44 protein-coding genes and 1 pseudogene are annotated in these 44634 nt (G+C 70.3%); 30 read left to right on the forward strand and 15 right to left on the reverse strand.

What is annotated here, in order from left to right; genetic code table 11:
* On the reverse strand, positions 1–1135 hold a 1135-nt coding region (gene dnaA / locus ABT08_RS06540; RefSeq protein ID WP_502685875.1), incomplete at its 3' end, for a chromosomal replication initiator protein DnaA.
* 418 nt (positions 1136–1553) lie between these two features.
* Between dnaA and rnpA the strand changes: the two genes are divergently transcribed.
* The 8 genes from rnpA (at position 1554) to ABT08_RS06585 (ending at position 6984) form a co-directional block, all read left to right on the forward strand.
* On the forward strand, positions 1554–1988 hold the full coding sequence (gene rnpA / locus ABT08_RS06550) for a ribonuclease P protein component (protein WP_502685874.1): 435 nt from the start codon (positions 1554–1556) through the stop codon (positions 1986–1988).
* Complete coding sequence (gene yidD / locus ABT08_RS06555) at positions 1985–2341, forward strand: membrane protein insertion efficiency factor YidD (RefSeq protein ID WP_045247904.1); 357 nt, start codon at positions 1985–1987, stop codon at positions 2339–2341. The genes rnpA and yidD overlap by 4 nt, the downstream gene beginning before the upstream one ends.
* Before the next feature lie 3 nt (positions 2342–2344).
* Entirely contained in the window at positions 2345–3418 is a 1074-nt protein-coding gene (gene yidC, locus ABT08_RS06560) for a membrane protein insertase YidC (RefSeq protein WP_045247903.1), read from the forward strand.
* Positions 3419–3454: 36 nt separating this feature from the next.
* Positions 3455–3955: a Jag family protein gene (locus ABT08_RS06565; protein WP_056206134.1), complete on the forward strand. Its 501-nt coding sequence runs from the start codon at positions 3455–3457 to the stop codon at positions 3953–3955.
* A 32-nt stretch (positions 3956–3987) separates the two neighbouring features.
* Positions 3988–4617: a 16S rRNA (guanine(527)-N(7))-methyltransferase RsmG gene (gene rsmG, locus ABT08_RS06570; protein ID WP_048808961.1), complete on the forward strand. Its 630-nt coding sequence runs from the start codon at positions 3988–3990 to the stop codon at positions 4615–4617.
* 78 nt (positions 4618–4695) lie between these two features.
* Positions 4696–5637 carry a ParA family protein gene (locus tag ABT08_RS06575; RefSeq protein WP_288114324.1) on the forward strand — a complete coding sequence of 314 codons (942 nt, stop codon included), beginning with the start codon at positions 4696–4698 and terminating at the stop codon, positions 5635–5637.
* Entirely contained in the window at positions 5637–6587 is a 951-nt protein-coding gene (locus ABT08_RS06580) for a ParB/RepB/Spo0J family partition protein (protein ID WP_082482956.1), read from the forward strand. Before ABT08_RS06575 ends, ABT08_RS06580 begins: the two co-directional genes overlap by 1 nt.
* Before the next feature lie 49 nt (positions 6588–6636).
* Positions 6637–6984 carry a hypothetical protein gene (locus ABT08_RS06585; RefSeq protein ID WP_045247898.1) on the forward strand — a complete coding sequence of 116 codons (348 nt, stop codon included), beginning with the start codon at positions 6637–6639 and terminating at the stop codon, positions 6982–6984.
* Between the two features lie 165 nt (positions 6985–7149).
* Here ABT08_RS06585 and trxA read toward each other — a convergent pair whose 3' ends face one another.
* The 4 genes from trxA to ABT08_RS06605 form a co-directional block, all read right to left on the reverse strand.
* Positions 7150–7473 (reverse strand): thioredoxin, encoded by a 324-nt coding sequence (gene trxA, locus ABT08_RS06590; protein ID WP_045247897.1) that lies wholly within the window; start codon positions 7471–7473, stop codon positions 7150–7152.
* A gap of 66 nt (positions 7474–7539) precedes the next feature.
* The gene (trxB, locus tag ABT08_RS06595; protein WP_056519603.1) at positions 7540–8517 is read right to left on the reverse strand and encodes a thioredoxin-disulfide reductase; all 978 of its coding nucleotides are present in this window, start codon (positions 8515–8517) and stop codon (positions 7540–7542) included.
* Between the two features lie 94 nt (positions 8518–8611).
* Positions 8612–10207, reverse strand: coding sequence for a murein biosynthesis integral membrane protein MurJ (gene murJ, locus ABT08_RS06600; protein ID WP_045247895.1), 1596 nt, complete (start codon positions 10205–10207; stop codon positions 8612–8614).
* On the reverse strand, positions 10204–12414 hold the full coding sequence (locus tag ABT08_RS06605; RefSeq protein ID WP_288114306.1) for a DUF6049 family protein: 2211 nt from the start codon (positions 12412–12414) through the stop codon (positions 10204–10206). The genes murJ and ABT08_RS06605 overlap by 4 nt, the downstream gene beginning before the upstream one ends.
* 120 nt (positions 12415–12534) lie before the next feature.
* On the opposite strand from ABT08_RS06605, the gene ABT08_RS06610 reads away from it, so the two are divergent.
* Positions 12535–14076 carry a DUF7059 domain-containing protein gene (locus ABT08_RS06610; RefSeq protein ID WP_288114307.1) on the forward strand — a complete coding sequence of 514 codons (1542 nt, stop codon included), beginning with the start codon at positions 12535–12537 and terminating at the stop codon, positions 14074–14076.
* Between the two features lie 10 nt (positions 14077–14086).
* On the forward strand, positions 14087–15514 hold the full coding sequence (locus ABT08_RS06615; RefSeq protein WP_288114308.1) for a CCA tRNA nucleotidyltransferase: 1428 nt from the start codon (positions 14087–14089) through the stop codon (positions 15512–15514).
* Between the two features lie 18 nt (positions 15515–15532).
* Here the strand turns inward: ABT08_RS06615 and ABT08_RS06620 are convergent, their stop codons facing one another.
* Positions 15533–16174 carry an FMN-dependent NADH-azoreductase gene (locus ABT08_RS06620; protein WP_045247892.1) on the reverse strand — a complete coding sequence of 214 codons (642 nt, stop codon included), beginning with the start codon at positions 16172–16174 and terminating at the stop codon, positions 15533–15535.
* A 76-nt stretch (positions 16175–16250) separates the two neighbouring features.
* Here ABT08_RS06620 and ABT08_RS06625 point away from each other — a divergent pair, with 76 nt between their 5' ends.
* The 11 genes and pseudogenes from ABT08_RS06625 to ABT08_RS06665 all read left to right on the forward strand — a co-directional run bounded on the left by ABT08_RS06625 (position 16251) and on the right by ABT08_RS06665 (position 25588).
* On the forward strand, positions 16251–16586 hold the full coding sequence (locus tag ABT08_RS06625) for a winged helix-turn-helix transcriptional regulator (RefSeq protein ID WP_045247891.1): 336 nt from the start codon (positions 16251–16253) through the stop codon (positions 16584–16586).
* 109 nt (positions 16587–16695) lie between these two features.
* The gene (locus ABT08_RS06630; RefSeq protein WP_288114310.1) at positions 16696–18024 is read left to right on the forward strand and encodes a GAF domain-containing protein; all 1329 of its coding nucleotides are present in this window, start codon (positions 16696–16698) and stop codon (positions 18022–18024) included.
* A gap of 102 nt (positions 18025–18126) precedes the next feature.
* Positions 18127–19674, forward strand: a complete 1548-nt coding sequence (exaC, locus tag ABT08_RS06635; protein WP_056206124.1) for an acetaldehyde dehydrogenase ExaC — start codon at positions 18127–18129, stop codon at positions 19672–19674.
* Between the two features lie 129 nt (positions 19675–19803).
* Positions 19804–20199, forward strand: coding sequence for a DUF779 domain-containing protein (locus tag ABT08_RS06640; RefSeq protein WP_056206123.1), 396 nt, complete (start codon positions 19804–19806; stop codon positions 20197–20199).
* A gap of 58 nt (positions 20200–20257) precedes the next feature.
* Entirely contained in the window at positions 20258–21703 is a 1446-nt protein-coding gene (locus ABT08_RS06645) for an adenosylhomocysteinase (RefSeq protein WP_056519588.1), read from the forward strand.
* Positions 21700–21972, forward strand: a complete 273-nt coding sequence (locus tag ABT08_RS13175; RefSeq protein WP_327037325.1) for an amidohydrolase family protein — start codon at positions 21700–21702, stop codon at positions 21970–21972. Before ABT08_RS06645 ends, ABT08_RS13175 begins: the two co-directional genes overlap by 4 nt.
* Positions 21973–22047: 75 nt before the next feature.
* Positions 22048–22530, forward strand: a pseudogene (locus tag ABT08_RS13180) (amidohydrolase family protein); the annotation flags it as partial.
* A 67-nt stretch (positions 22531–22597) separates the two neighbouring features.
* Positions 22598–22987, forward strand: a complete 390-nt coding sequence (locus tag ABT08_RS13185; protein ID WP_353743280.1) for an amidohydrolase family protein — start codon at positions 22598–22600, stop codon at positions 22985–22987.
* A 125-nt stretch (positions 22988–23112) separates the two neighbouring features.
* A complete protein-coding gene (locus tag ABT08_RS06655) occupies positions 23113–23979 on the forward strand; it encodes an ABC transporter substrate-binding protein (RefSeq protein WP_327037324.1) in 867 nt (288 codons plus the stop codon).
* On the forward strand, positions 23976–24848 hold the full coding sequence (locus tag ABT08_RS06660; RefSeq protein WP_056206294.1) for an amino acid ABC transporter permease: 873 nt from the start codon (positions 23976–23978) through the stop codon (positions 24846–24848). Before ABT08_RS06655 ends, ABT08_RS06660 begins: the two co-directional genes overlap by 4 nt.
* Positions 24845–25588, forward strand: a complete 744-nt coding sequence (locus tag ABT08_RS06665) for an amino acid ABC transporter ATP-binding protein (RefSeq protein ID WP_200930811.1) — start codon at positions 24845–24847, stop codon at positions 25586–25588. Before ABT08_RS06660 ends, ABT08_RS06665 begins: the two co-directional genes overlap by 4 nt.
* A 5-nt stretch (positions 25589–25593) precedes the next feature.
* Here ABT08_RS06665 and ABT08_RS06670 read toward each other — a convergent pair whose 3' ends face one another.
* The 4 genes from ABT08_RS06670 to ABT08_RS06685 all read right to left on the reverse strand — a co-directional run bounded on the left by ABT08_RS06670 (position 25594) and on the right by ABT08_RS06685 (position 29196).
* A complete protein-coding gene (locus ABT08_RS06670) occupies positions 25594–26208 on the reverse strand; it encodes a response regulator transcription factor (RefSeq protein ID WP_056206121.1) in 615 nt (204 codons plus the stop codon).
* On the reverse strand, positions 26205–27365 hold the full coding sequence (locus ABT08_RS06675; protein WP_056206290.1) for a sensor histidine kinase: 1161 nt from the start codon (positions 27363–27365) through the stop codon (positions 26205–26207). Before ABT08_RS06675 ends, ABT08_RS06670 begins: the two co-directional genes overlap by 4 nt.
* A 62-nt stretch (positions 27366–27427) precedes the next feature.
* Positions 27428–28243 carry an ABC transporter permease gene (locus ABT08_RS06680; RefSeq protein ID WP_056519585.1) on the reverse strand — a complete coding sequence of 272 codons (816 nt, stop codon included), beginning with the start codon at positions 28241–28243 and terminating at the stop codon, positions 27428–27430.
* On the reverse strand, positions 28240–29196 hold the full coding sequence (locus ABT08_RS06685) for an ABC transporter ATP-binding protein (RefSeq protein WP_045248007.1): 957 nt from the start codon (positions 29194–29196) through the stop codon (positions 28240–28242). Before ABT08_RS06685 ends, ABT08_RS06680 begins: the two co-directional genes overlap by 4 nt.
* Before the next feature lie 204 nt (positions 29197–29400).
* Here ABT08_RS06685 and ABT08_RS06690 point away from each other — a divergent pair, with 204 nt between their 5' ends.
* The 5 genes from ABT08_RS06690 (at position 29401) to ABT08_RS06710 (ending at position 35485) form a co-directional block, all read left to right on the forward strand.
* A complete protein-coding gene (locus tag ABT08_RS06690) occupies positions 29401–31026 on the forward strand; it encodes an ABC transporter substrate-binding protein (protein WP_045247884.1) in 1626 nt (541 codons plus the stop codon).
* Between the two features lie 71 nt (positions 31027–31097).
* Positions 31098–32171 (forward strand): ABC transporter permease, encoded by a 1074-nt coding sequence (locus tag ABT08_RS06695; protein WP_045247883.1) that lies wholly within the window; start codon positions 31098–31100, stop codon positions 32169–32171.
* Positions 32171–33142: an ABC transporter permease gene (locus ABT08_RS06700; RefSeq protein WP_288114312.1), complete on the forward strand. Its 972-nt coding sequence runs from the start codon at positions 32171–32173 to the stop codon at positions 33140–33142. Before ABT08_RS06695 ends, ABT08_RS06700 begins: the two co-directional genes overlap by 1 nt.
* Positions 33139–34821 (forward strand): dipeptide ABC transporter ATP-binding protein, encoded by a 1683-nt coding sequence (locus tag ABT08_RS06705; protein ID WP_288114313.1) that lies wholly within the window; start codon positions 33139–33141, stop codon positions 34819–34821. Before ABT08_RS06700 ends, ABT08_RS06705 begins: the two co-directional genes overlap by 4 nt.
* Positions 34822–34825: 4 nt before the next feature.
* On the forward strand, positions 34826–35485 hold the full coding sequence (locus ABT08_RS06710; RefSeq protein WP_056206116.1) for a TMEM175 family protein: 660 nt from the start codon (positions 34826–34828) through the stop codon (positions 35483–35485).
* Here the strand turns inward: ABT08_RS06710 and ABT08_RS06715 are convergent.
* The 4 genes from ABT08_RS06715 to ABT08_RS06730 all read right to left on the reverse strand — a co-directional run bounded on the left by ABT08_RS06715 (position 35475) and on the right by ABT08_RS06730 (position 40170).
* Positions 35475–36605 carry a hypothetical protein gene (locus tag ABT08_RS06715; RefSeq protein WP_288114314.1) on the reverse strand — a complete coding sequence of 377 codons (1131 nt, stop codon included), beginning with the start codon at positions 36603–36605 and terminating at the stop codon, positions 35475–35477. The genes ABT08_RS06710 and ABT08_RS06715 overlap by 11 nt on opposite strands.
* Positions 36602–37528: a hypothetical protein gene (locus ABT08_RS06720; protein ID WP_288114315.1), complete on the reverse strand. Its 927-nt coding sequence runs from the start codon at positions 37526–37528 to the stop codon at positions 36602–36604. The genes ABT08_RS06715 and ABT08_RS06720 overlap by 4 nt, the downstream gene beginning before the upstream one ends.
* A gap of 32 nt (positions 37529–37560) precedes the next feature.
* On the reverse strand, positions 37561–39207 hold the full coding sequence (locus tag ABT08_RS06725) for an AMP-binding protein (protein WP_288114316.1): 1647 nt from the start codon (positions 39205–39207) through the stop codon (positions 37561–37563).
* 114 nt (positions 39208–39321) lie between these two features.
* On the reverse strand, positions 39322–40170 hold the full coding sequence (locus ABT08_RS06730) for a helix-turn-helix transcriptional regulator (protein WP_056206114.1): 849 nt from the start codon (positions 40168–40170) through the stop codon (positions 39322–39324).
* Between the two features lie 228 nt (positions 40171–40398).
* Here ABT08_RS06730 and rpsF point away from each other — a divergent pair, with 228 nt between their 5' ends.
* The 4 genes from rpsF (at position 40399) to rplI (ending at position 41968) form a co-directional block, all read left to right on the forward strand.
* Positions 40399–40758 carry a 30S ribosomal protein S6 gene (gene rpsF / locus ABT08_RS06735; protein ID WP_045248006.1) on the forward strand — a complete coding sequence of 120 codons (360 nt, stop codon included), beginning with the start codon at positions 40399–40401 and terminating at the stop codon, positions 40756–40758.
* 5 nt (positions 40759–40763) lie between these two features.
* Positions 40764–41186, forward strand: a complete 423-nt coding sequence (locus ABT08_RS06740) for a single-stranded DNA-binding protein (protein ID WP_288114317.1) — start codon at positions 40764–40766, stop codon at positions 41184–41186.
* A 65-nt stretch (positions 41187–41251) separates the two neighbouring features.
* Positions 41252–41506 (forward strand): 30S ribosomal protein S18, encoded by a 255-nt coding sequence (rpsR, locus tag ABT08_RS06745; RefSeq protein WP_045247875.1) that lies wholly within the window; start codon positions 41252–41254, stop codon positions 41504–41506.
* A 9-nt stretch (positions 41507–41515) separates the two neighbouring features.
* A complete protein-coding gene (gene rplI / locus ABT08_RS06750) occupies positions 41516–41968 on the forward strand; it encodes a 50S ribosomal protein L9 (protein WP_045247874.1) in 453 nt (150 codons plus the stop codon).
* 77 nt (positions 41969–42045) lie between these two features.
* Here the strand turns inward: rplI and ABT08_RS06755 are convergent, their stop codons facing one another.
* Complete coding sequence (locus ABT08_RS06755; protein WP_288114319.1) at positions 42046–43707, reverse strand: hypothetical protein; 1662 nt, start codon at positions 43705–43707, stop codon at positions 42046–42048.
* Positions 43708–44634: the final 927 nt, after the last annotated feature.

Below are 44634 nucleotides of genomic sequence, written 5' to 3' on the forward strand. Positions count from 1 at the left end.
GGCTCGTGCGCTCGCGGCACAGGTACATCGCGATCTGCCGTGCGGTCGCGACCGCCTGCGAGCGGCTCGACCCGTAGAGGTCGTCTACCGAGAGCTTGAAGTACTGCGCGGTCGCAGTGATGATGTCGGTCGGCGAGATCACATTCGCGTCGTCCTGGTCGACGATGTCTCTCAGCACCTGCTGTGCGAGCGACATGTCGAGGGAGGACCGATTGAGGCTCGCGAACGCGGAGACCCGGATCAGCGCGCCCTCGAGTTCACGGATGTTGGTGGACACGACTGTCGCGATGTACTCCAGCACCTCGTCGGGGATGTGGAGTCGCTCGTTCTGCGCCTTCTTCCGGAGGATGGCGATGCGGGTTTCGAGATCGGGCGCCTGAACGTCGGTGATCAGACCCCACTCGAAGCGGCTGCGCATGCGGTCCTCGAACCCGGTGAGGTGCTTGGGCGGCACATCGCTCGTGATCACGACCTGCTTGTCGTGGTCGTGCAGCTGATTGAAGGTGTGGAAGAACGCCTCCTGCGTCTCGGCGCGACCCTGGAGGAACTGGATGTCGTCGATCAGCAGGATGTCGACATCGCGGTAGCGGGCCTGGAACGCCGAGCCACGGTTGTTGGCGATCGAGTTGATGAAGTCGTTCGTGAACTCTTCGCTGGACACATAGCGCACGCGGATGCCCGAATAGAGGCTCTGCGCGTAGTCGCCGATCGCGTGGAGGAGATGAGTCTTCCCGAGCCCGGAGTCGCCGTAGACGAAGAGCGGGTTGTACGCCTTCGCCGGCGCCTCGGCGACGGCGACCGCCGCGGCGTGCGCGAAGCGGTTGGACTGCCCGATGACGAATCGGTCGAACGTGTACTTCGGATTCAGTCGGGTGTCGGAGCGCAGCGGGGTGCTCGGCGAGTCGGCGACGTCATCGGCGAGGGGCACGGGCGGAGCGGGCAACGGCGTCGACGACGGCGCCGGAGCGCTCAGGTGCGCGTCACTCAGTTCCGGATTCACGACCACGCGGAACGAGGTCACCTCACCGTCGGGCGACGCGACACTGAGAGCCTCCATGATCGGCGTGCGCAGACGCTTCGTGAACTGCGCCTGCGTGAGTTCGTTCGGCACGTCGAGATAGAGAGTGCCGCCCATCACCCCCTGCGGGATCGCGAGGCTGAGGAATCCGTGCAGCTGCGGGGTGACCCGGTCGTCGTGCACGAGAGCGTCGAGCACGTCGGCCCAGACGGGCACCTCCGGTTGGTCCTGCACGATGCCGTTCCCCCTTAGACCTGTGGATGAATACCCCGGTTTCGGAGGAGAACCCGCCCGAACCTGTGGATAAGTGCTGGAGACACGCTAGTCAGACGGCGGGGGTGAATCAAACCGTTCGGCGATGGGCGCGTGTCGATCACGGGGTGGTTCGGGGGTGCCGTGATAGTGCGGATGGGTCCTGGGTTTGAGTTCTCGGCTCCGCGGGCATACCCTTAGTCGGTTGACTTATGCCTTCCAGGCAGTTCGTTCCCCGTCGCCGGCCGCCAGCTTCCGGTGACCCCCGATCCGGAGTGATCCCATGAGCAAGCGCACCTTCCAGCCCAACAACCGCCGCCGCGCCAAGAAGCACGGCTTCCGCGCCCGTATGCGCACCCGCGCCGGCCGCGCCATGACCGGCGTGCTTTCCCGGCCGAGTCGTCTCACCGATGGTGCCGACTACAAGGCCGTCGTCCGACGGGGAGTCCGGAGCACTTCGCCGCACCTGATCACCTATGTGGTCGCGAGCGAGGGCACGCGGGCACCCCGTTTCGGTTTCATCGTGTCGAAGCAGGTGGGAGGCGCGGTGACCCGCAATCTGGTTCGTCGCCGCTTGAAGGCGATCTGCGCAGAGGCGCGGGGCGACGTCGCGCCGGGACGCGACATCGTCATCCGCGCGTTGCCCGCCGCCGCCGCGGCATCCTTCTCCACTCTTCGCGGAGACGTGCGCACCGCACTGCAGCGGAGGGCGTCATGAGCTCGGCGACGCTGCCGTCTCACTCGCGCGGAACCGACCGGTTCGACACTCGGCTGTGGCTGCGCGCCGTGCCGCTCGTTCCTCGCAACCTGGGTCTCGCGCTGCTGCACGGCTACCGCGCAACCATCTCCCATGTTTACGGCGACGTGTGCAAGTACTATCCGTCGTGTTCCGCGTATGCGGTGGGTGCCGTGCAGCAGCACGGATTGGTCAAGGGTTCTGCCCTCGCGGCCGCCCGCATCGCCCGGTGCCACCCGTGGGCAGCTGGCGGAGTGGACGACCCCCCGACCCATGCGCATTACGCCCACGCTCTGACTCCGCACGGCTTCGTCGTGCCCCTTCGAAAGGACTGATCCGTGCCGGATCTGTTGGGAATCGTCCTCTGGCCGCTCAAATGGGTGGTCGAGCTCGTGCTGGTCGCGTGGCATGCCGTGTTCACGTTCTTCGGCATGGACCCGGCGACGGGTCTGACCTGGGTGCTGTCGATCATGGGCCTCGTGGTCGTTGTGCGCGCCGCACTGATCCCGGTGTTCGTGCGCCAGATCAAGAGCCAGCGCAAGATGATGGAGATCGCGCCCGAGCTGCGCAAGATCCAGGAGAAGTACAAGGGCAAGCGCGACCAGCTCTCCCGTGAGGCGATGAGCCGCGAGACGATGGCGCTCTACAAGAAGCACGGCACCTCCCCGGTGTCCAGCTGCCTGCCGCTGCTGATCCAGATGCCGATCTTCTTCTCGCTGTACAGCGTGCTGAGCGATGTCGCCAAGCATGCGACGGCGGCGGTGCCCACCGGTGGCGTCGGCCCGCTCACGCTCGAGCTGACGCAGGAGTTCTATCAGGCGAAGCTCTTCGGCGTCGCGTCGCTCCACGACACCCTCACCGGAGCGTGGGGTCAGCCGGGCGGCACCGTGACCGTGGTCATCCTCATCGTCCTTGTGGCGGCGATGATCGCGTCGCAGTTCATCACCCAGCTGCAGATCATCTCGCGCAACCTCTCGCCCGAGGCGAAGACCGGCCAGGCGTACCAGATGCAGCGCATCATGCTCTTCATCATCCCGATCGGCATGATCTTCTCGGGCGTGTTCTTCCCGCTCGGCGTCGTCATGTACTGGTTCACGTCGAACCTGTGGACGATGGTGCAGCAGTTCCTCGTGATCCGTAACCTCCCCACCCCCGGATCCGCGGCGGCCAAGGCCCGCGAGGAGCGCCTGGCTCGAAAGGGGAAGGCGGTCGATTCCAGCGGTCGTGTCGTCTCGCTGGAGAAGTACGAGGCGGAGCAGCAGCGGCTGCTCGCCGAAGCCGAGCGCGCGAAGGCTGCAGCTCCCAAGCGCCAGCAGCCCATGGGTAAGCAGCGCGCGAAGAAGCAGGGGGGCTCCCCCGCCGGTCCGAAGCCGGGCGCGTCCTCCGGTGGCGACGCGACGCGTCCCGCCTGACGACCTCCCTCAACTCCCCTATCCGAAGGACTCTCGATGACGACGACCGCGAACTCCGACGACCTCCGCGATGAGGCGACCGTCGAGCAGCTCGAGCAGGAAGGTGACGCTGCTGCGGACTTCCTCGAGGGGCTGCTCGACATCGCCGACATCGACGGCGACCTCACCCTCGATGTGCGAAACGGTCGTGCATACGTGTCGGTCGAGGCATCGGACGCGTCCCTCGACGCACTCGCCGAGCCGGACACCGTTGCGTCGTTGCAGGAGCTGACCCGACTCGCGGTGCAGAACGCGACGGGTCGCTACTCCCGGCTCATCCTCGACATCGGCGGCTCCCGCGATGCGCGTCGCCGTGAACTCGAGTCCCTGGTCGAACGAGCCGCCGCCCGACTCGACGACGGCGCGTCGCAGGCATCCCTCCCGGCGATGTCGAGCTACGAGCGCAAACTCGTGCACGACATCGCCGCCGAGCGCGGGCTCACCTCCGAGTCCTACGGCGAGGGCGCCGCGCGTCACACGGTGCTGCGTCGCGCGTGAGTGTTTCACGTGAAACATCGCCACAGGGTGATGTGGAACGCGAGCCCGCGTATGCGACCGAGGTGTTCGGTGACGGGATCGGACGCGCGCGTCGGTTCGCCGGTTCGCTCGCCCGGGAGGGTGAGCTGCGAGGCCTTCTTGGTCCCCTCGAGAATGCGCGCCTCTGGTCGCGACATCTGCTGAACTGCGCGGCCGCGGCACCCCTGTTCGCGACGGGATCCGAAGTCGGGGACATCGGATCCGGGGCGGGTCTGCCGGGGATCGTCCTCGCGATCGCGCGCCCGGATGTCGCGTGGACTCTCATCGAACCGATGGAACGACGCGTGGCCTGGTTGTCAGAGCAGGTCGCCGACCTCGAACTGGAGCACGTGACCGTGCTCCGCGCGCGCGCCGAGGACGTTCCCCGAGAGTCCTTCGACGCGGTGACCGCGCGTGCGGTGAGCGCACTGAAGGGTCTTGTCCCTCTCGCGGCTCCGCTCGTACGCGACGGTGGAGAGCTGATCTTCCTCAAGGGCGCGTCGGTGGCGGCGGAGATCGACGCGGCCCGCAAGCAGCTCGCTGCTGCTCGCGTGTCGGACCCGCGGGTCGACACGGTCGGCGATGGTGTGCTCGAGGAACCGACGCGCGTCTTCCGGGGAACCGTGCGTCGTGCGCGAGCGTGATGTTTCACGTGAAACATCGCAAGGCCGCCGACGTGCGGTGTCGACCACGCGGCTACAGTGGACGGAGTGAGTGACGACATGACCGAGACCGAGGTGTTTCACGTGAAACATTCCCCCGCGTCGGATGACTCACCGCTCGACGACACGCCACTTGCTCGCGAACTGGCGGACCTGTCGACCCGCCGACGTGCGCTCGAGCACGCGTCGGTCACGCTTCCGACGGCGACCCGGATCATCACGGTGTCGAACCAGAAAGGGGGGGTCGGCAAGACGACCTCCGCGGTGAATCTGGCTGCGGCGCTCGCACACGTCGGCGCTCGCGTGCTCGTCATCGACCTCGATCCCCAGGGCAACGCCTCGACCGCGCTCGGAATCCCGCACTCGGCGGACACGCCCAGCATCTACGACGTGCTGATCGATGACTTCCCGCTCGCGGACGTGGTCCAGTCGAGTCCCGAATCCGACCTCCTGCAGTGCGCGCCGAGCACGATCCACCTCGCTGGCGCAGAGATCGAGCTCGTCGCGCTCGTTGCTCGCGAGCACCGACTGCGTACCGCGCTCGAGACCTACCTCGCTGCCACGACCGACGCTCCCCACTTCGTCATCATCGACTGCCCGCCCTCGCTCGGACTGCTCACGATCAACGCGTTCACCGCGGCATCCGAGGTGCTCATTCCCATCCAGTGCGAGTACTACGCGCTTGAGGGCCTCGGCCAGCTGATGGGCAGTGTCGAGATGATCCAGAAGCACCTCAACCCCCGGCTGCACGTCTCGACGATCCTGCTGACGATGTTCGACGCACGCACCCGTCTGTCGGGAGAGGTCGCCGACGACGTGCGTACCCACTTTGCAGGCGAGACGCTCACGACTGTCATCCCGCGATCGGTGCGGGTGAGTGAGGCACCGAGCTTCGGACAGACCGTCATCGCGTATGACGTGCAGTCGGCCGGCGCGGTGGCCTACCGCGAGGCCGCCGTCGAGATGCTCGCGCGCGGCGTCGAGCGGGAAGGGGGCCGATGATGGCCAAGCGCACCGGACTCGGGCGGGGGATCGGAGCCCTCATCCCGACGAGCGAGCCCAGCGAGGCACGCCCCGTCGATGTCTTCTTCCCCGAGCAGCCCACGACCTCGACCGCGGATACCCCGCCGGCCTCCGAGCCCGAGCTCATCGCCGTTCCCGGTGCGCGGCTGATCCGCATCGACCCGAACGAGATCCAGCCCAACCCGCGTCAGCCGCGCACCGTGTTCGACCCGCAGGACCTGGCGGAGCTCGTGCACTCGGTGCGGGAGTTCGGCGTGCTGCAGCCCGTCATCGTGCGCGAGGTGGACGGCTCGTACGAGCTCATCATGGGAGAGCGTCGCACTCGTGCCGCCAGAGAGGCGGGCCTGGACTCGATCCCGGCGATCGTGCGCGAGACGGCCGACGAGGATCTGCTGCGCGACGCACTGCTCGAGAACCTGCACCGTTCGCAGCTGAATCCCCTCGAGGAGGCATCGGCCTACCAGCAGCTGCTTGAAGACTTCGGCATCACGCAGGAGCAGCTGTCCCAGCGCATCGGCCGCTCACGGCCGCAGATCTCCAACACGATCCGGCTGCTCCGCCTTCCCGTGCCGGTGCAGCAGCGGGTGGCGGCCGGTGTGCTCAGCGCGGGACACGCGCGGGCGATCCTGTCACTCGACGACACAGACGCGATGGCGCGGCTCGCCGACAAGATCGTGAACGAGGATCTCTCGGTGCGCGCCGCCGAAGCGGCAGCCAAGAACTCGCCCGCACCTCGACGCCCGGCGCCCAAGGCGGGGGCCCGGCGGGGTCACCTCGATGAGGTCGCTAGTCGACTGGGCGACCGCCTCGACACGCGCGTGAAGATCAGTCTGAGCGCGAGAAAAGGCCAGATCAGCATAGATTTCGCCACCATCCAGGACTTGAATCGGATCCTGGCGGAACTGGGCGAGGAGGGGTTCGCGGGCTGAGCCGCGGCATCCGGCCCGACCCTCACCGGCGGGCACGTAGGCTGGATGGGTGACCGACGCCCGAGCCACCGACGGAGCCCGTCGCGCCAGCCTCGAGCTGTTGCGCGCCGAGGCCGCGGATGAGCTGTCGGTGCTCGTGGAGGAACGGCTTCGCGACGGCGAGGACCCCTGGGACTTCATGGAGGACCTGCCCACGGTCGACGAGCTGGTCGTGTTCATGCTGCGGGCGGAGAACATCGCCGAGGCCGGCGGGGGCAAGCCCACCGCCGCCCGCCACTACCGCGTGCTGCGTCAGATCGCGCTCGACTACCCACCGCTCACCCGTGCGGTCTGGCGGCTTCTCGGAGAGGCGAACACCCACCGCCGCTGGGATGCGGTCGTGCGCGACGCGTCCTGACGGCTCCTCGTCTCGCGCATCTGCCCCGCGACACGGCTGACGTACGCGACCTTCACTGCGCCGTCCCTACCGCCGCTGCCACGGGCTCCGCCCACGCCGTTCGAGGACGAAGACGACGAGAGGCCCGGATGCCGCGGCATCCGGGCCTCTCGTGAGGCGTCTCGCTCAGGCGAGGAAGGTGGCGAGATCCTGCTCGAGCGCGACCTTCGGCTTGGCGCCGATGATCGTCTTCTTGACCTCGCCGGCCTCGAAGACCTTGAGGGCGGGGATCGAGGTGATCTGGTACTTCATCGCGAGGTCGGGGTTCTCGTCGACATTGAGCTTGAGGATCGTGATCTTGCCCTGGTGCTCGCTCGCGATCTCGTCGAGGATCGGGGCGACCATGCGACACGGACCGCACCAGGCGGCCCAGAAGTCGACGAGCACAGGGCCGTCGGCCTGCAGGACGTCTTCGGTCCACGTCTTGGAGCTGGTGGCGGTGGCAGTCATGGGGTTTCTCCTTAGGAAGTCTGCTGAGTGTTCGAACGCCGTGCGCGAACGGATTGTTCCCGTCGCTCAGGCGACCGGGAGCTCTTCGATCTGGTCGGCGTCGGCGGCCAGCGCACCGGCGTCGTCCAGGGAGGCGAGGAAGTGCTCGGCGTCGAGGGCGGCGACCGTGCCGCTTCCCGCCGCGGTCACGGCCTGGCGGTAGGTCGGGTCGATCACGTCGCCCGCGGCGAACACGCCCGTGATGGACGTGCGCGACGACCGGCCATCCACCCACACCGTGCCGGCGTCGGTCAGTCGCAGCTGGTCGTGCACGAGGTGGGTGCGCGGGTCGTTTCCGATCGCGACGAAGACGCCCTCGAGGGGGAGCTCGCGAGTCGACCCGTCGACGGTGGAGCGGAGTACCACGCCCGACACCGAGTCCTCACCCAGGATGTCGACGACCTCGCTGTTCCAGACGAACTCGATCTTCGGGTCGGCGAAGGCGCGCTGCTGCATGATCTTCGATGCACGCAGCTCCTCGCGACGGTGGATCACGTAGACCTTCGACGCGAAGCGGGTAAGGAAGGTGGCCTCCTCCATCGCCGAGTCGCCGCCGCCGACGACGGCGATGGTGCGCTCGCGGAAGAAGAACCCGTCGCAGGTCGCGCAGTACGAGACGCCGTGACCCGAGAGGCGCTGCTCACCCTCGATGCCGATCTTGCGGTAGGCGGAGCCGGTCGCGAAGATCACCGCGTCGGCCTCTTCCACGGCGCCGTTGCCGAGGGTGACGCGCTTGACGTCACCGGAGAGGTCGAGCGCGGTGACGTCGTCGTAGCGCACGGTGGTGCCGAACTTCTCGGCCTGCTCCTGCAGCTTGGCCATGAGCTCCGGGCCCTGGATGCCCTCCGGGAACCCGGGGAAGTTCTCGACCTCAGTGGTGTTCATCAACTCGCCGCCGACCTCGACGGAGGAGGCGAACAGCACGGGCGACAGCTCGGCGCGCGCCGCGTAGATGGCGGCGGTGAATCCGGCGGGGCCCGATCCGATGATGATGAGCTTGCTCACGTGGGGACTCTCCTTGTCGATCGGCCGCGGGGATGTCTCTCGCAGCCACTACCGGTCAACACATGGTAGCCGTGGGACATTCCGCGAGGGGCCGTCAGCGACGCACGATCCGCCGTACGAGGGCGATGCCCGGGCCGAGCTCGGGCGCGCGCAGCACCGCCAGGGCGAGCACGTACACGACGGTGGCCGAGAGCCCCACCACGGCTGTTCCGACAGCCCCCAGGATCTGCCCCGAGACCATCCAGCCGTGCACACCGCCGGCGAGCAGGAACACCCCGTAGCCGGCGAGGCCCGCGGGGATGGCCGCGATGCCGAAGCGGGCGAGCGATCCGAGCCAGACCCGTGCCCGCAGGTCGCCGATCTTGCGCCGCAGCAGGATGCCCCCGGCGATGACCTGCACGAGCATGGCGAACGACTGGCCCAGTGCGATGCCGGCGCCCAGATACTCCCGGGGGAGCGTCCACGAGGCGATGAATGCCGTGAGCACCACCAGCACCGCCTGCAGCAGCGTGAACAGGAAGGGTGTGCGGGTGTCGTCGAACGCGTAGAACGATCGCTGCACGATGTAGAGCACCGACATCGGGATGAGACCGGCGAGATAGCACAGCAGCATCAATGCCGCCGCGGGGGCGTCCGCATCTGAATCGGTGAAGATGCGGGCCGCGGGGATGGCCGCCGCCGCGAGCGCCGCGGTGGCGAGCACGATGAACAGGCCGAGCATCGTGATGCTGCGGCCCACATCGACGCGCACCGCGTCGATGTTGCCGGCGTGCGCCTGCTCGCTCAACCGCGTGAAGTAGGGGGTTCCGATCGAGACCACGATCACCGAGTACGGCAGCATGAACAGCAGCCACATGTTCTGCGACGTCGTCGCGGCGGGGCCGTAGCCGGATGCCGCGGACAGCAGCTGCGACTGGATGAGCCCGGCCGCCTGCCCCACGAGCACCATGAGGAACGTCCAGCCCGCGAGGCGTCCGATGTGGCGAAGACCGACCCCGCGCCAGCGGAAGTCGGGGCGCAGGCTCAGTCCCGCCCCCCGCCAGAACAGCAGCAGCACGATCGCCTGGGCGACGACACCGCCGGTGGCGGTCGCGCCGATCACCGTCACCATGCCGGGCGTCCAGCCGGTGACCTCGGTCTGCGGGCCGAACAGCGCGATGAACGCGCCGAAGCCCGCCACCGAGACGACGTTGTTGATGATCGGCGCCCACGTGAACGGACCGTAGGCGTTGCGGGCGTTGAGCGTCTCGCCGAGGAGCGCATAGAGGCCGTAGAAGAGCACCTGCGGCAGGCACCAGTAGGCGAACGCGGTCGCGAGGGCCATCTGATCGGGGGTGTAGTTCGGCGCGTACGCGACGACCAGCAGCGGGGCGAACACCATCGCGAGCGCCGTGGCGCCCAGCAGCACGGTCGTGCCGAGGGTGAACAGCTTGGAGACGAACGCACGGCCGCCGTCGGCGTGGCTCGCCGCCTTCACGATCTGCGGAACGACGACGGCGGTGATGATGCCCGTCGAGATGATCGCGTAGATGTTGTTCGGCAGCTGATTGGCCGTCGAGAACGCGTCGGCGGCGCGGCTTCCGACCGAACCGAGCGCGGCCACGAGCACGATGGAGCGCACGAATCCGGACAGTCGGGAGATCACGGTTCCGGCGCCGATCAGCAGGCTGGCGCGGCCGAACGAGGTCACGGAGCGTCCTTCGGGTCGGCCGGGGCCGCGGCATCCGTCGTCGCCGGATCGCCGGTCGCCGGATCGGCGGTCGCGTCGGTTGCGTCGTCTCCGGCGGTCGTCGCTGTCGGGCGCGAGAGGCGTCGGCGTCGGCGGACCATACGGATGACGCCGAGGCCGATGAACGCGGCCACCAGCACGCTGATCACGACGAGGCCGATGTTCTCCCAGTCCGCGCGCACCGCGACATCCACCGTCTGGGCGGTGCCGACCGCGACCCCGGACGCGCTGCGCAACTGCAGCGCGATACGCACGTCTCCGTTGCCCAGGCGCGCCCGAACAGGTACCTCGACGCGCGTCACACTCGAGGCCTCGGCGTGCACCTCAACGCGTGCGTCGACGTCGAGGCGCACGTCGTTCGGGGTGGCGTAGAGCGTGACGTCGACCGGATAGGGCAGATCGTTGCGCACCGCGAACCACAGGTTCGCACCGCTCGCGAAGAGGTTCACGTTGCTGGTGGGCGTGATGTCGACCGAGCCGAGCGTTGTCGCCGTGGCCGCGGCATGGTCGGACAGGGCTGCCTTCCAGCCGTCGAGGTCCGACAGCCACGAGCCGCCGAGGAGCTGGAGGGCCGCCGCGTCCTCGGGACCTGTCAGCAGGGCGGGCGAGCTCAACACGGTGGCGAACTGCGCGATCGACGCGGCCTGCGACTGCAGCGAGGTCACTGCGCTCGTCCGGGCCGCGTCGATGGTCGAGGTCGCGAGTGCGCGCGGAGTTCCCGAGGTGCTGATCAGGCCGCTGAGCGAGGTGAGGGAGATCCCGGATCCCCCGGTGACGGCGGCGACCGCAGCGCCGACCCCGGCCGCTGACCGGGTGGCGGTGCGGTCGACGACGACGGCGAGAGGGGAGCCCGACGTGTCGTGCGCGGCGAAGAAGAGGGCGGCGGATGCCGCGGCCAGCGGTGCGCCCCGCAGGTTGGCGTCACCCGTGGCGGCGGCGAGACCGAGGGCGGATGAGATCTCGCCGTCGTAGACCACGACGGGCGCCGCGTCGACGGTGCCGGACGCGGAGACGGTGGCGTTGTTCGCCCCCGTGGTCGTACTCACGGAGGACACGAGGGACACCGCCGCAGCGTCGCTCGATCTCAGCTCGGAGACGGTCTGTGCGTCGCTGAGGCCCGAGGGTGCCCAGTAGATCGAGGGGTCGGACGGCCCGATCGCCAGCAGTTCGGAGAGCGTCGGCAGCGTCGACGTCGTCGAGCCGCTCGCGCTCGGCGTCGGCGTCGGGCCGCCTGTCGGCGTCGGGGAGGGGGAGGTGCTGCCGAAGTTCTTCGGGTCGAGGTAGGCGGCCAGCGAGGTCGGCGCGAGCGGGCGGGACAGTCCCGCCTCGAGCTGGGTGGCGACATCCGCATCGCCGTACTGCAGGGCGAAGCGCTCGTTCGGCAGGGTCATCAGCCGCTGCAGCCATGCGCGCGCACTCGCCGGCGCCGACGAGCCGAGCACGCGGATCGAGGCGACGACGGCGGGGTCGACGGCGAGGACCGCCGCGGTTCCGGCGACAGCAGTGAGCTCCGCGTCGAGCAGCCCGCCGGTGGCGGTCAGCGTGGCGAGCCGGTCGGCGGGGATCACGGCGGTGGATTGCGGGCCCGCGCTGATGGGCACGACGAGCGCGACCGAGGCCGTCGTCGCGTCCGGCACGGTGATGACCGATCGGGCGTCGTACGAGCCGAGGGTCACGCGCACCGGGTACACGCCCGCGGCGAGAGTCGCGATCGCGCTGGTGGTCGGATCGATGACGAGTGAAGCCGATTCGGTCTGACCTTCCGCGGTGGTGCCGAGGTCGGTGGCTCCGAGCACGGCCGGTGTCGTGGCATCCGCGGTTCCCGACAGCCACCGCGACAGCTCGGCGCGGCTCGTGAACGGCGCGCTCCCGATGCTGAGGGTTGCGACTCCGCCGTCGACGGCGGCACCGGTCGTGTTCGAGAGGACGATGGACGCTGCCAGCGACTCGCCCGGGCGGAAGAGTCCGTCCTGTGCGGGGGAGAGCGTGAGTGCGACGGTGCCGGTCGGCGACGCGGACGGTGACGGCGACGGTGTGTCGGCGGCGGCCGGCGCCGCAGGGGCGAGCAGCACGGCGGCGGCCAGCACCGCAGCGCCCGCGCGCAGCGCCCGACGCAGGAGCGCGCGTGCGCGGGGGGCGTCCCCCGCCGAGGTGTGCTTCGCAGTCATAAGAGAGGTCGGTGCGGTCCACGCGCACGTCGGCTGCGATTCTACGGGCGGGTGCTGTGGCATCCCCGAGCCTCGCGGGGAAGGCGGCGAGCGGACGCCCGCGCGCGGTTGAATGGACGGGTGACCGTCTCCATCGACACCGCCGCGGCGGCGGCCCTCGCCCGGGATCTGGATGCCGCGGATTACCGCACCGACGCCGTGCGCGCCGCGTGGGGCGACCTGCCCGATCGGGCCATCGGGCAGGGGCTGCGCGGCCCCGCCCTCGCGGCGCTCGAGGGACGCACCGACCCGCTCGCGGTCGTGTGCCGCCTGCTCGGCGTGGGGGCTGCGGCATCCGTCGCCGAGGTGGAGGCCGCGTTCCCCGCGTGCGGCGTGGCCGGGCTCATCGCGCTCGACCTCGTGCAGGTCGCCGGAGAGGTCGTCGTCGCGACCGCCCTCGTACGCCCGCAGGCCTTCGCCGACGGTCGCGGCGAGGTCGAATGGTGGATCGCGAGCGATCTCGACGAGGCGGCCCTCGGCGGAGAGCTCGCCCCCGATCACGTGCTGGGCGTCGGGGGTGCCTCGCTCACGCTCGCGTCGCTGCAGCTGCCGGCGGCCGCGGCATCCGTGCTCGACATCGGCACGGGGTGCGGCATCCAGGCGCTGCGGGCGCGGCGGTATGCGGACCGCGTGGTGGCGACGGATGTCTCGACCCGCGCCCTGCGGTTCGCCGCCCTGAACGCGGCGCTCGCGGGGGACACCGCGGTCGAGCTGCGGGAGGGGAGTCTGTTCGAGCCCGTCGCGGGCGAGCAGTTCGACCGGGTCGTCTCCAACCCGCCGTTCGTGATCACGCCCCGTGTCGCGGGCGTTCCGGCCTACGAGTACCGCGACGCCGGATTCGCGGGCGATGATCTCGTGGCCGCCGTCGTGCGGGGGGTCGGGGAGGTGCTCACGCCCGGCGGAGTGGCCCAGCTGCTCGGCAACTGGGAGTACCGCGACGGCGAGGACGGCCTCGAGCGCGTGCGGGCCTGGGTGGCGGCGAGTCCGGTCCCGCTCGACGCCTGGATCGTCGAGCGCGAGCAGCTGGACCCGCTCGCGTATGCGCAGCTGTGGGTGCGTGACGGCGGGTCGGCTCCGGGCGGCGACGACTACGCCCGCCTCGTGGGCGCCTGGCTCGACGACTTCGCCGACCGCGGCGTGACCGCCGTGGGGTTCGGCTATCTGCTGCTGCGCCGGGCCACGGGCGTGCCCACACTCGCCCGCTACGAGCGGATGCCGCAGCCCATCGACCACGCGCTCGGACCGCACCTGGCGGCCTCCCTCGCCGCCCACGACAGGCTCGCGGCGCTCACCGATGCGCAGCTCGCCGCGAGCGTGCTGCACGTCGCCCCGGATGTCACCGACGCGCGGCATCACCGCCCCGGCGAGGAGGCGCCGACGGTCATCGAGCTGCGCCAGGGCGCCGGCTTCCAGCGGGCGCTCGTGGTCGATCCGGGGCTCGCCGCCCTCGTCGGCGCGTGCGACGGCGACCTCGCGGTGGGTGTGCTCGTCGCGGCGATCGCCGACCTCCTCGAGGTCGACCCCGACGCGCTCGCCGCGGAACTGCTGCCGCGCGTGCGGGAGCTCGTCGTGACGGGCTTCCTCGGGTTCGACGGCCCCGAGCCGGCCGATCCCGCCGGATAGGCTCGTCGGCATGCTCAACATGGCCGACGGTGTCGCGCGCCTGGCCGCACTCGCCGCGTCACCGGTCGTGGTCCGCGTCGCCGACGCGTTCGCCGCCGCAGGGTTCGAGCTGGCGATCGTGGGCGGCCCGGTGCGCGATGCGCTGATTGGCCGCCCGACGCACGACCTCGACTTCGCCACGAACGCGCGGCCCGATGACATCCTGCGGATCGTCACGCCGATCTCCACCGCCCAGTGGGACATCGGGCGGGCGTTCGGCACGATCGGCGCGCGCGTACAGGGCGAGCAGGTCGAGATCACGACGTACCGCGCCGACAGCTACGACGGGGCGACCCGCAAGCCCGTGGTCGCCTTCGGCGACGTGCTCGACGACGACCTCGTGCGCCGCGACTTTACGGTCAACGCGATGGCGCTGCGCGTGCCCGAGCGGGCGCTCGTCGACCCCTCGGGGGGTGTGGAGGACCTGGTCGCGGGCGTGCTGCGCACCCCGATCGACCCGCGGGTGAGCTTCGGCGACGATCCGCTGCGGATGCTGCGCGCCGCCCGGTTCTCCTCGCAGCTGGGCTTCGCCGTCGCCCCCGAGACGAGCGAGGCGATCGCCGGGCTCACGGCGACGTTGGCGATCGTGAGCCCCGAGCGCGTGCAGGGCGAGCTCGTTCGGCTGTTGGCGTCGGACGATCCCGTGCGGGGCATCCGTCTGCTGGTCGAGACCGGTCTGCTCGCGGAGTTCCTGCCGGAGGTGCCGGCGTTGCGCCTCGAGGTCGACGAGCACCACCACCACAAGGATGTCTACGAGCACTCGCTGACGGTGCTGCGGCAGGCGATCGCACTCGAACGGTCGCGGCATCCCGATGCCGAGCCCGATGTGCCGCTGCGGCTCGCCGCCCTGCTGCACGACATCGGCAAGCCCGCCACGCGCCGGCTCGAGCCGGGCGGCGGGGTCACCTTCCACCACCACGACGTGAAGGGCGCCCGCCTTGCGCGCGCCCGCCTTCGCGACCTGCGCTTCGATAGCGACACGATGACGGTGGTGGCGCGGCTCATCGAGCTGCACCTGCGCTTCTTCGGCTACGCCGAGGGGGCATGGACGGACTCGGCCGTGCGCCGGTACGTGCGCGATGCGGGCGAAGAGCTCGAGCGTCTGCATATCCTCACCCGCGCCGACGTGACGACCCGCAACAAGCGCAAGGCGGCGCGGCTGGCGGCGGCGTACGACGACATCGAGGCGCGCATCTCCCAGCTCGCGGCGCAGGAGGAGCTCGACGCGATCCGGCCCGAGCTCGACGGCAACCGCATCCAGGAGGTGCTGGGCATCGGCCCCGGCCGTGAGGTCGGCGAGGCCTACCGCTACCTGCTGGAGGTGCGTCTCGACGAGGGCGTCATCGGTGCGGATGCCGCGGAGCAGCGCCTTCTCGAGTGGTGGGCCGCCCGGTCGTAGGGCGACCCACCACGGCGGTCACGCGGCGCTGGCGATGTCGCGGCCGTGGGCGCGCGCGGACTCCTCGGCCTGCTGCTTGAGGTCGGCGGCGAGGTCGCTGAAGGCGTCGAGCGCCGGGTTCACGCCGACGAGGGTGAACGGACGCATCACGACGCGCAGGTCGAGCCCCCAGACATCCGCGAAGACGCGCTCGAGCCACCCGGTGGAGTGGTCCCAGCCCTCCTTCGGCGTGCCTTCGCCGTAGTTGCCGCCGAGCACGGTCGCGAGTACGGCGGGCTTGCCCTGCAGAGCGGTGCCCTGCGGGTCGATGCGGGGATCGGTGTAGGCCAGGTCGAACCAGGTCTTCACGTGCTGCGAGACGCCGAAGTTGTACAGCGGCACGGTGAACAGCAGGGCGTCGGCCGAGATGAGCTCGTCGGCGAGACGGGTGGCGAGGGCGACGGCCTCGACCTGCTCAGGACTGCGGTCGGCCTCGGGGGTGAACTTCGCGGTGACCGCGGCGGGCCAGGCGGTCGCGGGAATGGGCGCCGTGGCGAGATCCCGGCGCACGACGCCGCGATCGGGGTGCGCGGCGGTCCACTCCGCCTCGACGATGTCTCCGAGCGCACGGCTCGCAGAGGTGGCGGGGAGGATGCTGGCATCCAGACGGAACAGCGACATGACACTCCGATCATTCTCGTAGTCGCTATGGAAATTAGAGCGACTTTCCGGAGTGTAGCACCGCTACCATGGGGGCATGGCCGAGGACCACGACACCCACGCGTGCGACGCGGCGGTGTCGCTCGCGTTCTCGATCCTCGGCAAGCGCTGGAACGGCATGATCCTGAGCGTGCTCGGGGCGGGACCGACGTCGTTCGTCGCGATCCGCCGGGCCATCGGCGTCAGCGACGCCATGCTCTCCGACCGGTTGGGCGAGCTCGCCGAGGCGGGACTCGTGAGCCGTTCCGTCGAACCCGGCCCGCCCGTCACCGTCAGCTACGCGCTCACCGAGGCGGGCACCCGCATCAGCCCGATCCTCGACGACCTCGGACGCTGGGCGAGCTCCTACCTCGTCGCCCCCGCGCGGCCATGAGCGTCGCGGGCGCCGCGAACCTGCGGGATTCCCACGAACCCTGCCGCGCGTCGCGCCCGATGTCTACACTGAGGGCGACCCCCGTTTCATCGTCGATCGGAGGGCGCGAATGACGTCCCCTTGGACCGAGGACCTGCCGGTCGTACCCGCGGCATCCCGTCTGATCATCGAGCGCGCGCACGAGGAGTTCGTGCGCGGCAACTCGGACGACGACCGCGTGCGGAACGTGCGCGGCATGGTGCGCGAGAGTTGGCGCCGCTCGCTCGACCGTCTCGTCGGCGTCGAAGACCTGCCGCCCATCGGCATCCCCGCCGACGAACTCGATCGGCTGCGGCACGAGCATCCCCTTGCGGGTGCGATCGACATGATCCGCACGCTCCTCATCCCCGGCGTCTCCGAGGATTCCGGCGTGGTCGTCGCCGTCGGCGATGCCGCCGGGAGACTGCTGTGGGTCGAGGGCGATCGACGTCTGCGACTGCGTGCGGGCGAGATGGGCTTCGTCGCCGGCGCCACGTGGTCGGAGGAGGCCATGGGCACCGCCGCTCCCGGCACCGCCCTCATGCTCGACCAGTCGGTGCAGATCCGCGGCGCCGAGCACTTCAACCGTCTCGTGCAGGGCTGGTCGTGCACGGCCGCGCCCGTGCACGACCCCGAGACGAGACGTCTACTCGGCGTCATCGACGTCACCGGCACCGACGTCGTCGTCACTCCTCAAGCCAAGCTCCTGGTCGACGCGACCGCGCGGGCCGTCGAGGGCGAACTGCTGCTCTCGCGCCTGCGAGCCCGCGCCGAGCAGCCCACCCGCACCCGCCGCTCTCGCACCCAGCCCGCGGTCACCGGCCGCACCACACTGCGGGTGCTCGGCCGCGACCGCGCGCTGCTCGAGACCGCCGCCGACCAGTCGGTCACGGTGTTCGAGCTCTCGGTGCGCCACGCCGAGATCATGCTCATGCTCGCCACCCACCGGCAGGGTCTGTCGGCCGAGCGGCTGAGCGAGCTCGTCTACGGCGACCCCGAGGCATCCGTGACGCTTCGGGCCGAGATCGTGCGCTTGCGCAAGGTGCTCGAGAAGTCTGCGCCGCATCTCGTGCCCGAGTCCCGTCCCTACCGGCTCGGCGGAGGGCTCGAGACCGACGCGCAGCAGCTGCTGTCGCTGCTCGACCGCGGCGCGCACCGTGTCGCGCTCTCGGCGTACCGCGGCGACGTGCTGCCCGAATCGACCGCACCCGGGGTCGAGGAGTTCCGCGACTCGGTGCGCACGGCGCTGCGCGAAGCGCTCATGAGCGAGGCGAGCGTCGACGTGCTGCTGGCCTTCGCCGACACCGAGACGGGGTCCGCCGACGGCGAGCTGTTGCGGCTGTGCCTCGAGATGCTGCCCGCCCGCTCGCCCAAGCGCGCGGGGCTCGTGGCGCGCATCGAGAAGCTCGAACAGGGCTGACCCGCGCCGCGCAACGTGATGCAACGTGGCGCGACCTAGCTTCGACGGCAACGAGGCGGCACCGACGCCGACCTCGGTTCATGACCCGTCGAAGGAGACACCATGACCATCGTCGAAGATGGCGTCTCGAGCGTCTACGCAGCCCCCGGACAGCGTGGCTCGATCGCCGACTACCGCCCCCGCTACGGCCACTACATCGGCGGCGAGTGGGTAGAGCCCGTCAAGGGCCAGTACTTCGAGAACATCTCGCCGGTCAACGGCAAGCCGTTCACCGAGGTCGCGCGCGGCACCAGCGAGGACATCGATCGCGCGGTGGATGCCGCGTGGAAGGCGTTCGAGAGCTGGAAGAAGACCAGCACCACCGAGCGCGCCAACCTGCTCAACAAGATCGCCGACCGCATCGAGCAGAACCTCGAGAAGATCGCCGTCGCCGAGACCTGGGACAACGGCAAACCGGTGCGCGAGACGCTCGCCGCCGACATCCCGCTGACCGTCGACCACTTCCGCTACTTCGCCGGCGTGCTGCGGGCCCAGGAGGGCGGCATCAGCCAGATCGACGAGAACACGGTCGCGTACCACTTCCACGAGCCGCTGGGCGTGGTCGCGCAGATCATCCCGTGGAACTTCCCGATCCTCATGGCAGCGTGGAAGCTCGCCCCCGCGCTCGCCGCCGGCAACTGCGTGGTCATCAAGCCCGCCGAGCAGACCCCGGCGTCGCTGCTGTTCCTGTTCGAGATCATCGGCGACCTCATCCCCGCCGGTGTCGTCAACATCGTCAACGGCTTCGGCATCGAGGCGGGCGCGCCGCTCGCGCAGCACAAGCGCATCCGCAAGGTCGCCTTCACGGGTGAGACCACCACGGGCCGCCTGATCATGCAGTACGCGTCGCAGCACCTCATCCCGGTCACGCTCGAGCTCGGAGGCAAGAGCCCGAACCTGTTCTTCGAGGACGTCGCCACCCGTGACGACAGCTTCTACGACAAGGCGCTCGAGGGCTTCACGCTGTTCGCCCTGAACCAGGGCGAGGTCTGCACCTGCCCGTCGCGCGCGCTCATCCAGCGCTCGATCTACGACCAGTTCCTCGGTGACGGCCTGCAGCGCGTCAGCAAGATCATCCAGGGCAACCCGCTCGACCCGAACACCATGATCGGTGCGCAGGCGTCGAACGACCAGCTCGAGAAGATCCTGTCCTACATCCAGATCGGCCAGGAGGGCGGCGCGAAGCTGCTCACCGGTGGTGAGCGCGTCGACCTCGGCGGCGACCTGTCGGGCGGCTTCTACGTGGCGCCGACCGTGTTCGAGGGCACCAACGACATGCGGATCTTCCAGGAGGAGATCTTCGGTCCGGTCGTCTCGGTCACCTCGTTCGACGACTTCGACGACGCCATCTCGATCGCCAACGACACGCTGTACGGCCTGGGCGCCGGTGTCTGGAGCCGCAACATCGACACCGCCTACCGTGCCGGTCGCGCCATCGAGGCCGGTCGCGTCTGGACGAACACCTACCACCAGTACCCGGCTCACGCCGCCTTCGGTGGCTACAAGCAGTCGGGCATCGGACGCGAGAACCACGCTCAGATGCTCGACCACTACCAGCAGACCAAGAACCTCCTGGTCAGCTACGCGGAAGGGGCCATGGGCTTCTTCTAAGCCGATGGATGCGGGGCTCCCCACTCCTCCGGGAGCCCCGCGGATCCGTCGCCCGCCGTCGTCCCGGTCTTCCCTCCGGGCGGCGGCGGGCGCACACTCGGAGGACACGATCTCGGAGAGGAGATCACGATGGTCCGTATCGGCACCTATCACCGCGTCGATGTGACGGATGCCGCGGCATCCCTGCTGCGGCAGCTGACCGAGCAGCACGGCCCGCTGATGTTCCACCAGTCCGGCGGCTGCTGCGACGGCAGCGCACCCATGTGCTACCCGATCGGGATGTTCATGACCGGTCCGAGCGACGTGAAGCTCGGCGACCTTGATGTCCCGGGCCTCGAGCCGATCGAGGTCTTCATGTCGGAGAGCCAGTTCGAGTACTGGAAGTACACCCATCTGACGATCGACGTCGTGCCCGGCCGTGGCGCCGGCTTCAGCGTGGAGGGCCCGACGGGGATGCGCTTCCTCATCCGGTCGCGCATGCTCAACGACGCCGAGCTCGAGTACTTCGGGTTGACGACGTCGTGACGAACGCTTCGTGACGCCCGGTTCCGGGCGCGGCGGGCCCCGACCCTAGGCTGGGGCGGTGGACGAGACCGCCCGGGCCGAGCGTATCGTGCGCGCCGTCGCCCTCCGCACGAACGCGCTCCTCGCGGCACGGTCGGTGCACGTCGTCGAGGGTGGGGCGTCGCTCTCCGCCGAGGTGAGACGCCTCATTCGCGCGCTCGGCGCGAGGGATGCCGCCGGCTCCGCCGCCCTCACCCTCCGTCTCGACCTCCTCTCCCCGCACAGCGACCCGCACGAGCTCGTCGTCGAGCTCGACGGCGAGCCGCTCGTCGACGCGGTCGACGCCGACGCCCGCATCGACCGCGCCGCACGACTCATGACCGTCTCGGCGGGGGTCGCCGAGGGGCTCGACCTGCGGGGCCTGCGCGTCGCGGTGGCGATGATGCTCGAGCCGAAGACCGCCCGACTCGCGCTGCTGCTGCGCGCCGCGGGCGCCGAGGTCGGCGTGTACGCGCACCCGGACGAGACCGATGCGGATGTCGCGGCCGCCCTGCGCGCGCGGGGGCTGCTCGTGGTGGCGGACACGACGCTGTCGGGTGTCGCGGAACGGGCCGCCGCCGAGGGCTTCCTGCGGAGGGGGTGGGACGTGCTGCTCGACGACGGTGCCCACCTCATCCGTCTCGCGCACGAGCTCGAGCCGTCGCTCGTCGAGGGATGGATCGGTGCCTGCGAGGAGACGACGAGCGGGCTCGCGCCGCTGCGGGCGATGGCCGACGCAGGGCTGCTGCGCTCCGCGGTGATGGCGGTCAACGACGCGCGCACGAAGACCTGGTTCGACAACCGTTACGGCACCGCGCAGTCGTGCGTGTTCGCGGTCGCCGACCTGCTCGACGTGGTGGGGCGTACGGTGCGGGACCAGCCCGCGGTCGTGGTCGGGTACGGCCCGGTCGGCGAGGGCGTCGCGGCGGTGCTGCGCGCGCTCGGCGCCGACGTGGCGGTCGCCGAGGTCGACCCGGTGCGGGCGCTTCGCGCGCTCCACGACGGGTTCGAGGTGGCTCCTCTTGCTGAGCGGGCGGCGGGCGCTCTGGTGGTCTCGGCCACCGGTCGTGCCGGCACGGTGCCCCGCGCGATCGCCGAGAGCTCTGCCGTCGTCGCCGTGGCCGGCGGGGTGCCCGGCGAGGTCGACGACCTCCCGGGAGCGGAGCCCGTCGCGCCGGGCATCGACCGGCTCCCGGGAGGCGCGCTGCTGCTGGGTGGCGGCGGTGCGGTGAACATCACGGCCGCCGAGGGCAACCCGATCGAGATCATGGACCTCTCCTTCGCCGTGCAGCTCGCCGCGCTCGGCGAGCTCCTCGCGACGCGCCCCGCGCCGGGCGTTCACGCCGTGTCCGCGACCGTCGACGACCTCATCGCGCGCGCGGCGCTCGCCGCCCGCGGTGTGAGCGTCGACGCCCCCGACGTGGGTGTCGCGAGGGCCGCCGACGGGTGGCGCTCGCCGCGCTTCGCGCACCGGAGCGGGACGTGACATCCGTCGTTTTCTACACGGCCGACCTGGTCGTGCCCGTGACAGCGCCGCCGATCCGGCACGGCGCAGTGGCGGTCTCGCAGGGACGCATCCGGCACGTCGGCGACCGTGCCTGGGTGCGTGCACAGCTCGAAGGCCGCGGGGACGAGGTGCGCGAGGTGCGCTGGCCGGGCGTGCTGCTGCCCGGCCTCGTCAACGCCCACACCCACCTGCAGTACTCCGGCATGGCCGAGGTCGGGCGGGGCCGCTACCGCGGCTTCGACGACTGAGCGGCCGCGTTCGACCGCCTCTACGCGCACCCGCACGACTGGGCGGCCGCCGCGGCATCCGGAGCCGGCGACCTGCTGGCGCACGGCGTGACCGCCGCCGCCGACATCGTGACGGATGCCGCGGCCGCCACAGCGCTGCACGACGCCGGGCTGCACGGCATCACCTACTGGGAGGTGATGAGCTGGACCAACGACGAGTGGGCGCGCATCGGCCGACACGAGGTCGAACGCGCGCTCGACGCGCTCCCGACCCCACCCGGCACCGGCCTCTCTCCGCACGCGCCGTACTCGCTCGACGTCGAGCCGCTGCAGGAGATCCCCGACATCGTGCGCGAGCGGGGCGGGCGCATCCACCTGCACCTCGGCGAGGCCGCGTTCGAGCGCGAGGGCGACCACGTGCCCGGAGACCCGTGGCACGAGCGGCGACTCGGCAGCTTCCGCGAGCTGCGCGGCGAGGGCATCGGGGTGGGGGCGGCGGAGTTCGTCGACCAGCTCGGCGTGCTCGGCCCCGACTGCCACATCGCCCACGGCGTCTACATGACCGCTCGTGATCGCGCCCTGCTGCGTGCGCGGGGCACGGCGGTCGCGCTCTGCCCCCGCTCGAACGCCGTGATCCGCCTATCTCGTGGAGGGCAACGCGATCGCCGTCGGCACCGACTCGCTGTCGTCGTCGCCGTCGCTCGACCCGTGGGCCGACGTCGCCGCACTGCACCGCATCGCGCGCGGGCAGGGCTATGCGAACCGCGACCTCTCCGCACGGCTCGTGCGGGCGGCGACCCTCGGCGGCGCCCACGCGATGGGCATCGACACCGGGCCCGACCGCACCGGATACCTCGCCGTCGGGGCGCTCGCCGACCTCGCCTTCCTCGACGTCCCCGTCGGAGCGGTGGACGACACGCTCGAGCACCTCGCGACGGCCGGGGAAGGCACGGCCGCCGCGACCGTGGTCGCTGGTCGCGTCCGCTTCGCATCCGACCGGTTCACCGCCGAGACGGGCGTGCGCATCCCGGTGTGACCGCGTGTGTCACCTGACCGCGGGCGATGTGCGAGGCGTGGATAGGCTGTGCGCGATCGCCCGAGCACGGACCACAGCACCCGCTGGCGGTGACCACCCGCTATCCCGCACCTGAGGAGAACCCTGTGATCACGCGCGCTCGCGTCCGCCGCACCGCCGCCGTCGCCGCTCTGGCGGCCGCCACCGTCCTGTCGCTCGCCGCCTGCGCGTTCGCCGGCTCGTCGTCGGGCACCGCCACCAGCGCCGGCCCGAGCGCCGCCGCCCTCGACACGCTCACTGCGGGCAAGCTCACCATCGCCACCGGCCAGCCGGCGTACTCGCCGTGGGTCGAGAACGACGACCCGGCGAGCAAGAAGGGCTTCGAGGCGGCCGTGGCCTACGCCGTCGCCGAGAAGCTCGGCTTCACCGACAGCGACGTCGTCTGGGTGCGCTCGACCTTCGACAGCGCCATCGCGCCCGGTGCGAAGGACTGGGACCTCAACATCCAGCAGTTCTCGGTCACCGACGAGCGCAAGAAGGCCGTCGACTTCTCGTCGCCGTACTACACGACGACGCAGGCCGTCGTGACCACCGGCTCGTCGAAGGCGGCCTCGGCCACCTCGATCGCCGACCTCAAGACCGACGTCATCGGCGTCGCGAGCGGCACTACCAGCTACCGGGTCGCGGCCGAGAAGCTCGGCACCGACAACCTTCGTGTGTTCAACTCGAACGACGACGCCGTGCTCGCCCTGAAGTCCGGCCAGATCGACGCTCTCGTCGTCGACCTGCCGACCGCGTTCTACCTGGCCGGGGCCGAGCTCGACAACGGCAAGGTCATCGGCCAGTTCGACGACACCACCGGCGGCGATCAGCTCGCGTTCGTGCTGCCCAAGGGATCGCCGCTGACCACCGCCGTCACCGCCGCGGTCGACGCACTCCAGGCCGACGGCACGCTCGCGGCGCTGCAGAAGCAGTGGCTCGCCGACGCCGTCAACGCGCCGGTGCTGAACTGACCTCGTCACCAGCCTCCACGGCGCCGGACTGGCAGCCGAGCGAGCTCGAGCTCGCCCGGCGGGCGGTCCGGCGCCGTTCCACCGTGCGCTCGGTGGTCATCGCGCTCGTCAGCAGCGTGGTGGTCGTCGCGGCCCTCGCCGTCGCGGTGGTCACCAGCCCCGGCTGGGAGAGCGTGCGGTCGAGCTTCTTCGATCTGGATGTCGCCATCTCGGCGTTCCCGTCGGTGATCGCCGGTCTGTGGGTCAACATCCAGGTGCTGTTCGTCGCGGCCGCCGCCGTGGCGGTGTTCGGCACCGGACTGGCCGTGCTCCGGTCGCTGCGTGGTCCGGTCTTCTTCCCGCTGCGGGCACTCGCCGCCGGATACACCGACCTGTTCCGCGGCATGCCGCTGCTGATCGTGCTCTACCTGGTGGGCTTCGGTATCCCCGCGCTCGGGTTCTTCGGACGGGTGCCGGTCGTGCTGTGGGGAACCATCGCCATCGTGCTCACGTACTCCGCATATGTCGCCGAGGTGCTGCGTGCGGGCATGGAGGCGGTGCATCCGTCTCAGCGGGTCGCCGCGCGCTCGCTCGGCCTCACCCACGGACAGACCCTGCGCATCGTCGTCATCCCGCAGGGCGTGCGCAACGTCGTGCCCGCGCTCATGAACGACTTCGTCTCGATGCAGAAGGACGTCGGCCTCATCTCGGTGCTCGGCGCCGTCGACGCTGTGCGTGCCGCGCAGATCGAGGTCGCGAACACGTACAACTTCACGCCCTACATTGTCGCGGGGCTGCTGTTCGTCGCGATGAGCCTGCCGATGATCCGCCTCACCGACTGGGTCTCCGCCCGCCTCACCCGCCGTCAGCAGAACGGGGGTGTCGTGTGAGCGCGCTCACCCTCACCGGCGTCCGCAAGCGGTTCGGCGACCACGATGTGCTGCGCGGGGTCGACCTCGTGATCGAGCCGCACGAGGTCGTCGTGCTGATCGGCGCGTCGGGCTCCGGCAAGTCGACGCTGCTGCGCACGATCAACCTCATCGAACGCGTCGACGACGGCCAGATCTTCCTGGGCGGGACCGACATCACCGACCCGGGCATCAACCCCGACCGGGTGCGCTCGCGCATCGGCGTGGTGTTCCAGCACTTCAACCTGTTCCCCCACCTGCGGGTCATCGACAACATCACGCTCGCGGCCCGGCGGGTGCACCGCCAGCGCCCGGCGGCCGCGCGCGCCCGCGCACTCGAGCTTCTCGAGACCCTCGGGCTCGCGCAGAAGGCGCGCGAGTTCCCCGATCGGCTCTCCGGCGGCCAGCAGCAGCGCGTCGCGATCGTACGGGCGATCCTGACCGACCCCGAGCTGCTGCTGCTCGACGAGATCACCAGCGCCCTCGACCCGCAACTGGTCGGCGAGGTGCTCGATCTCGTGCGTGACCTCAAGCGGCGCGGCTCGACGATCCTGATGGCGACCCACGAGATGGCGTTCGCCCGCGAGGTCGCCGACCGCATCGTCTTCATGCACGAGGGGCGCATCCTCGAGCAGGGCACCCCTGAGCAGGTGTTCGACGCTCCGGTGCACCCGGAGACGGCCGCATTCCTCGAACGCGAGGGCCGCTCGCGCGGAGCCTGACCCGGCTACAGCCAGCCGTTCTGCTCGGCGATGCGCGCCGCGTCGCCTCGGTTGCGGGCGCCGGTCTTGCCGATGGCCGACGACAGATGGTTGCGCACGGTGCCTTCGGACAGGTGCAGCATGCGCGCGATGTCCGCGACGCTGCCGCCGGTGCGCGCCCCCTCGAGAACGTCGCGTTCGCGCTCGGTGAGCGGCGAGTCGCCCTGCGCGAGCGAGTCGATCGCCAGCTGCGGGTCCACGACCCGCCCCCCTCGGGCGACCCGGCGCACCGCGTCGGCGAGCTGCGCGGCGGGGGTGTCCTTCACGACGAACCCGGATGCCCCCGCCTGCAGCGCGCGTGACAGGTAGCCGGGGCGACCGAAGGTCGTGACGATGAGCACGCGGCATCCGGGCGCCGTCTCGCGCAGCCGCGCGCACGCGGCGATGCCGTCGAGACCGGGCATCTCGATGTCGAGCAGGGCCACGGTCGCCGCCGCCGCGCGGACGGCGGCCTCGACCTCGTCGCCGCGGCCGACCTCGGCGACGACCTCGATGTCGGGCTCCAGCGAGAGCAGCGCCGAGAGCGCCCCGCGCACGAGGGCCTGGTCGTCGGCGATCAGCAGCCGGATGCCGTCGCTCACAGCTCGACCCGCACCGAGAACCCGCCGAGGTCGCTGCGACCGATGCGCAGGCGGGCGCCGGCGGCATCCGCTCTCTCCCGCAGCCCCGTGAGACCGGTGGACGCGGTGCCGGCCCCGGGCCCGACACCGTCGTCGGCGACCTCGACCACATCGTGCTCGAGCCGGATGCGGCAGCGCGACGCACCCGCGTGACGGATGACGTTCGTGACGCCTTCGCGCACGACCCACCCCGCGAGCTCACGATGTGCCGGGTCGATCGCATCGGTGGATGCGGACGCGTCGAGCTCGATCCCGGCCGCCCGCAGCGCCGCCCGGGCGGCGGCGAGCTCCGCGCTCACGTTCACCTCGCGGAAGCCGCTCACCGCGGCGCGCACGTCGGCCAGGGCGCCGCGGGCAAGCGCCTCGACCTCGCCGATCTCGACGCCCGCCCGCTGCGGGTCGGCGTCGATGAGGCGTCCGGCGAGCTCGGCCTTCACGGTGATGACCGTGAGCGAGTGCCCGAGGATGTCGTGGATGTCGCGCGCCACCCGGCTGCGCTCCCGGTCGGCGGCGAGCACCTCGACCTGGGCCTGCGTCCTGCGCAGCTGGCCGAGCGTGGCGAGGGTGCGTGCGAAGGCGGCCATCATGAGCGAGATCGACACGATGATCGCGGAGTTCAGCACGGCGTCCGCCGGGTCGACGCCGGTCGCGACTGCGATGCCGAAGGCGAGCAGGCCGAGCGCGACGATGGCGATCCAGGTGAACCGCCAGCCGATGACGCTCACGCCCAGCACCACGCCCACGAACGTCCAGGTGGCGCGCACATCCCACCCGAGCCAGGGCATCAGTGCGAAAGACAGCGCGAACAGGCCCAGCACGATCCAGATGCGCCCGCGGCGCGGAGTGGCCCACGCGGTCGGGGCGGCGATCAGGAACGCGGCGGCGAAGAGCAGCACCAGAGTGCTGCCGAGCACCTGCTGCCACAGCTGCGGGGCGCTGAGAACCCCCGGCAGCACGACGAACAGCCACGGCAACGCGATCGCGCCGCCCACGTACCACCCCCGTACGGAGGGAGTCGCCAGCGTCGCACGCCATCCGGCGAGCGAGGCGCGCTCGCCGTCGGCGAGCACCGGCCAGCCCATGCCGCGCACACGATCGGGCGCCTCCGTCTGACTCACATCCCACACGATAGGCCGCGAGGCGGCATCCGCACCCGGACGCCGCCCCGCGGACATCGCGCTCACGCCCGCTTCGTGTCGCGACGGAAGAACACCACCGTGCCGGCGACGAAGATCGCAAGCCACGCGATCGCGTTGACGAGCGCGCCGAGGTCGAAGGCGTCGCCCGTGAGCGGTGCGCGCGCGATCTGGCTGATGCCGTACACGGGGGTGAACTTCGCGATCGTCTGCAGGAAGTCCGGCATGCTCGACAGCGGGTAGAACAGACCTCCGAGGAACGAGAGCAGCACGATCACGAGGCTCGTGATCTGCGCGGCGTTCTCACCGGGGACCATGTAGCCGACCATCAGTCCGAGGGTCGTGAAGACGGCGCCGGCGAGCAGCCACGCCGCGAGACCCGTGACGATCCACTGCACGGGGCTCAGCTGCACACCCGAGAACCCGGCCACGACATACGTGGCCACGATCGCGATGAACCCGAACAGCATGCCGGCGATGATCTTGATGATGACGTTTACCAGGGGGTTGAGCGGCGTGAGCAGCAGCTGCCGGCTCCATCCCTGTGCGCGCTCGAGGGCGACCGATGCGCCGGTCTGCGTGGCCGACATCATGGCACCGTACATCGCCATCGACACCATGATGTAGGCCGCGACGGAGACACCGCCGGCCGACAGGGGCACATCGGTGAGCGGGGTGTCCTTCAGGCGATAGCCGACGATCATGTACATCAGCACCGGGAAGGCGACGGTGAAGATCAGCGACCGGCGGTTGCGCAGCTTCCGCGTGAGCTCGATGCCGAGATAGGTGAAGGTGAAGCCGCCGAGCGGCGGCACTCGCCGGTCGAGGTTGACGGGGGCGGGGGCGGGGGTGCTGGTCATCGCGTGCTCTTCTCGGTGTCGTCGTTGCCGGTGAGCGCGAGGAAGACGCTCTCGAGGTTCTGCGCCGAGATCTCGAGGTCTCGCGCGGGGGTGGCGGTCAGGAGATGCCGGGCCACCGAGTCGGAGTCGCGGGTGCGGATCGCGATGCGCTCGCCCTGCACCGAGACATCCTCGGCGCCGGCGATCGCCGCGAGCGCGACCGGGTCCGCGCCGGGCAGGGTGGCGTGCACGACGCGGCCGGCGACCAGGTTCTTGATCTCCGCCGTCGTGCCGTCGGCGACGATGCGGCCGTGGCTCATCAGCACGATGCGGTCGGCGTACTCGTCGGCCTCGTCGAGGTAGTGCGTGGCGAACAGCACGGTGCGGCCGCGGGCGGCGTCCGCGCGGATCGCCTGCCAGAACGAGCGGCGACCCTCGACATCCATTCCCGTCGTCGGCTCGTCGAGGATCAGCAGCCCCGGGTCGCTGAGCAGCGCCATCGCGAACCTCAGCCGCTGCTGCTGACCGCCCGAGCACACCCCCACCTTGCGGTCGGCGATCGACGAGATGCCGGCGCGCTGCAGCACCTCGTCGATGGGCCGGGTGTCGCTGAACAGGCTCGCCGTGAGCCGCAGCGTCTCGCGCACGGTGAGGTCCTTGAGCAGGCCGCCGGTCTGCAGCACAGCGGAGATGAGACCGTGGGAGATCGCCGACCGGGGACTGCGCCCGAACACCTCGATCTCACCCGCGTCGGGGTGCGCGAGCCCCAGGATCATATCGATCGTGGTGGTCTTGCCGGCCCCGTTCGGGCCGAGGAACGCGACGATCTCGCCCTGCGCGACGGTGAGGTCGACGCCGCGCACGGCCTGGACCTTGCCGAACGACTTCACGAGGCCGCGAGCGCGGATCGCCGTGTGACCGGAGCCGCCGGAGCGAGCGGATGCCGCGTCTGCGGCGGGTGCGGATGAGCTCATGCTCAGAGCCTCCCGCAGGGCGATCCGCTGCACCAGAGCCGGTCGTCACGACCCGAATGTGACATTCGTCACGCCCATAGCACGCGTTTCGATCTTGTGAAAAGTCGTTCCACAGGCTTTGTCCCCGCTGAGAACGGGTCCAAGATATCGGGATGCGGTCCGTCGCCAGGCGGCCGTCTCTTTCACAGCTGGAGTCACATCACCATGACACTTTCCCCCCGCACGCGTGGCCGCCTCGGCCTCGTCGTGGCCGCGGTCGGCGCCTCCGCGCTGCTGCTGGCCGGTTGCTCGGGCAGCAGCTCCTCCTCGAGCTCGGGCTCGAGCGAGCCGCTGCTGATCGGCACGACAGACAAGATCACCTCGATCGACCCGGCCGGTTCGTACGACAACGGCTCGTTTGCCGTGATGAACCAGGTCTACCCGTTCCTGCTCAACAGCAAGTACGGCACGTCGGAGGTCACCCCCGACATCGCGACCTCGGCCGAGTACACCTCGCCCACCGAGTACACGGTGAAGCTCAAGCCGGGTCTGAAGTTCGCGAACGGCCACGACCTCACCTCCTCGGACGTGAAGTTCTCCTTCGACCGTCAGGTCGCGATCAACGACCCCAACGGCCCGGCATCTCTGCTCGGCAACCTCGACTCGGTCGCCACCCCCGATGACACGACCGTCGTGTTCACGCTGAAGGCGCCCAACGACCAGACGTGGCCGCAGATCCTCTCGAGCCCGGCGGCGCCGATCGTCGACGAGCAGGTGTTCTCGGCGACCGCCGTCACCCCTGACGACACGATCGTCGCGGGCAACGCGTTCGCGGGCCAGTACACGATCGACTCGTACAAGAAGAACGAGCTGATCGACTACAAGCCCTACGCCGGTTACCAGGGCGAGCTGGGCGCGGCCGCCAACGGCGGCGTCACGGTCAAGTACTACGCCGACTCGTCGAACCTGAAGCTGGATGTCTCCAACAACGCGATCGACGTCGCGTTCCGCAGCCTCACCGCCACCGACATCGCCGACCTGAAGTCGAACAACAAGGTGCAGGTCGTCGACGGCCCCGGCGGCGAGATCCGCTACATCGTCTTCAACTTCAACACCCAGCCCTACGGTGCGACGACCGCGGAGGCCGACCCGGCCAAGGCGCTCGCCGTGCGCCAGGCCGCGGCATCCCTCGTCGACCGCGCCGCCATCTCGCAGAACGTCTACAAGGGCACCTACACCCCCCTGTACTCCTACGTTCCGCAGGGCCTCGCCGGCGCCACCGAGTCGCTGAAGTCGCTGTACGGCGACGGCAACGGCGGCCCGAGCCTCGACAAGGCGAAGCAGATCCTCGAGGCCGCCGGCGTCACCACGCCCGTCACCCTCAACCTGCAGTACAACGGCGACCACTACGGCCCCTCGTCAGGTGACGAGTACGCCGCGGTCAAGAGCCAGCTCGAGAACGGCGGCCTGTTCACCGTCAACCTCGCGCAGACCGAGTGGGTGCAGTACTCCAAGGACCGCGTCGCCGACGTGTACCCGGCATACCAGCTCGGCTGGTTCCCGGACTACTCCGACGCCGACAACTACCTGACGCCGTTCTTCTCGAAGGACAACTTCCTGAAGAACCACTACGACAACGCCGAGGTGCAGGACCTGATCACGAAGCAGGCCTCCGACACCGACGCCGCGTCGCGCGCGACCGAGCTCGGCAAGATCCAGGACCTCGTGGCCCAGGACCTGTCGACCCTGCCGCTGCTGCAGGGCACGCAGACCGCGGTCGTCGGCTCCGACGTCCAGGGCGCGACGCTCGACGGTTCGTTCAAGTTCCGTTACGCGCCGCTGCACAAGTAAGCGTCGTCCAGCGCCGTGGGCCGGGGGTCTCCCCCCGGCCCACGGCGCGATCCACGTAAGGTCGTTCCCCCATGGTCACTGCCGCCGTCGATCCGGCCGCACTCGCCCCCGCCGTCTCCAAGGGCGGCGGGCTCTGGCGCTACATCCTCGTGCGGCTGCTGCTGGTCATCCCCACCGTCTTCATCCTGGTCACCGTCGTCTTCGTGCTGATGCGTCTGACCGGCGACCCCATCACCGCCGCTCTCGGCGGACGCCTCCCTCCCGATCAGCTGCAGCAGCGCATCCACGAGGCCGGCTACGACCGACCCCTCTGGGCGCAGTACCTCGACTACCTCGGCGGCATCCTGCGCGGTGACTTCGGCACCACGATCACCGACCGCCGACCCGTGCTCGACGTGCTGCTGCAGTACGGCTCGGCGACCCTCGAGCTCGCGTTCTACGCGCTCATCGTCGCGTTCCTCATCGGCATCCCGTTCGGACTGGTCGCCGCCTACACGCGCGACCGCTGGCCGGACGCCACCCTGCGCGTCGGGGCGATCCTCGGCTACGCGACCCCCATCTTCTTCGTCGGACTGCTGCTCAAGCTCGTCTTCTCGGTGTGGCTCGGCGTGCTCCCCACGAACGGCCGCGCCTCCACCCGCACCGAGCTGCTGCTCGGCAACCTCGACCACCCCAGCGGCATCTACCTGATCGACGCGATCCGACTCGGCAACGGCGCCGCGGTCGGCGACGTGCTGCTGCACGCGATCCTCCCCGGCGTCGCTCTCGGCATCCTGACCGCGGGCGTGTTCCTCAGGCTCGTGCGTACGAACGTGATCGGCACGCTCGGCGCGCAGTATGTGACATCCGCCCGCTCGCGAGGGGTGAGTGAGTTCCGCCTCGTCACCAAGCATGCGTACCGGCCCGCGCTGATCCCGATCATTACTGTCATCGGCCTGCAGATCGCGATGCTGCTGTCGGGGGCGGTGCTGACCGAGACGACGTTCGAGTGGAAGGGCATCGGCTTCATGCTCTCCGAGTATCTGAAGGCGCGTGACTTCGTCGCCGTGCAGGGGATCGTCGTCATGATCGCGGTCGTCGTGGCGCTGACCAACTTCGTGGTCGACGTCATCGCCGCTCTCATCGACCCGCGAGTGAGGTACTGATGTCCACGGATGCCTCCTCCCGCCCCGCTGCGGTCAGTGTTCGCACGCGTCCTCTCGCCGACCGCATCCCGGTGCTCTCGCACCTGCGCCGCAGCGTCGGGCTGCAGCGCGCGATGCTCGTCATCGGCGTCGTCATCGTCGCCGTGTTCGTGCTCGTCGCCGCCTTCGCGCCGCTCATCGCGCCGTACTCGTGGGCACAGCAGTCGGCGAACGGTGTCGACTTCGCGACCCAGCAGCCACCCAGTGCCGCCCACATCTGGGGCACGACCGTCAGCGGCTTCGACGTGTTCTCGCGAGTGATCTGGGGCGCGCAGACGGCGCTGTTCGCGATCCTCGCGGCGATCGTGTTCTCGCTGTTCATCGGTGTCGCCCTCGGCCTCCTGTCGGGCTACTTCGGCGGCTGGCTCGACCGGGTGCTCCTCGTGATCTGCGACGCGATCTACGCGTTCCCGTCGCTCCTGCTCGCGATCGTCATGTCGATCGTGATCAGCCGCGGGCAGTCGACGCTGGTCGGCGGCATCCTGGCGGCCGCGATCTCGATCACCGTCGTCTTCGTGCCGCAGTACTTCCGCGTGGTGCGCGCCGAGGTCGTGCGGGTGAAGGCGGAGCCGTTCGTCGAGTCGGCGCGCGTCATCGGAGTGCCGCTCGGGCGCATCCTGGTGCGCCACGTGCTGCGCAACTCGACCCGCACGCTGCCGGTGGTCGTCACCCTCAACGCGTCCGAGGCGCTGCTCACCCTCGCGGGCCTCGGCTTCCTCGGGTTCGGCATCGAGGCGACGAAGGCCGCCGAGTGGGGCTATGACCTGAACCGGTCGGTCGCCGACGTGACGAGCGGGATCTGGTGGACCTCCATCTTCCCGGGCCTGGCGATCGTGCTCGTGGTGCTCGGCATCACGCTCGTCGGCGAGAGCCTCAACGACCTGAGCGATCCGCGACTGCGTACCCGCCGTCGCGCGGGAGGTGCCGCATGAGCGACGTCGCAGACATCCGAGACCTCACGGTCACCTTCGCGACCGACGGCGCACCCGTCACCGCGGTGTCGGGCATCTCGCTCGCCGCGCACGCCGGCGAGGTGCTGGCGATCGTCGGTGAGTCCGGGTCGGGCAAGACGGTCACGGCGAACACGCTGCTGGGCCTGCTGCCCGAGACGGCGACGCTCTCGGGAGCCGTGATCATCCGTGGCGCCGACGGCGAGACCGATGTCGTGCACGCGACCCACGCGCAGCTGCGCGCGATGCGCGGGCGGGACGCGGCGATGGTGTTCCAGGAGCCCTCGACCGCGCTGAACCCCGTCTACACGGTGGGCTGGCAGATCGCGGAGGGCCTGCGCGCCCACCAGAAGATCAGCCGCGCCCAGGCGAAGGTGCGCGCGATCGAGATCCTGCGCACGGTCGGCATCCCCGACCCCGAGCGCCGCGTCGACGACTTCCCGCACCAGTTCTCGGGCGGTCAGAAGCAGCGCGTCGTGATCGCGATGGCGCTGGTGCTCAACGCGGGGCTGATCATCGCCGACGAGCCGACGACGGCGCTCGATGTCACCGTGCAGGCCGAGATCCTCGAGCTGCTGCGCACCTGCCGCGACGAGTTCGGGGCGACGATCGTGCTCATCACCCACAACATGGGCGTCGTCGCCGACCTCGCCGACCGCGTGATCGTGATGTACCGCGGCGACATCGTCGAGCAGGCGCCCGTGCGCGAGCTGTTCGCGTCGCCGCGCGAGCCGTACACGAAGGAGCTCCTCGCCGCCGTCCCGCGCGTGGGTGCGGGCAAGAGCCGCACGCAGGGGCAGGATGCCGCGGCATCCGCCCCGACCGAGGCGCCCGCCGACGCGGTGGTCGTCGCGAGAGCGGCCGAGATCGGCTACCCGGGACGCTTCGGTCGCGGCGGGGTCGTGGCCGTCAAGGTCGTCGACTTCTGGGTCGCGCCAGGCGAGGTCGTCGGCCTCGTGGGCGAGTCGGGGTCGGGCAAGACCACGATCGGGCGCGCCCTCGTCGGTCTCACGGAGGTCATGGGCGGGTCGCTGACCGTGCTCGGCACCGAGATGCGCGGCGCCACGAACCGGCGGCTCGCGCCGCTGCGACCCGAGATCGGGTTCGTGTTCCAGGACCCGGCGACGAGCTTCAACCCGTTGCTGACGATCGCCGAGTGCATCGCCGAGCCGCTCATCGTGCACGGCCGCGCCCGGTCGCCGCGAGCGGCGCGCGCCCGCGTCGACGAGCTGCTCGACGCGGTGCGCCTGCCGACCGCGTTCGGCGACCGGTTCCCGCATGAGCTCTCCGGCGGTCAGCGCCAGCGCGCGTCGCTCGCGCGGGCGCTGGCTCTGCAGCCGACGCTGCTCATCGCCGACGAACCCACCAGCGCGCTCGATGTGTCAGTGCAGGCGACCGTGTTGGAGCTGTTCGCGCAGCTGCAGCGGGAGCTGGGGTTCGCGTCGCTGTTCATCAGCCACGATCTGGCGGTGATCGACGAGGTCGCCGACCGTATTGTGGTGCTCAGGCACGGCGTGATCCGCGAGCAGGGCACGACCGCTCAGGTGCTCGGCGCCCCGCGCGACGACTACACGAAGCGGCTGCTCGCCTCGCTCCCCGTGCCCGATCCGGTGGCGCAGGCCGCGCGCCGGCAGGAGTGGGAGCGCACGCGCGAGGGGTGACCGGGTGACCGACGACGAGGGCGACAGCCCGCACGCACCCGGGTATGCGGCGGAGCGGTTCACCGCGTTCTCCGACGCGGTGGTCGCCATCGCGATCACGCTGCTGATCCTGCCGCTCATGGAGAGCGTCGGCGACATCAGCTCGACCGAGGGCGGCACGTGGCGGTGGCTGGGCGACCACCACGACCAGTTGGTGTCGTTCGTGCTGAGCTTCGCGATCATCGCGATGTTCTGGGTGGGCAACCACCGACAGTTCTCCCGGGTGCAGCGGGTCGATGCCGCGGTCATCTGGCTGATGATGGCGTGGCTCGTGACGATCGTCTGGCTGCCGGTCGCAACCTCCATCACGGGGGCGGCGGGGTCCGGCGATCCGGTCGCGAAGTCGATCTACATGGGCAGCATGGTGGTCACGAGCCTGCTGTCGCTCTGCACACGCCTCTATCTGCGGCAGCATCCCGGTCTGCACGACACTCCCGAGAAGGCGCTGATCCGCGGCGTCGGCAACGATCTGTCGCTGGCCGTGCTGTTCTCGCTGGCGCTCGTGATCTCACTGCTGTTCCCCGCGATCGGCTACTACTCGCTGATCCTCATGGGTGCGAACGGCGTGCTCGAGCGCACGATCACGCGGGTCTTCCTCTCCCGCGATGGACGCGTCACGGGGTGACGAGCCGTCCGATCGCATCGCCGAACAGGCTCCACAGCCAGAACCCGATGAACACGACGGCCGCGATGCCGCCGAGCACCGACGCGCGGCGGCGGAGTCTCCGACCGGCGGGAGCCACGACGGGCGGCGGCGCGACGTGGGGGGTGGATGCCGCGGCATCCGATGGTGCGCCCTGTTCGCTCTGGACGCGCTCGTCGCGCCAGCGCGCCCACTGATCGAGCTTGGCCGTGAGGGCGCCGATGGTCGCGTCGAGCCACTGCCAGGTGGCGGGATCGAGGGTGACGAGGTCGCGTTCGGCGTAGAGGAACAGTCGGTCGTCGACGATCTCGACGTCGAGGGCGGCAGCGCTGTCGATGAAGCGCGCCATGATGTCGGGCGTGAACAGGTAGAGCGCGTCGCGCTCGTAGCCGGCGGGGCAGTACAGGCGGAAGTACCGGTCGAAGTCGCCCTCGAGCGACAGGTGCTGTGAGCGCGCGAAGTCCGCCGGCAGATTGGATGCCCCGAACATGCGGTTGTTGCCGACGGCGTCGAGCACGATGTTCGGCAACGGCACGTCGAGGCGCACGGCCACGTACCCCCACCGGTGCGTGGTGCGGTCCCGGTCCGAGCCGGTCTCGTACCGGTAGTTCGCGATCTCGATGTCGCGCCCGGACGCGGTGCGCACGAAATCCAGCGACTTCCGGTTCTCGCCGGTGTCGAAGATGACGCCCGGCAGGTTCGGGTCGTCGATGCGTGTCGTGTAGGTGAGACCGTTCGCGCGCGCGAAGGCGTCGAGCCGGTACGCGTGCACGGCGGCGCTGCGCCAGGTGCGCACGGCCGCCGAGACGAAGATCGCGAGCACTCCGACGACGGCGAGCACGAAGACGAGGGCGACGGGCGAGGCTCCGTCGCCCGTGGTGAGACCCACGATGACCGATCCCAGCACGCCGATGACGATGGGCACGATGACCGCCAGGGCGAACAGCGTCACGATGCCGGCGATGACGAACCCGACGACGCGTCCCGCGGTCATGCCTTTGTCGTGGGCCTTCCGGAACGCCCGCACCGCCGCCGGGTCGACCGGTGCGACGAGGGCACCCGTGTCGAGGGCGCCGGATGCCGCCCGCCCCAGTCCGTTCATCGGTTCACCTTGTCGGCGTCCCAGTCCAGGTGCGCGCCCTCGTCGATCGGCAGTGCCTCGATGCCCTCCGCCGCACAGACCGCATCGATGAGAGCGGGCGGGCCGCCGACGACCGTCGAGTCGAGGTCGACCTCGCTGACGGTCACCCACGCCTGGTCGGATGACCAGACGATGCTCGGCGACAGGGCGGAGGGCGCGAAGCCGTAGCTCTCCGCGATGCGATCACGCCAGGGCACGTCGAGAGGCCAGTCGTCTGCGCTCAGCTCGCCGATCGTGCCGCGAAACACGACGAAGCCCCGGTTCGGCAGCTTCAGTCGGGGTGCCGCGGAGATCTCGCGCGAGAGCACGGCGCCGCCCGCTGCCGCTGCCTGTCCGTCGGAGGAGAGGAACACCCGGCCGGTGCCGCTCGTGCTCTCGACGAGCGCGCCGTGTCCCTCCCACAGCGCGACGAAGATCTCGTCGGTGTCGCTGTGCGCTGCGAGCGTGCGGGCGAGGTGCGGCCATACCGCGGCATCCAGCTGACCCTGTTGAGGCGGGCGCACGCGCCATCCGTCGGCCGAGAGGAACTCGTCCGCCACGCTCGACTCCCACGTGTCGGTGGTCTGTCGCACGAGGGAGCCCCATTGCGCGAGAGGATGCCACGTCGTGCCGTGCATCGCCGCGGCCTCCGACCAGCTGACCGACCGGCGCTCCACGTCGTGCACCCCGTGGGCCATGAAGGCGTCCCACGCACGGAGATGTCGGGCGTACGGAAGTGGGGGCCACTGTCCGGCCATCGGGCGATCGGCGTCCGTCGGGTGGAACACTCGCGCGTAGCTCGGGAATCCGCGCGGGACGACGTCGTGCATGCTGCCGCGCCACGGATCGTCGATGCGCTCGACCAGCCACCGACCGGCGTCGGCCCCGTCCCCCACCCACTCCATGCCGACACCGTAGCGGGCGGGGCGACCCGCTGTCAGGCGTTCACGGCGGCGGCTCGCAGATCGAACTTGCGCACCTTGCCGGTGGCGGTGTGGGGCAGCTCCGCCACGAAGTGGAACTCGTCGGGCACCTTGAATGCGGCGAGCAGCCCGCGCGTGTGTACCCGCAGCTCGTCGGCGCCCGCGGCATGCCCTTCGCGCAGCACCACGAAGGCGACCGGCCGCTCACCCCATCGTGCGTCGGGGCGGCCGATGACGGCGACCTCGAGCACGGCGTCGTGCGAGACGACGGCCTGCTCGACCTCGACCGTCGAGATGTTCTCGCCGCCCGAGATCACGATGTCCTTCGCGCGGTCCTTCAGCTCGATGTATCGGTCGGGGTGCATCACGCCGAGGTCGCCGGTGTGGAACCATCCGCCGCGGAACGCCTCCTTCGTCGCCCGGCTGTCGCGGAAGTACTCCAGCATGACGTTGTTGCCGCGCAGCACGATCTCGCCGATGGTCGTGCCGTCCGCGGGGACATCCTGCCCCTGCTCGTCGACGACCCGCGCGGACTCTGCCTGCACCATCCCCACCCCCTGCCGCGCGAGACGCTTGGCGCGCTCGCCGCGGTCGAGGCCGTCCCACGCGGTCTGGTACTCGCACACCGTGAACGGTCCGTACACCTCGGTGAGCCCGTAGACGTGCACGACGGTGATGCCGAGGTCCTCGAGCGTCTCGATGATGGTCGGCGACGGCGGCGCACCCGCGGTCGTGATGCGCAGTGGCCGCTCGACGAGGTGCGCGTCGGCCGACGCCGCGATCGTCGTGCACACGGTCGGCGCCCCGCAGAGATGGGTGACGGATGCCCCGTCGATGAGCTCCCAGATGCGGTCGGCCCGCACGGCGCGAAGCCCGACATGGGTGGCGCCGGCGGCGGTCACCGCCCACGGCGTACACCAGCCGTTGCAGTGGAACATCGGCAGCGTCCACAGGTAGACCGACGCGCTCGTCAGCTGCTGGTGGAACACCTCGCCGAGCGCGTTCAGGTAGGCGCCGCGGTGCGTGTAGACGACGCCCTTCGGCTTGCCGGTCGTGCCCGAGGTGTAGTTGATCGAGATGGGCGCGCGCTCATCCCTCACATGCCATGACACCGGCTCGTCGAGGTCGGCCGCGCGGCCCAGGAACTCCTCGTACGACACCTGACCGGATGCCACGTGCCCGCCCGGATGGCCGAACTCGGGATCCTGCACCTCGACGACCTCCTCGAGGGTGCCGACGCTGGCGAGCGGGTCGCCAATCGACGCGAGGATCTCGGCGTCGGCGATCAGCACCCGCGCGCCGGAGTGCAGCAGGATGTAGTCGATCTCGGCCCGGCTCAGGCGGGTGTTGATCGCGACGAGCACGCCGCCCGCGAGCGGCACCGCGAAATGGCCGATCAGCATCTCGGGGGTGTTGGGCACGAGGTAGGCGATGCGGTCGCCGGGCTCGATGCGCGCCTGCAGCACCCGCGCCAGTTGCTCGGCCTCGTGGGCGAAGCGCCGGTACGAGTAGCGGCGCGCGCCGTAGACGATCGCGTCCTTGTCGGGGAAGACCTCCGCCGCCCGCTGCAGGAACCGCAGCGGGGTGAGCGGCTCGTCGTTCGCGGCGGGGCTGAGGGGAACGGGCGAGGTGATCGTCGTGGGTTCGGCGAGGTGAGGCATCCGGGTCTCCTTCGACAGCCGGGCGGCGCTCCGTCGCGCCGCGGTGGCACGATGCAAACACGGATGCCGCGGCCCCCACACCCCCCGATGGAGGGTGTCGGCCGGCGCCGGCCGTCAGGGCAGCAGGCCGAGGCGCCGCGCCGTCGCGACGGCCTCATGGCGCGAGTGGGCGCCGAGTTTCGCCATGATCGTCTGCATGTAGCCCTTGACGGTGTCGGGCTGCAGGGTGAGCCGCCGCGCCGTCTCGGCATAGGTGCAGCCGAGCGCGACCTGCGCGAGCACGTCCGACTCCCGTGCCGACAGCTGTGGGGCATCGTGCTGCCGGGCGCCCACGAGCTGCGCGTCGATGGCGAGCAGGCGGGCGGCGAGCGTCGGATCCGTGGTCGCTGCGGCCAGCGCGGTCAGTTCGGCGTGCGCCACCCGCACCGCGTCGCGGGCGTCCCGGTCGTCGGCGCGCACCGTGGGGTCGACGCCCCGCAGCGCCGCCAGCCGGCGGTCGACCTCGTCCCGCACGTGCAGCTCTCCGCCGATCGCGCGCGCTCCGCCGAGCAGGTGCGTCGCGACCGCGTCGCCGAGGCTCCCCTCGTCGCGTGTCGCGGCGTAGAGCACCGCGCGGGTGGCACCGTCGACCGTCACCGGCACGGCGACCATCGACCGCAGCCCTTCGCGTCGCACCGCACCGTCGTGCTGGTGGGAGATCTGCGGCGCTCCCACGTAGTCGTTGACCGCCGTCGGGCGTCCGCGCGCGACGGCTCCGCCGCCGACCCCTTCGCCCGCGCGAACGAACAGCCGGTGCAGGCTGTCGGTCTCGGTGCCCACGAGCTCGGTGATCGTGAACGCGTCGTGATCGACCAGTCCTGCCATCAGCACGTAGCCGGGCGTACCGCCCGCCAGACGACGCAGGATGCCGCGCAGCAGGTCGCGGTCGTCGGGCCGCAGGGCCGCCGCGCTGATGTCCGGCATCGTCGCCTCCAGATGATTGGGCCGCATCGTAGCACCGGCCCGTGCGCGGGAAGCGCCGTCGGTTGGCGGGGGTTCGTGGCATCCGATACACTTCGAAGGTTGTCCGTGTGCGGCTCCCGCCGCGCATCGCGGACACGTGCATCAACCCTCCTGCTGTCGGGAAACGCCCGGCAGCCGTTCTAGTCCGAAGGAGGTGGGTTAGTGACGCACACGCACCAGTACGAGCTGATGGTCATCCTCGACCCCGAGCTCGACGAGCGCCAGGTCACCCCGAACCTCGACAAGTTCCTGAAGGTCATCACGAATGATGGTGGCTCGATCGACAACGTCGACGTCTGGGGCCGCCGCCGTCTCGCCTACGAGATCAAGAAGAAGTCCGAGGGCATCTACGCCGTCGTCAACTTCACCGCGACCAGCGAGACCACGCAGGAGCTCGACCGCCAGCTGAACCTCAGCGAGCTCGTGTTCCGCACCAAGGTGCTCCGCGCCGAAGAGGCCATCGCTCTCATCGCGTCCGAGCAGAAGCGCGCCGACGAGAAGGCTGCCCGCAAGGCCGCCGCCGGTGCCGCGAAGGTCGCGAAGGCGTAACGACGATGGCCGGCGAGACCGTCATCACCGTCGTGGGCAACCTCACGGCCGACCCCGAGCTGCGGTACACGCAGAACGGGCTGCCCGTCGCGAACTTCACCATCGCGTCGACCCCCCGCACGTTCGACCGTCAGGCGAACGAGTGGAAGGACGGCGAGGCCCTGGCGACCGGTCGTCTGCGTCAGCGCTCCTACCAGGACCGTGACGGCAACAACCGCACTGCGATCGAGCTGGAGGTCGACGAGATCGGCCCCTCGCTGCGCTACGCCACCGCACAGGTCACCCGTGCGGCCGGCGGTTCCGGCGCCGGCGGCGGCGGATCGCGCGCCCAGGTCGCCGACGAGCCGTGGTCGACGCCCGGCTCCTCGAACAGCAGTGCCGACGCGTGGAGCGCCCCGGGCGCCTACGGCGACGACACTCCGTTCTGAATCTCGAATCACGGATGCCGCGGCCCCGCGCCTGAGGCATCCGCTCACACACACGAAGGAACACCATGGCTGGAAAGGCAAGCGGCGACCGCCGCAAGCCGCGGAAGGGCGCGAAGGTCGCCGCTCCCGCGAAGGCGATCCGCGTGGGCGTCATCGACTACAAGGATGTCGCCACGCTTCGCAAGTTCATCTCGGAGCGCGGCAAGATCCGCGCCCGTCGTATCACCGGTGTCTCGGTGCAGGAGCAGCGTCTGATCGCCAAGGCGATCAAGAACGCGCGCGAGATGGCGCTCCTGCCCTACGCCGGCGCAGGCCGCTAAGGAGCACCCATGTCGAAGCTGATTCTCACCAATGAGGTCGCGGGGCTCGGTAGCGCCGGCGACGTCGTCGAGGTCAAGAACGGGTACGCCCGCAACTACCTCATCCCCCAGGGCTTCGCTGTCGCGTGGACGCGCGGTGGCGAGAAGCAGGTCGCGTCGATCCGCGCGGCCCGTGAGGCCCGTGCCATCCACGACCACGAAGAGGCGCTCGCGCTGAAGGCGAACATCGAGCAGTCCTCCGTCAAGCTCGCGGTCAAGGCCGGCGCCGAGGGGCGTCTGTTCGGTTCCGTCAAGAACGACGACGTGGCCGACGCCGTCAAGGCCGCCGGTCTCGGTGACCTCGACAAGCGCAAGATCCACATCACGTCGCCGATCAAGTCGGTCGGCACCCACGAGGCGACGGTCCGTCTGCGCGACGACGTCACCGCCGTGATCACGCTGCAGGTCGTCGCCGCGAAGTAATCCGGCGCGACGCACGGCTGAGGGCCCCGGGATCCTTTCGGATCCCGGGGCCCTCAGCGTTTCCGGGGGGATGCGGGTCAGGCGAAGCTGGCCACGCGGCGGCGACGGATCACCGAGTAGCCCGCGGCGCCCACACCGGCGGCGACGAGCGAGGCGCCCATGAGCATCAGCGGGAACAGGCCGGCCGCGCCGGTGAAGGCGAGGGCGCCGCCCGTGCTGGCCGCAGAACCGAAGATCGATCCGTTGGTGCCGGGGTCAACCGGGTTGGTCGGGTTCGTCGGGTTGGTGGGGTTCGTCGGGGTGGTGGGCGTGGTGTTCGTCGGGCAGTTCACCGTGTTCGGGGTGAGCAGCGCGACCGAGTTGCACGACGCCGACAGCGGCACGTTCACCGTCGCGAGCCCGGTGCCGTTGACGAGCCCGGTCACTGTCGAGACGAGCGGGTTGAGGGCGTCGTTCACCAGCGGGGAGAGCACGTCGGTGCCTCCGGTGGCCGAGGAGAGTCCCGGCACCAGGGTGTCGAGACCGGCAGGCAGGCTCGAGGTGCCGAGGCTCGGCACCAGCGTGCTCAGACCGGCGGGAAGCTGGCTCTGCAGTCCCGACAGCGCCGAGCTCAGCGGGTTGCTGCTCGATGACAGTCCGCCCAGGAGCGAGGTCAGCGGGTTGCTGCTCGCCGACGACCCGCCGCCCGCGGTGCCCGTTCCCGAGACGGCGTTGCCCAGCACGCCCACCGCGTTGCCGCCGATCGTGACGGGTGCGTTGACGCCCACGAGCCCCTTGCCGGGTGTGGTCGCGGGCGCAGACGGGGACGTCGATGTCGAGGCGTTGGCGGCGACGCCGACGGCGTTGCCGCCGATCGTCACCGGGGCGTCGACCTGAACAAGCTTCGGCACTCCGGACGATCCGGAGACGGCGTTCGGGTTGACCGTGATGACACCGTTGAGCAGGTTGCCGAGCGGGTTGCTCGACGACGATCCGCTGGAGGACGACCCGCTCGACGAACCGGGGGTGCCGGTGGCGGTGCCGGTGGCGGTGCCGCCGATGCCGATACCGCTGCCGGTGATGGTCACCGGCAGGTGCACGCCGATGAGGGCGCCGTTGTCGTTGTTGGTGTTGTCGCCCGTGGCGGCGTTGGCGGCCACCGCGCCCGTGAGGGCGAGTCCGGTGCCGATGGCGATGCCGATGACGGATCGCGTGAGGTGCGTGCGCATGATGGTGTTCCTTCCAGGGAGATGACGGTTGGTGGCCGAGGCCACCCGGCGCTCCGCGCGGGTGCGCGGTGAGGGATATGCAGTTGTGGGGAGAGAGGTCTGAAGGTGTGCGTCCCGGGTCGACGCCGCGTCGAGGAGGTGCGATGTCGACCCGGGACGGTTGCGGCGACCCGCGCTCTCGCGAGGAGCGGGGACGTCGCCCATCTCGGTCGTCGCCCGCTGGCCGATCGGCCGACGACGAGCGCCGGACACGCCGAGGGCGACCAGCCGGCTGTCGACTGCATCGACGTGGCCGAGCCGGGGCGCCGCTGCCGCGATGAACGCGGCGGGGGCCGAGGCATCCGATGCGCACCCAGGGGTCCCCGACACAGGAAGAGTCGGCGAAGTGCGGATCGTGGCGGACGTCGCGTCAGCGAGGGAGCGGAGCTGGGCGGTGGGGTCGTCGACGACCGAGGCCGTGCGATCACCCCCGACCGAGGTGGATGGCCCGCCGGTGGCCGCGGGGGCGGCCACCGGGGAGTGAGTGGGCATGCCACCTCGCAGGCCGGTCGGCCCGCTGATCGGCGACGTCGCGACGATCGCCGTCGCGGATTCCGCGGGGCGCACCGGGGCGTGCGAATCGAAGGTGTGCATGGTCTGTTCCCATGTGAGGGTCGCGAGGGCGCGACGGATCGTCTGGCGAGCGGTCGCTCGTCAGGTGTGCGGTGGGGTGTCAGCGGCGCCGGAGGTCCGGTGGCGGATCGGGTGGCTGCCCGAGCGGCCCGGGTGGGCCGGCGGAACGACGGTGTGGGGCGGCGCCGGCGGGAACCCCGAGAGTGCCGAGCGTGGGGCTCGCCATCATCGGGTTGCCCGACCCGCTGGCGCCGCCCGGCGCCAGGGTCCCCGTGGGGAGGGTGGGGTGCACCTGGCCCGACGCGTCGGAGGCGCCGGAGCGGTGGGGGGTGGGGCGCAGGCCCGGGGGGAGGGCCGTCGACGCGGTGCGTGCGTGGTGCCCGGGGGCGGATGCGACGCCGGCGCGGCGCGTCTGCACGGGGGCGGACGGGCGGACCCGTGACATCCGGCGATGCGTTGTGGTGATGAGGTTCATCCGTCTCACCTCCTCCTCAGGTAAGTGCCGCTGCTGCGGTGATGCGGCGAGTGTATGCACGTCGTTCGAGTGGACGGAAGCGGGTTCATGTCCGGAAATTCCGGCCTCTCACGGCCCTCTTTCGCCCCCTCCACGGTCCGGAATTCTGCACAGTTCGTCACGTCGAACGCACAACCTTCAACCCGGCCTTCAACCAGGGACTTATTCACACCCGTGGATAGTGTTAATACCTGATCAGATGGAAAAAAATAGCGGAAAATCGTTGCGGGGGACACGGCTGTCCACAAGCTGTTCCCACAGGATCGGCGGCGTGTTTCCGCATTTCTCCACAGAGTTATCCACAGGGGTGTTTGCGTGGCGATAACCCCGTG

The sequence above is a fragment of the Microbacterium sp. SCN 71-21 genome, assembly GCF_001725695.1.
Taxonomy (GTDB): Bacteria; Actinomycetota; Actinomycetes; order Actinomycetales; family Microbacteriaceae; genus Microbacterium; species Microbacterium ginsengisoli.

Excerpts from the sequence above, each read along its gene's own strand:
- rnpA (WP_502685874.1), top strand. The coding sequence starts at position 1,554 with ATGAGCAAGCGCACCTTCCAGCCCAACAACCGCCGCCGCGCCAAGAAG.
- yidD (WP_045247904.1), top strand. The coding sequence starts at position 1,985 with ATGAGCTCGGCGACGCTGCCGTCTCACTCGCGCGGAACCGACCGGTTC.
- ABT08_RS06565 (WP_056206134.1), top strand. The coding sequence starts at position 3,455 with ATGACGACGACCGCGAACTCCGACGACCTCCGCGATGAGGCGACCGTC.
- ABT08_RS06575 (WP_288114324.1), top strand. The coding sequence starts at position 4,696 with ATGACCGAGACCGAGGTGTTTCACGTGAAACATTCCCCCGCGTCGGAT.
- ABT08_RS06580 (WP_082482956.1), top strand. The coding sequence starts at position 5,637 with ATGGCCAAGCGCACCGGACTCGGGCGGGGGATCGGAGCCCTCATCCCG.
- trxA (WP_045247897.1), bottom strand. The coding sequence starts at position 7,473 with ATGACTGCCACCGCCACCAGCTCCAAGACGTGGACCGAAGACGTCCTG.
- ABT08_RS06605 (WP_288114306.1), bottom strand. The coding sequence starts at position 12,414 with ATGACTGCGAAGCACACCTCGGCGGGGGACGCCCCCCGCGCACGCGCG.
- ABT08_RS06615 (WP_288114308.1), top strand. The coding sequence starts at position 14,087 with ATGCTCAACATGGCCGACGGTGTCGCGCGCCTGGCCGCACTCGCCGCG.
- ABT08_RS06620 (WP_045247892.1), bottom strand. The coding sequence starts at position 16,174 with ATGTCGCTGTTCCGTCTGGATGCCAGCATCCTCCCCGCCACCTCTGCG.
- ABT08_RS06625 (WP_045247891.1), top strand. The coding sequence starts at position 16,251 with ATGGCCGAGGACCACGACACCCACGCGTGCGACGCGGCGGTGTCGCTC.
- ABT08_RS06630 (WP_288114310.1), top strand. The coding sequence starts at position 16,696 with ATGACGTCCCCTTGGACCGAGGACCTGCCGGTCGTACCCGCGGCATCC.
- exaC (WP_056206124.1), top strand. The coding sequence starts at position 18,127 with ATGACCATCGTCGAAGATGGCGTCTCGAGCGTCTACGCAGCCCCCGGA.
- ABT08_RS06640 (WP_056206123.1), top strand. The coding sequence starts at position 19,804 with ATGGTCCGTATCGGCACCTATCACCGCGTCGATGTGACGGATGCCGCG.
- ABT08_RS06680 (WP_056519585.1), bottom strand. The coding sequence starts at position 28,243 with ATGACCAGCACCCCCGCCCCCGCCCCCGTCAACCTCGACCGGCGAGTG.
- ABT08_RS06685 (WP_045248007.1), bottom strand. The coding sequence starts at position 29,196 with ATGAGCTCATCCGCACCCGCCGCAGACGCGGCATCCGCTCGCTCCGGC.
- ABT08_RS06690 (WP_045247884.1), top strand. The coding sequence starts at position 29,401 with ATGACACTTTCCCCCCGCACGCGTGGCCGCCTCGGCCTCGTCGTGGCC.
- ABT08_RS06695 (WP_045247883.1), top strand. The coding sequence starts at position 31,098 with ATGGTCACTGCCGCCGTCGATCCGGCCGCACTCGCCCCCGCCGTCTCC.
- ABT08_RS06700 (WP_288114312.1), top strand. The coding sequence starts at position 32,171 with ATGTCCACGGATGCCTCCTCCCGCCCCGCTGCGGTCAGTGTTCGCACG.
- ABT08_RS06705 (WP_288114313.1), top strand. The coding sequence starts at position 33,139 with ATGAGCGACGTCGCAGACATCCGAGACCTCACGGTCACCTTCGCGACC.
- ABT08_RS06715 (WP_288114314.1), bottom strand. The coding sequence starts at position 36,605 with ATGAACGGACTGGGGCGGGCGGCATCCGGCGCCCTCGACACGGGTGCC.
- ABT08_RS06720 (WP_288114315.1), bottom strand. The coding sequence starts at position 37,528 with ATGGAGTGGGTGGGGGACGGGGCCGACGCCGGTCGGTGGCTGGTCGAG.
- ABT08_RS06725 (WP_288114316.1), bottom strand. The coding sequence starts at position 39,207 with ATGCCTCACCTCGCCGAACCCACGACGATCACCTCGCCCGTTCCCCTC.
- ABT08_RS06730 (WP_056206114.1), bottom strand. The coding sequence starts at position 40,170 with ATGCCGGACATCAGCGCGGCGGCCCTGCGGCCCGACGACCGCGACCTG.
- rpsF (WP_045248006.1), top strand. The coding sequence starts at position 40,399 with ATGGTCATCCTCGACCCCGAGCTCGACGAGCGCCAGGTCACCCCGAAC.
- ABT08_RS06740 (WP_288114317.1), top strand. The coding sequence starts at position 40,764 with ATGGCCGGCGAGACCGTCATCACCGTCGTGGGCAACCTCACGGCCGAC.
- rpsR (WP_045247875.1), top strand. The coding sequence starts at position 41,252 with ATGGCTGGAAAGGCAAGCGGCGACCGCCGCAAGCCGCGGAAGGGCGCG.
- rplI (WP_045247874.1), top strand. The coding sequence starts at position 41,516 with ATGTCGAAGCTGATTCTCACCAATGAGGTCGCGGGGCTCGGTAGCGCC.
- ABT08_RS06755 (WP_288114319.1), bottom strand. The coding sequence starts at position 43,707 with ATGCCCACTCACTCCCCGGTGGCCGCCCCCGCGGCCACCGGCGGGCCA.